This window comes from Cupriavidus sp. GW822-FHT03E04 (assembly GCF_058801495.1).
In genome coordinates, this window is sequence record NZ_JBXANI010000030.1 from 57,672 (window position 1) to 99,608 (window position 41,937).

30 protein-coding genes and 3 pseudogenes (1 of these 33 cut by a window edge) are annotated in these 41,937 nt (G+C 56.8%); 20 read left to right on the plus strand and 13 right to left on the minus strand.

Annotated features, from left to right (window positions below; genetic code table 11):
- The 9 genes from AC1RQC_RS33330 to AC1RQC_RS33370 all read right to left on the minus strand — a co-directional run.
- Positions 1-12, minus strand: the beginning of a protein-coding gene (locus tag AC1RQC_RS33330) for a dipeptide ABC transporter ATP-binding protein (protein WP_492809433.1). Its footprint begins 1,659 nt before the window's first position; the window shows 12 of its 1,671 coding nt (coding positions 1-12); it begins with the start codon at positions 10-12; its stop codon lies off the left edge, out of view.
- Positions 9-878 (minus strand): ABC transporter permease, encoded by an 870-nt coding sequence (locus AC1RQC_RS33335; RefSeq protein WP_492809432.1) that lies wholly within the window; start codon positions 876-878, stop codon positions 9-11. The genes AC1RQC_RS33330 and AC1RQC_RS33335 overlap by 4 nt, the downstream gene beginning before the upstream one ends.
- Positions 875-1,870, minus strand: coding sequence for an ABC transporter permease (locus tag AC1RQC_RS33340; protein WP_492809431.1), 996 nt, complete (start codon positions 1,868-1,870; stop codon positions 875-877). The genes AC1RQC_RS33335 and AC1RQC_RS33340 overlap by 4 nt, the downstream gene beginning before the upstream one ends.
- Positions 1,871-1,873: 3 nt before the next feature.
- Positions 1,874-3,466 (minus strand): ABC transporter substrate-binding protein, encoded by a 1,593-nt coding sequence (locus AC1RQC_RS33345; protein ID WP_492809430.1) that lies wholly within the window; start codon positions 3,464-3,466, stop codon positions 1,874-1,876.
- Between the two features lie 499 nt (positions 3,467-3,965).
- The gene (gene tolR / locus AC1RQC_RS33350; RefSeq protein WP_492809429.1) at positions 3,966-4,403 is read right to left on the minus strand and encodes a protein TolR; all 438 of its coding nucleotides are present in this window, start codon (positions 4,401-4,403) and stop codon (positions 3,966-3,968) included.
- 1 nt (position 4,404) lies between these two features.
- On the minus strand, positions 4,405-5,205 hold the full coding sequence (locus AC1RQC_RS33355; protein WP_492809428.1) for a MotA/TolQ/ExbB proton channel family protein: 801 nt from the start codon (positions 5,203-5,205) through the stop codon (positions 4,405-4,407).
- 34 nt (positions 5,206-5,239) lie between these two features.
- Positions 5,240-6,004: a TonB family protein gene (locus AC1RQC_RS33360; protein WP_492809427.1), complete on the minus strand. Its 765-nt coding sequence runs from the start codon at positions 6,002-6,004 to the stop codon at positions 5,240-5,242.
- Between the two features lie 256 nt (positions 6,005-6,260).
- The gene (locus AC1RQC_RS33365; protein WP_492885826.1) at positions 6,261-7,580 is read right to left on the minus strand and encodes an LLM class flavin-dependent oxidoreductase; all 1,320 of its coding nucleotides are present in this window, start codon (positions 7,578-7,580) and stop codon (positions 6,261-6,263) included.
- A gap of 139 nt (positions 7,581-7,719) precedes the next feature.
- On the minus strand, positions 7,720-10,161 hold the full coding sequence (locus AC1RQC_RS33370) for a TonB-dependent receptor plug domain-containing protein (RefSeq protein WP_492809425.1): 2,442 nt from the start codon (positions 10,159-10,161) through the stop codon (positions 7,720-7,722).
- Positions 10,162-11,253: 1,092 nt separating this feature from the next.
- Between AC1RQC_RS33370 and AC1RQC_RS33375 the strand changes: the two genes are divergently transcribed.
- Together AC1RQC_RS33375 and AC1RQC_RS33380 are read left to right on the plus strand one after the other, a co-directional pair.
- Positions 11,254-11,628, plus strand: coding sequence for a winged helix-turn-helix transcriptional regulator (locus tag AC1RQC_RS33375; protein ID WP_492809424.1), 375 nt, complete (start codon positions 11,254-11,256; stop codon positions 11,626-11,628).
- A 71-nt stretch (positions 11,629-11,699) separates the two neighbouring features.
- Positions 11,700-11,795 (plus strand): annotated as a pseudogene (locus AC1RQC_RS33380) (DNA-binding protein); the annotation flags it as partial.
- 355 nt (positions 11,796-12,150) lie between these two features.
- On the opposite strand, the gene AC1RQC_RS33385 reads toward AC1RQC_RS33380, so the two are convergent.
- Entirely contained in the window at positions 12,151-14,127 is a 1,977-nt protein-coding gene (locus tag AC1RQC_RS33385) for an acid phosphatase (protein ID WP_492809423.1), read from the minus strand.
- Between the two features lie 86 nt (positions 14,128-14,213).
- Complete coding sequence (locus AC1RQC_RS33390; protein ID WP_492809422.1) at positions 14,214-14,588, minus strand: hypothetical protein; 375 nt, start codon at positions 14,586-14,588, stop codon at positions 14,214-14,216.
- A gap of 351 nt (positions 14,589-14,939) precedes the next feature.
- Between AC1RQC_RS33390 and AC1RQC_RS33395 the strand changes: the two genes are divergently transcribed.
- Entirely contained in the window at positions 14,940-15,107 is a 168-nt protein-coding gene (locus tag AC1RQC_RS33395) for a hypothetical protein (protein WP_492809421.1), read from the plus strand.
- 142 nt (positions 15,108-15,249) lie between these two features.
- On the opposite strand, the pseudogene AC1RQC_RS33400 reads toward AC1RQC_RS33395, so the two are convergent.
- Positions 15,250-15,600, minus strand: a pseudogene (locus AC1RQC_RS33400) (IS110 family transposase); the annotation flags it as partial.
- A gap of 118 nt (positions 15,601-15,718) precedes the next feature.
- Between AC1RQC_RS33400 and AC1RQC_RS33405 the strand changes: the two are divergent.
- The 7 genes and pseudogenes from AC1RQC_RS33405 to AC1RQC_RS33435 all read left to right on the plus strand — a co-directional run.
- A pseudogene (locus AC1RQC_RS33405) lies at positions 15,719-15,891 on the plus strand (ISKra4-like element ISBte1 family transposase); the annotation flags it as partial.
- Between the two features lie 538 nt (positions 15,892-16,429).
- Positions 16,430-16,714 (plus strand): YciI family protein, encoded by a 285-nt coding sequence (locus tag AC1RQC_RS33410; protein ID WP_492809420.1) that lies wholly within the window; start codon positions 16,430-16,432, stop codon positions 16,712-16,714.
- Between the two features lie 105 nt (positions 16,715-16,819).
- Positions 16,820-18,127 carry an NtaA/DmoA family FMN-dependent monooxygenase gene (locus AC1RQC_RS33415; RefSeq protein ID WP_492809419.1) on the plus strand — a complete coding sequence of 436 codons (1,308 nt, stop codon included), beginning with the start codon at positions 16,820-16,822 and terminating at the stop codon, positions 18,125-18,127.
- A gap of 14 nt (positions 18,128-18,141) precedes the next feature.
- Positions 18,142-20,124 (plus strand): primary-amine oxidase, encoded by a 1,983-nt coding sequence (locus tag AC1RQC_RS33420; RefSeq protein ID WP_492809418.1) that lies wholly within the window; start codon positions 18,142-18,144, stop codon positions 20,122-20,124.
- Positions 20,125-20,362: 238 nt separating this feature from the next.
- Positions 20,363-20,866: a flavin reductase family protein gene (locus tag AC1RQC_RS33425; protein ID WP_492809417.1), complete on the plus strand. Its 504-nt coding sequence runs from the start codon at positions 20,363-20,365 to the stop codon at positions 20,864-20,866.
- Positions 20,863-21,402: a hypothetical protein gene (locus AC1RQC_RS33430; protein WP_492809416.1), complete on the plus strand. Its 540-nt coding sequence runs from the start codon at positions 20,863-20,865 to the stop codon at positions 21,400-21,402. The genes AC1RQC_RS33425 and AC1RQC_RS33430 overlap by 4 nt, the downstream gene beginning before the upstream one ends.
- A gap of 199 nt (positions 21,403-21,601) precedes the next feature.
- The gene (locus tag AC1RQC_RS33435; RefSeq protein ID WP_492809415.1) at positions 21,602-23,044 is read left to right on the plus strand and encodes an MFS transporter; all 1,443 of its coding nucleotides are present in this window, start codon (positions 21,602-21,604) and stop codon (positions 23,042-23,044) included.
- Positions 23,045-23,111: 67 nt separating this feature from the next.
- On the opposite strand, the gene AC1RQC_RS33440 is transcribed toward AC1RQC_RS33435, so the two are convergent.
- Complete coding sequence (locus AC1RQC_RS33440) at positions 23,112-23,693, minus strand: TetR/AcrR family transcriptional regulator (RefSeq protein WP_492809414.1); 582 nt, start codon at positions 23,691-23,693, stop codon at positions 23,112-23,114.
- Between the two features lie 682 nt (positions 23,694-24,375).
- On the opposite strand from AC1RQC_RS33440, the gene ribB reads away from it, so the two are divergent.
- The 10 genes from ribB (at position 24,376) to AC1RQC_RS33490 (ending at position 41,864) form a co-directional block, all read left to right on the plus strand.
- Positions 24,376-25,443 (plus strand): 3,4-dihydroxy-2-butanone-4-phosphate synthase, encoded by a 1,068-nt coding sequence (gene ribB, locus AC1RQC_RS33445; protein WP_492885828.1) that lies wholly within the window; start codon positions 24,376-24,378, stop codon positions 25,441-25,443.
- Between the two features lie 908 nt (positions 25,444-26,351).
- A complete protein-coding gene (locus AC1RQC_RS33450; RefSeq protein ID WP_492809412.1) occupies positions 26,352-27,845 on the plus strand; it encodes a DUF1329 domain-containing protein in 1,494 nt (497 codons plus the stop codon).
- Positions 27,846-27,910: 65 nt separating this feature from the next.
- Positions 27,911-29,737 (plus strand): DUF1302 domain-containing protein, encoded by a 1,827-nt coding sequence (locus tag AC1RQC_RS33455; RefSeq protein ID WP_492809411.1) that lies wholly within the window; start codon positions 27,911-27,913, stop codon positions 29,735-29,737.
- Between the two features lie 145 nt (positions 29,738-29,882).
- Complete coding sequence (locus AC1RQC_RS33460) at positions 29,883-32,279, plus strand: efflux RND transporter permease subunit (protein ID WP_492809410.1); 2,397 nt, start codon at positions 29,883-29,885, stop codon at positions 32,277-32,279.
- A 15-nt stretch (positions 32,280-32,294) separates the two neighbouring features.
- A complete protein-coding gene (locus tag AC1RQC_RS33465) occupies positions 32,295-33,284 on the plus strand; it encodes a WD40/YVTN/BNR-like repeat-containing protein (protein ID WP_492809409.1) in 990 nt (329 codons plus the stop codon).
- A 468-nt stretch (positions 33,285-33,752) separates the two neighbouring features.
- Positions 33,753-36,176: a TonB-dependent receptor gene (locus tag AC1RQC_RS33470; protein WP_492809408.1), complete on the plus strand. Its 2,424-nt coding sequence runs from the start codon at positions 33,753-33,755 to the stop codon at positions 36,174-36,176.
- 1,028 nt (positions 36,177-37,204) lie between these two features.
- Positions 37,205-38,224, plus strand: a complete 1,020-nt coding sequence (locus AC1RQC_RS33475) for an extracellular catalytic domain type 2 short-chain-length polyhydroxyalkanoate depolymerase (RefSeq protein ID WP_492809407.1) — start codon at positions 37,205-37,207, stop codon at positions 38,222-38,224.
- Between the two features lie 689 nt (positions 38,225-38,913).
- Complete coding sequence (locus AC1RQC_RS33480; protein WP_492885831.1) at positions 38,914-40,566, plus strand: sensor histidine kinase; 1,653 nt, start codon at positions 38,914-38,916, stop codon at positions 40,564-40,566.
- Complete coding sequence (locus AC1RQC_RS33485) at positions 40,547-41,227, plus strand: response regulator transcription factor (protein ID WP_492809406.1); 681 nt, start codon at positions 40,547-40,549, stop codon at positions 41,225-41,227. Before AC1RQC_RS33480 ends, AC1RQC_RS33485 begins: the two co-directional genes overlap by 20 nt.
- 166 nt (positions 41,228-41,393) lie before the next feature.
- On the plus strand, positions 41,394-41,864 hold the full coding sequence (locus AC1RQC_RS33490) for an SgcJ/EcaC family oxidoreductase (protein ID WP_492809405.1): 471 nt from the start codon (positions 41,394-41,396) through the stop codon (positions 41,862-41,864).
- Positions 41,865-41,937: the final 73 nt, after the last annotated feature.

Sequence of the window (41,937 nt, forward strand, 5' to 3'; positions counted from 1 at the left end):
GGGGTTTCTCATTTGTAGCCTCCTTCAGCGTCTTGCAAGGCCTTAGCCAGCTGGTTAGCGGCCAGCACCACGCCGGCTACGACCAAACCAGGTAGGGTCGTGTACCACCAGGCGGCGACCATGAAATTGCGTCCCTCCGAGACCAGCAGCCCCCACTCCGGCTGCGGTGGCGGCGCTCCGAGACCAAGAAAACTCAAAGCGGAAACAGCCAATACCGCGCTGCCAAACTCCAATGTAGCGAGAGAGAGAATAGGACCGATAGCGTTGGGAACAATGTGATGCCGAATAATGGCCAACGATCCGACCCCACACGCCAGAGCCGCTTCGACAAACATGCTACGGCGCCAACGGAACACTTCTCCTCTGCTCAATCGAGTGAAAGTGCCCACCGACGACAGGCCCACAGCGAGGGCAATATTCGTCGTCCCAAAGCCAAGGACGGTTATCACAGCCATAGACAACAGCAACGACGGAATCGCCACCAGTACCTCAATCAGCCGCATTAACAATGCATCAAGCCAACCGCCGAAGTAGCCACTGATTACACCGATGAAGCTGCCTACCAGCAACGCAATCAATAGCGCCAGTGTGGCGGCGCGCATCGACGGCGCTGCGCCGTAAATAGTTCGACTGTACAGATCACGACCAAGCTGGTCAGTGCCAAACCAGTGGGCTACTGACGGAGCTTGGAGGGACTGAGCGGGGTTGCCGAGCAATGGGTCTAAGTTGCTGAAGAGCCCGGGACATAGCGCCCAGCTCACGACCAGTGCCAGCACCGCTAGACTTAAGAACAAGGTCGGCCTGAACCATGCGCGCCGCCGGCTCGTCGCTCGTCCGGGTGAAGCGGCATTTTTTTCGAGCAAGAATTGTTCGCTCATGCGTCGCTCCGCTTGCTCATTCTAGGGTCGAGCCAGGGATATAGTAAGTCAACCAGAAGATTGCTTAAAATATAAGCCAACGCTGACAACAGAACGATCCCCTGCACGAGAGGAATGTCGTGGTTGTTCACCGCACTTTGCGCTAGACGACCGATTCCTTCGCGAGAGAACACCGTTTCGGTCACCACCGCACCAGCTAAAAGATTGCCGATGATTATCCCCGCCAGGGTCAGCAAAGGGATCGCGGCATTGTGCAATACATGAACCGTCAGCAACCGGATACGACCAATGCCCTTGCTGCGCAAGGCCTCGACGAAAGGTTCGCGCAAGGTATTAGCGATCGACCGAGCAAGCACCTGAGCGATTGCCGCGGCAGTGGGAATCGTCAGGGTAAGTGCTGGCAACACGAGCGAAGAGAAACCCTGGCTGCCCATCGCTGGGAACAGGTGGACATGAAATGACAACCATTGCAACAACAGTAGCCCAACCCAGAAGGGTGGCAACGAAACAGCCAGCGAAGGCAGTGCCAGTAGCGCCTCGCGCAATCCGCGCCGGCGAGCAAGCGTGGCGCCCAGCGCGAGCCCGATGCCTAGAAATAGTGACAGAATGAACGCGACTCCTGTCAGCTTGGCGGTGGCGGGCAATGCTTGGAGCAGCGCTTGAAGTACCGGTTGCCCGCTTTGGATCGAGAGACCAAAGTCAAGATGCAATGCCTTGGCGAGAGCAATGCCGTATTGCACAGGCAACGGTTCGTCCAGGTGATAGCGCGCACGCAGTTGGGCAATCTGTTGCGGGTCAATCGATGATAGCTCGCCAGTTCGACCGAGCATAATAGTGACAGGATCCCCTGGCAGCGTATACAGAACCAGAAAAGAGACTGTGAAAGCTGCCCATAGTACGAAGGCGGCTTGCCCGCATCTTGCCGAAGAATAAATGAGCAGGCTACGCCAACCTGCTGTTCGGCGATGCAGTGAGAACATAGGCGTCGCCATGGGTCAACGTTCCAGCCAAGTGTCGAAGAATTGAAGCCGGGTGGAAGCCTCGTAGTGCAGCCCGTTCACCTGCTTCCCGTAGCCTGTGACCGTCGCCTGTTCGTAAAGCGGTATGGCATGCCCTTGTTCGATCAGAAATTGACTCGCCTCCTTGACCAAAGCACCACGTTGCAGCGGGTCGAGTGTCGTCCTTGATCTAGCCAATACTGAGTCGATCTTGCTAGCTTTGAGCACATTTACATTGGCAGCCGTGGTCATGAATACCAGGCGCAATACGTCCGGGTCTGCACGCGTAGCGCTCATGAAAGTCAGACTGTAGTTGTGCGCCAACTGTTGACTTAACACCGTGCCGATTGGTGCCTTATTAAGGCGAAGTTCCACCCCGATTCGCCGCAACTGTTGTTGTACCTGCTCCAGCACTGGCGTTTGTTGCCAGTAGTCGATCGGGAATGAAAGTCGTTTGCCTTCCCGCTCTCGAATCCCGTCTTTACCGAGTCGCCACCCCGCGCCCTCTAAGAGCTTCCGTGCTCCAGTTGGGTTGTACTGCAGCAAATCTGAATGATCGCTGTAAAATGGTGTGTTACCCGCAATAATCGAGGTGGCGGGTTTCTGATTGGTGGAGATAACGCTCTGAAGCTCGGCGCGGTCGATCCCTATATTCAGCGCCTGACGCACCGGGAGCTCGTCGAGCGGTGGTCGCGACTCATTCGCTGCCAGACTGTGTACGATGCCCGGGTTGGTTCGAGCTAAGACCGGGATACCCCGCTCCGCAAGAGTGCGTTCGTTCTGGATGGCGACACCAACGTCAACATCGATCTGCCCCGACAAGATGCTTCCAAGGCGTACTCCAGATTCAGGAATAATTAGGAACTCAATGCCGTCAAGCCAGGCAGCTCCTTGGTGCCGAGTGAGCGATGAAGCCCAGTTGTAGCCATCGCGCCGCTGGAGGGTCACCTTCTGATTGTGCACAAACTCGTTTAAGATGAATGGCCCAGAGCCCGTCACTTTCCCCTGGCATCGCGCCTCAGGCGCAAGTTTGAGGCTTGCTGGAGAGAGCAGGCCAAGACTCATAGTCGAACTGGCCTGCAAAAACTGCGCATTGGGTTCATGAAAGGTCACACGTACGGTGTAAGGCTCAACGACCTGAATCGACTCCATGCCAGAGAGGTAAGACCTTGCTAAAGGCGCCCGTGCGCCCAGGGCAATAATCGATTCGAAGGTGGCTTTGACTGCCGCTGCATCTACCTTGCTACCATCAGTGAACGTGGCATCGTCGCGCAAGTAAAAGGTGAAACTACGCGATTCGTCGCCAATCTCCCAGCGCGAAGCAAGCCAAGGGACGATCTTGCCAGTTTGCGGATCCTGATCCGTAAGTGAGTCGACTAACTGCCGACCGATAGTTAGCGCGTAGCTGTTGCCCGCCTGTTGAGGGTCAAGGCAGTCCGGGTCGCTGTCGAAAGCGACTTTCAGTACTCCGCCAGAGCGTGGTTGGCCAAGCGTTGCGGCGCTCTTTTCTTCGTGTGCTTTGCCGCAGCCGGCAGCGCCTAGCGCGACAGCAACGACGAGGGGTAGTGTTCGCAAAATTGAAAGGGGCATTCCTTGGCTTCCGGCTTTGAATAGTTTCTACATACGGCAGGCGAAGGTCATCCCTCAGAGTTATCTGCCGCATCGTTAGTGGAACCGACAGCGACGCTGTAGTTCGGCCTACTACGAGATTGACCAAGAGGCCGATCACCGTAAATCGGTGGTGAACATGGGAACCGGCGCCGCTAATTGGATCTGCTTTTTTTTTGAGTGGCACAAATTTTATGGCGGCCATCATCATTTAAATGACGATGGCGTGTGTCTTCAGCATTTGATGATTCCGGTTCAGCAGAAAACATAGTCCACGACGAATCGCTGTAGACTGTGCTCTACTCCTCTAAGCGCAATTGATAATCCACTCAGGCGCACTCAGGTATGCGTTACATTCAGCCGATCTCCTTGCACCGCACGAACACCCACTACAGCCTCGTAGAAGGGGCGACCTAAATGGTCGGCTCGCGATCGCAACCGACGCAGGAAATCCTGCCTGCAGGTTCCAATCTACAGAGTGCTAGTTTGTTCTGGCCGGCTCGGACACGAGGGCTACCTTAGAGTAGCCGGCGTTGTTGATCTCTCCCATCGTCGCGATCACCTTGCCGTACGGTAACGATTGATCGCCGCGCAGAAAAATCCTCCGCTCATGGTCACCTTCCGACGCTTGTGCGAGGGCAAGCAGCAATGTCTTCTCCGATACCGCATTCTTATCGACGTATACATGACCCTGCGCGTCAAGACTGACCGCGATCGGAGGCTTCTCTTCATTGAGGGGTTTAGCGTTACTAGTCGGGAGATCCACCTTCACGCCGGACGCCATCAGCGGCGCTGCGACCATGAAGACGATCAGCAGCACCAGCATCACGTCAACCAGCGGGGTAACGTTTATGTCGCTGACTGGCGCACCGAAGGTTGTTCCGGGCGCTTGGCGGCTTCTCGAGATATTGGCTCCCATTTCATGCCCCCTTCTGGACAATGCCGTTGGCAGGCACTCGCGGATTTACCACCTGCGGCCGGGCAGCCTGTACATCCTGTTCACTCGCTACTCGCGGGCGCGCCTCTCCCGTCTCCAGTAAGCGCGAGAGTTCCACTTCGACAATCCCAGTCAACGTCCCAAGCCGGTTTGCATACGAGCCCAGGTCGCCAGATGCGCGGTTATACGCGACAACAGCCGGGATCGCCGCGACGAGGCCCAGCGCAGTAGCGAAGAGCGCCTCTGAAATTCCTGGTGCAACGACCGCGAGGCTCGTGTTGTTGCTCGCCGCAATCCCCTGAAATGAATTGATGATTCCCCACACAGTGCCAAACAATCCCACGAATGGGGCCACGGATCCGACCGTCGCCAGGAGTTGCAAGCCACGTTGAAGATGTTCGATCTCAACACCCGTGGCAACTTGAGCGACGCGGGCCACTCGTTCCTTTAGACTATCGCGCGCAGCGGGAGTTTGGGTAATGCCCCGCTCATGACTACGATCCCACTCCGCGGAAATTGCGGCATAAATTCGTGCGAATGGGTCCCCAGGAACGCTGCGCAACTGCTCCGCCAGCGCAGCCAGTGCGTTCGATCCACTGAGCGCAGTAGTCCAGTCTCGCGCACGGGCGCCAAGTCGGCGGAACCTGAAGAGTTTGTCGGCAATGACGGCCCAGGTCAAAACCGACGCAAGAGCAAGGATGAGCATGATCGCCTTGACGATCAAGTCAGCCTGCAAGAAAAGACTCCAGGGAGAAAAATGTTGCGCGAGTTGAGCTGTATTCATAGTGTGAATTTCCTTCTATTTTGTAAAAATTCTGCTAATCGGCCCGATATACGATCGCACCCTGCAGAACGTAAGATGACCCCCCAAGATCTGGCAGGCGTGGGAACGGTGCGGCAGCGCGGATGGCTTCGATGGCAGCAGCATCGAGCGTTTCGTCGCCGGAAGACCGAATGTCGCAGTGGATCATTGAACCATCGGGTGCCAGAATCAGCTTGTATCCGACTCTCCCCTCGAGATGCTTACGCTTCGCGATACGCGGATAGTGCTCGCCCGCGCTACGATTGATACGAGAAAACACCTGATTCACGTAGTCGCTCGGGATGCCATCCTGGCCAATGACACGCCGTGGTGCTGATTCACCTGCTGTCGTGGACGCATCCGCGACATCCACGGCCGCATTCGATGCCGTCGGCGCCAGCGTCGGTACTGACGCAGTCTGAGCCTCTGCCGCTGGCGCCGCAACGGTGCGCGGCTGCAGCGTTCGTTCGACGCGCGCTGGGCGCGCCGACTGTGTCTTTTGCTCTGCGGGTTGAGGCAACGTCGGCTCAATCTTCGGCTGGGTGAGCCTTAGCGGTTCGGGCATAGACTGTTCGACGACAAGCATAACTGTGCGTTCAGGCGGCGAGAGATCGGGCACACGGGTGGACCACGCGATGAACGCTGCAATAGCTCCAGCGTGCAAGCAAATCGAGACCAGCACGCCGTAGCCCTTCCACCATTGCACATCCCTGTGCGTTAGACGGACGTGGGCATCGATCGGTAGAGAAAAAATGACGGTCGGAGGCTGGCTAATACTCATGTTAGTTCCCCTTGCAAAACAAGAACCTGGGGTTACAAGTGGTCCTGTAGCGTCAGCTTGAAGACGCATACGATCAATGCAACTTTCGATCCATCCTTGGAGCAGCTCGTCATGCCCAACATAATGACGGTTGAAAGAGGAGTCCCAATTACATTAACTCCTATAATTGACATGATCTCTACAATTTAATTTTTGTATTATTAATACATTAATCACGCACTAAATACTATATTTATTAAGTATTGTATTTTTCTATTCATATAGAATTTCCCACAGCGTATCGACTTTCCTTGCGTTTTAGTCCGATATTATCGCGCAGTGTCTTCCCGGACAGAAAACGTTGGAAACGGCCGCGCGCCTCGAGAATCGGAATAACCTGGTTGACAAAATCATCAAATCCTTCATTCTGTTCCAGAAGAGCCAAAATGAATCCGTCAGCGACTCCGGCGTCGATCCACCGAATCATTTCATCGGCGATTTGCTCGCCTGTTCCTATGAAAGGCGATCTAGGAGTAACCATTTCTAGTGCTACTTCACGCAACGTCAATCCATTGGAGCGCGCTTTGGCTTTAATCCTATCTGTGTGAGACTGAAAGCCGCTCCTTCCGATATCGCCAATTTCTGGAAAAGGTTCATCGGGTGGGTACTGACTGAAATCATGATGATTGAAGAAACGACCGAGATAATCCACCGCCTCATCGACCGTCACCAAGTCGCGCAGCACAAGATACTTGGCCTCTGCTTCATCCGCTGTTGCACCCACGATAGGTATGAGGCCAGGGAATATCTTGACCTCCTCAACAAGACGGCCCTGAGTCACGGCACTATCTCTTACCCGCTGCGAGAAGATACGGGCCTCTTCTAGCGAAGCCGGAAGGGTGAATACGGCGTCGGCATATTTTCCGGCTAGTGAGATGCCTGCATCGGAGGAACCTGCCTGAAATATCACTGGCTGGCCTTGCGCCGAGCGCTGCACACTTAGCGGACCAGCAACTTGAAAGTACTTCCCCTTATGATTCAGCGTATGACGTTTATTTTTATCAAAATACTCACCGCTCTCCCGGTTTTGCACGAAAGCGTCGTCGTCCCAACTGTCCCACAGCCCCTGTGCGACGCTTACATACTCGTCAGCAATCTCGTAGCGAAGTGCGTGTCCCGGATGGGATCCGCCAAAATTCTTTGCGGTTCCGTCGGATGGCGTCGTCACAACATTCCATCCAGCCCGCCCCCCACTTATCAGATCCAGTGACGCAAGCTGGCGGCTAACGTTGAACGGTTCGCTGTAAGACGTAGATACAGTCCCAACAAGTCCGATCTTTTCGGTAACGGTTGCAAGTGCCGAAAGTAGTGAAATTGGCTCAAAACGATTTAGAAAATACGGAGGCGATTTATCATCAATATAAAGACCGTCTGTAACAAAGGCAAAAGCCATTCCATTCAACTCGGCTTTCTGTACTGTTTTTATGACGAAATCAATATTGGCACTGGCATCTACAGGCGCGCTAGGGTGCTTCCACGAATTAGTGTGCGCACCAGGGCCGTGAAGTGTAATTCCGATAGCGATATTATTTTTCATAATTTACAAACACAAAATATTAATAATAGACAATTATTTAAGTTTTTTAAAATTAATTAAATACTTCATTTAACAAAATCATAAATTATTAGAGCATATTTATTTGTCACGCATGACACTACTAAAAGTAAACGATCGATTAGAACTGATACTTCGCGTTCATGTAGTAAAAAGCACCGCTGACACCTATCTGCGTCGAAGACACATCATATTGCTGACCGAAGGGTCGGTACTCGGTGGAGAGTTTGCTCGGGTAGACGTTGAACAGATTGTTCGCTCCGACTGCAACTTCAAACTTGCGAGTGAACGAATACCGAACCTCCACGTCAGTGATGAACTTTGGTGAGTTATTGAACTTGGCAAATTTTGTGGTTGAAAAGGCGTCTGGACCGCTTAAGATTGTTACGGAACCCGACGTGGGGCCGTATCGCGTTTCACGAAGGCTGACTGCCCACTTGTCAAGACGCCAGGTTCCCCCAAGGATGATTTTGTTTTTAGGGGTCACCGTACTGAGGTACGCAATCTGCTGCGCATTTAGCAGTGCGTTTCCATTGGAATCGCTTGCGACGTGTGTCACGTTGGTCTTGTTGAAGTTGATGCCAAGATCCCAATCTATCCGTCCCCAACGTCCAAAGTTGGTGCGATATGTCCCGACGATGTCAAGGCCGCGCGTGCTGGTGTTCGCGCCATTGGTGAAGTAATTGGCGCGAACATACGAGAGTCCCACAGGTAACGTGACCCCGGCTGTAGCTAACGCGTCAATTGCCTGCTGGCCGCTGTAGGTTCCTCCGACCACAATGCGATCGCGAATGTTGATCTGGTAAGCGTCGACCGAAAAGTTCAGGTTCGGTAGTGGGTTTAGCACCACCCCGAAAGTGATGTTAGTCGACTTCTCCGGCTTCAACTGCGTTGCTCCCAGATTGCGAGCAGCCTGCGAGTTGGCGGCCAGCAGACCAGTCGCCCCGATCGGTGATGTGTTGAGATTGGTGAAGTATTCCTGGGCTAGCGTCGGTGCACGGAATCCTGTGCTGACACTTCCACGTACGGCGATCTGCGGGCTGATATCGTAGCGGTTGGACAGCTTCCCGTTAGCAGTGTTACCCACGTCGCTATAGTGTTCGAAACGACCCGCAATGTTGGTCTGCCATTGCTGTGTTAGTTTCGTGGAGAGATCACCATAGGCTCCTACTACATCGCGCGATTGTGAGGTCACACTCAGCGATGACAACCCAGATCCGCCAGCGGCTCCGCCGCCGTATGAGGAGGCTGCATCGCCCGCCCCTACTGAATAGCTCTCTCGGCGATGCTCAACACCCAGAGAGACATTAACGGGGGCGGACAATAGTGAAAATTTGAAGGGCCGCGTGATATCCAGATTATTAGTCCATTGCGTATTCTTGAATTTTGATATGTGAAAGCTAGTTGGCGTAGAGCCGGTGGCTGCCAGAAGATACGGATTGCCTGTGTTAACGGCACCTAGGTTGAGATTGTCCACCCCGTAGGTAGTACTCAGGTCCCACGACCATCCAAGCAAATTCTCCCCTTTAGCACCCGCTGTCAAAGAGTAGTCATTCTCGCGGCTCTTCGTCTGGGGAGTAAATCCAGCGGGATAGACGCTAGGCAGCACAGAGGGGAGACGGTAGTTCTGATAACTGCTCCCGTCCCGATGGGCATACGTCCCAAAACCGTACAACTCTACGTTGTCGTTTACAAAATACCCCGCGTTGAAGGCCAAGGCTTCACGGGTGCTCGCAGGATCCCCAAGCAGGAGATTATCAAAATTCCCCGTTCGTGGATCCACCCCAGAGCGCTTGGTATGGTTTTGGCGAGAAAACTCCGCACTCAGATCGAGAAAGCCATTCTGGCCGAGAGCTATCCCGATACTGGCTGCATTTCCTTGCCGGAAACCATCACCTTGATAGGTTTTGCCAGTTGTGTTTTCAATAGAAGCGCCTTTGATGTCGGACTTAAGAATGATATTGATGACGCCGGCGATCGCATCAGAACCATATTGTGCTGACGCACCGTCTCGCAAAATCTCTACATGGTCGATTGCGCTAATGGGAAGCATGTCAACGTCGACACCGCTTGATCCTTGCTGAGCCCCATCGGCGGTAGAGATGTTTGCCGTAGTGTGACGCCGCTTCCCGTTCACCAGCACGAGTACGTGATCGGGACTGAGGCCGCGCATTGTAAGTGCGTTGGTTAGGTTTCCACCGCTATAGACAATTGCCTGGCGCCCGATCGACGGCGACAGTTGCACGAGTGCGTCGCGCAGGCTCGTCTGACCAGTCTTCTTAAGATCATCCGCAGTGATTACATCGACGGGAGTCAGACTTTCACTGATTTTCTTTTCTGTTTCACGCGTGCCGGTTCTCACTACGACATCTTGCACGCTCCCGGCAAAAGTTTCCCGCGAGGCCGGTATGGGGCCTGCATCGGTCCCCCCTACTGGCGCGACCTTACTTTGCGCCCATGCCCCGCCACTGCACGACAGCGTCGCCGCAGCGGCGGATATGACCGTTCTTCTACGCCATGAATCCAGACGCCGGCCATCCTTGAATACGATCTCCAGATGCATAAACTATCCAGTATTAATATTTTATAATTTGGTATTAATGATTGTCTCGAATAATAAATTAGTTTAATATTCGGCGCGCAAATACAGCGATTATGTATTGATCAATTTCCACAATCATTTATTGAATTGCCTAATAAAGCTATCGCCCTGAGAAACACTATAATAGTGTTCTGCTTATATTAATTTTTTGCATTTCCATCATGCTTTTTATGCAACGCTGCCATCGCGCACCCAATGAGCCGTCACTGTAACGTCTATAACGCTGGTGCCAAACGAAGGGATTCGATTATAGATATCTGCTATCCACACGAACAAAATTGTCTGTTATAAATTGGCTGATTAATTAACGAACATATTTGTTCGCCTTTCTGTGGAAGACTTCTTTTGTATTCAATGGAAAAATTATGGATGAAATCCAGAAATGAATTCTCGTATGAGTTCGCGTGGCACCTGGTTGGGACAACGAGGATCACGAAAGTCATGTATGAGTCTACCGACGTGGTCTTTCTGACGGCCGAGAGCAGGAGCGAGGATCAACTTTCTCCGAAGGAGACTTAGCGCTTGAATCCCAAGAAAACGCCGAGATAGTTGTTTCGAGAAAGCAGCGACGCTTCACGCTATTGCGTGCCATCACGTTCTTCGTCGAGTTCAGTCTGCCTTTGGCAGCGGTTATAGCGAATATTTATTATTTATCTTTGTCGCGACGTTATTCTATTCACTGGATGAACCTCGGCATGAGAGCGAGATGGGGAGGCCGTACTACCATCGATTCAAGCTTCACGTGGCTCGCGGCTATTTGAAACCGGTTGGAAGATAGAAAGAAGATTCGGAAAACTTCGGTTTTCCATGCCATCGTGTTGAACTAAGGCCGTTCTAGGTAATTCGTCAGATTCCGCTCACCTGCCACTCGTCGCGCGGGCAAAAAATGGGCGATGAGTCTTCCGGTCCTGCCGCCGGATTCAACACGTGTCTCACACGATCAGCATCGGATATAGGATGAACAAAAGATCGGCTAGTTGAGATACCATTCCCAACCTAACCGACTAGTGGGGCATACTCTTGAACTCCAATCACAGAAGTGCTCGCGAGAGCATGCCAGCGAACCCCTGCTGCGACGCGTTAATTGACACACTAGCTCGAATAGGGGACAAATGGTCGATAAAGGTCTTTGGTGCGCTCCACTCGGGACGTCGACGCTACAGCGATATTCACCACTACGTCAGCGGGATTTCCCAGCGCATGCTGACGCTGACCCTGAAGAATCTGGAGCGCGACGGCCTTTTGCGCAAGCGCGTAACCTCCACGGAGCCGATTCGTATCGAGTATGAACTGACGGAGCTTGGAGAGAGCCTCATTGCTCCACTTACTGCGCTATACAACTGGGCCGGCATACATCACCCCACTATGCGTGCGGCGCGTAATGAAATCGACAACGAGGTCTCGACATCAGATTTGATGGGGCGCTGAACGGCTGGAACAAGCGGTTTCTAATCAGTAAATCGCTCTCAATAGGTCCATGCTGGATTGGCCCCGAAGTACCGGCCCCCAAGACAGGGGCCACCACGCCGGACCGCGGCCGCGCCCCGGCATGTCTCGGCAAGAATCGAGATAAGTTCCTGATCTCTGAGGTGTAAGGAGCAAGCAATGCTGCGAACGGCGCGCCGTCGACATTCGTCTTGCGTTTGCTCCGAGTCGACGGTTGGTCTGGACACTGTACCTAGGTGATCCCTCATTCCGATGAGTCCGCAGTGCCGTCCAACCAGACGAGTGCACATCGAAGATACACATACGCAGCGCAAAGTTCTCGACAGCTATGCTGCCCTTAGAACCGAAATCTCGGATTGGCCTTGATAGAGCCAACGCGTCAGACGTCGGACTTAAAAAAAATAAATAATCACTTCTTAGATCGATTGGCTCTTCATCGGCAATGGAAACGTCACGGGAAACCAAGAAAGCCGCCCGAAGGCGGCATTCTTCATCATCACAACATCAGAGCGTCCCGTCGAGCCGCACCGACAAGCCCGTGGCCGAGTAGATGGCCGTGGTCTTGTAGCCTGGCACCGAGATGGTGGTGAACTGCCCCTTCAGGCTGCTACTGGAGAGCAGGCTGATGGTGTCCCCCACCGACGGGCGGAAGCCGCTGCGGAAGTTCACCGCCAGCGTACCGCCGGCCACGGTGGCGATGCCGCTCACCGCAACGCGGCCGGCGCCACCGCTGCCCAAGTCTAGCTGCAACGTGGTGTTGGCCAGCTGCGTGTAGGCGCCGGCGATCACCAGTTGTGCGTCGGCGCTGGAAGCCAGCGTGCCGCCGCCAAGGTAGACGTCACCCTTGCCAAATGCTGTAGCCGAGAGCGCCTGCAGCGTGCCGGCCGCGGCCTGCGTACCGCCGGTGTAGCTGTTCTGGCCACCCAGGCGCAGCGTTCCGCTGCCCTGCTTGGTCAGCTTGCCGGCGCCGCCGATGTCGTTGCGCCAGGTGTCGAGCGCGTTGAAGCCGCTCTGGCTGGCATCCATGTTGACCACTACGTCACCGTTGAACGCGCCGTAGCCATCCGCTGCGGCAAACAGGTTGATGCGTCCCCAGCCCTCAACGTCGTCCATCACCGGATAGCCCGACGGCATCGCGGTGGTCTTAAGAACCACGCGGCGCTGATTAGCATCCAGGTAAGGCAGGCGCGTTTCCAGCAGCACCTCGGCGCTCTTGGGGACCACCGCTGGCTTGGTAGTATCGGCGATCTGCGCGAAGCCAAAGGTCATGCGGCGGTTGTAGTTGGCCTTGTTGGTGGTGTAGTCCGCGAAGCGGTCCGTGGCCGTAGTGCCGGAATGCGCAAAGTCGTTGAAGGCCAGCTTCGTGTCCGCCTTGGCTGCGGCCATCAGCGTGCTATGGGCCTGGTCATAAGCTGCGGTCTTACGCGCCGCGTTGGCGCCGGTGGCGATGCTAGCCGCGGCGGTAGCCTGGCCGAGCATGCGGCCACTGACCACATCCAGCGGAGAGTGCATGCCGGCGACGATGCGGTTCTCGCCCAGTTCCAGACCGCGTGTGACCATTTCCTGGAAGCGCTCCGGTACGGCATAGGCCATTGCGATGGCATCGCGCACGGCTTCGGCGGTGTGGCCGCTGGTGAAGCCGCCATCGGTGGCGGGCGTGGCGCTCTTGGCCGGCACCAGCGCGGGGACGACATTGACACTGCTGCTCCAGCGCCACGGCCGCGCGTATTTGTAGAAGCGCTTGGCCGGCTCAGTGGAGCCGTTCTCGCCGATGTTGCTGACAAAGTCCACCACGGTGCCGAAGCTGGTGTTGGTGCTGCCACCCACGCCGACATTGTTGCCGCCGTCGTTGTACAACACGGTGGTGGCGTCGCTCGCGATGCTGGTGATGGTGGTGGTCTGTTGCGCGGCCGACTGCCAAGTGGCCGTCAGCGGACCCAGGCCGTCGCTGACGCTGTACCCTTTGTTGCGGCGATCGTCCAGGTAGGCGGCCAGTTCCTGCGCGGCGGTGCGCTGCGCGGTCACGTTGGCCACGTACTGGATGTTGGCACCGAGCACGCTGGCGTTGAGGATGGTGCCGTCGGTACTGTCACCAGGGATCCCGGTCCAGCTGGATGCCACCACCGCGGGGAAGCTGCCGTTAGCGGGCGCCGTGACGCCTGCATCGACGATCAGGGTGGTGGGCTTCCACAAATCCAGGAAGCCGCTTAGCACCCGCACGCCGGCATTGGTCTCTTTGGTGGCATAGCGCGCATCGCCGCGCTGGTTGGTGTAGGCGTAGTCCACGAAGGGCAGCACGGCGGCCTGGTCTGCCACCGGTGCGGAGTCGACGAAGCCCAGGTCCTTGGGCGCCGCGGGAATCGACAGCGGCTGCGCGACTGCCGAAGTGGCGGTGGCGTCGTCGCCACCGCCGCAGGCGGTCAGCAGCGTGGCGCCGATCAGCGCGGCGGTCAGGACACGGAGGGAACTTGGAGGAAACATGAGGAGCGGGCGCAAGGGCCCGGGACATTGGGATCGGCCGAATGCTACGCAACCATTGTGAATTCCGTATGACTATTAATGCACTTTTATGGTGCAGTGCGTGGCGGTAGTGACTTGATACCAAGCTCGTCCGGCTTCAATCTGTACACCCCATGGGTGAGGGCATGCTCGATGTGCCGCTCCTGCACATCGTCAACCAAGCCCAGGAAGTCAGGATCATTTAGTGCTTCGCGGGCGAGGTCTGGGAGGGGCCGCGGCAATCGGTCCGCAATATTGCCGAGCGCGCCTTGCAGCTCATGCAGATCGACCAAGGCAGCGGTCAGGTGAGGCGATGGCCCGATTTCAATCGAGTGCTCTGGTGAACTCGGCGCCCAACGTTGATAACTCGGATGCCCCGGCACAGAACAAGCGCTGCCCATTCGTGCTGTTTGCAGACCAGCGATCGCCGCCTTGCCCAGCAACGAGAATCACAGGAGGCCAACTTGATTTGGCAGCCCGTCGCGCACGGCGCCACTTGGGCAAGCCGGCAGTTACTTTGGACACGGCTCTGCATTGAAGATGTCCAACAAATGTCGCTGCGATTTCTGAAAGCGCTTCGTCTTTCTGCGTCAACACCCCAAACGCCTTTAAATCCCCCCACCACCGGCAACGTTGTCGGCAATCGGACCTTGACGTGATCCCGCACGACCGACTCCGGCAACATCGCGATCGCCTCTCTAGACTGCAAGAGTTGCAGCGTTGCAAAAATCGACGAGCGCTAGATCACATCCTCCGGACTGCGCACTCCCGCCTGAGCAAACTCGCTGTCCAACATGACTCGCACCGGACCGATCGAACTCGTTGTGATCGAATGGCCCCATGAACCGCCCGACGGCGAGTTCGACTTCGTGCCGTTCCGGCGGCACGCCGAACTGGTCACTGCACTCGCCGAGAATCCGCACATTCTGGGAACCCGTTCCCGCATGATGTCGGCTTTTTAGGTCTGGAGAATTGAAAAAATGCAAGTAATTGATTTAATTGCATATTTTCTATGCGCCTACCTCGAGATCAGCACGGGAGATGGGAATCGCTTCCCTAGCCAATTGCGGAGAAATCAAGAAGACCTCCGGCGGGTCAGTGGATGGCTTGCTGGTGTTCGGCCATGGTCGGCACAAAACGCATGTTGGCGTGGGTCACCGCCTCGCAGATCGCCGCTGCACCGGCCGCGTCGTTCTTGCCACGCGTCCCGAACATGCAGTATGGCGCAACCAGCCTGGGCGCCATCAGCTTGATGGTATGACCTCGCTAGCGAGATAGCGGAGCCCAATCATGTGCGCCCGAGCAAGCCTTCATGCCGATCCAGCAAGGTGGTAACTCGGCGATTGGCATGGTCGTTACTGACAGATTGACGATAAGTGCCTTTTTTGCCGCATCGACACCGTGAACAGCAAACACGCTTTTGGCGAGATCTATATCCACGGTAACAACGGAGATGGGCTTCCCCTCCTGTGGACGCGATGGCGTTTCGACACGCCATCATGGCACCTAGATGCCGCCCTCCAGCTTCCGCCGCAGCATCGAGGCGGAAAAGTCACTTCCATTCGACTGCCCCGTCAGCTTGGTGGTCAGCAAGCGCTTTGTTAGCGGCAACCGATGGCCCGACGCCCGTCGCAAGCGCACGCCCTTCTGCAAATCCGAACTGCCGTGCTCAATGACCATCTCCGATCTCACGACGAACGACGGCGTCCCCCCATTGCCCGTGAATGCGTTCATCGCGTCGCCGCTTTGCCCCGCTTTAGGCGTATGGATCGAAGACTGAATAGGGTTCGGCCAGCCGCCATCGAGGCCGGCTCGCGGACAGCGGCTTGGGCAACATAACGCCGCGACGGTGCGCGGGTAGTGGTGTGTCCTGAAAGCTCAGGCTGCAACGCTGGCAATTGATTTGAAGTACTGGTTGCTAAGGACGCTTTGCGAAGTCCGGTGGTCCATGAAGTCAACGAGACCTCGCAGCTTCGGCACGCGGTATCACTGGAAGACCAATGCCCATGGAGGGCTATCCATCCGCAAACCGGTTGCCGACACGCACCAAAACACGTCCTTCGACACCAATTTCGTGCGTGACGCATAAAGAAGTGGTCGTCCCGCCCTCCGAAAAGACCGAATTTCGGGCGAAATCGGCAGGATGCACCTGGCATACAGCTTGCTCTCATAGCATCCATCAAACATTTCAAATGAAATGTTTGATGGATGCGGATTGATGAGAGGCCATTCATTCGCATGAACGGCCAGTTCCATTTTCTCCTTAACAGAGGTGCAAAGCAGCATGGCAACCATCAAGTATGTAATTTTCTATAAGCCCGATCCAAATGCTATGGGAAAGGCCGCGGCTTCGGAGCTATTTCCCTCTCACCTGCAGCACGCTCAGTCATTCCATGAGCAAGGCAAGTTGATTTCATTTGGCGCCTTTGCGGATTTGATCGGTCAGGGATCGATGGGGATTTTCACCAGTAAAGATGCCGCTGAGGACTTTGTTGCCAACGATCCATTCGTCAAGGGCGGCATCGTCGCTTCACACGAGATCAGGGAATGGACCGACGTCCTTGGCTGAACTGATTTCCCGGAGAACGGCCTGCTAGCGTCGCTAACCGCCGGCGAGTCCATCATTCAATGCCTCTCGCCGGCTGCAAGAACGCAAACACTCAGAGAAGCACATATGTCACACAAAAAATTTAATCTCGGTTTCTTCGCATCCTTCGGCCCACCGTCCTGGCAGGCCACCAGCGATCGGCTCAACGGTGATGGATGGTGGGATGGAAAATTCTACGTCGAGCTTGCTCAGAAGCTGGAAGCTGCAAAGTTCGATTTCATTTTTTTTGAAGACACCTCGACAGTCTCAAGCCAGGTCGGTGGCAAGATGGATATCGATCTGCGCTTCAACATCTATTCTCCAAAGCATGATCCGTTGGCGCTGCTGCCGCTGCTGGCGGGCGCAACGAAACACATCGGCCTCGTCGCCACGGCATCGACAACTTTCTATCCCCCCTTTATCCTCGCCCGCCAGCTCTCGACGGTCGATAGCCTGTCCGGAGGGCGCGTGGGTTGGAATGTCGTGACATCTGGGGAGACAACGGCCGCTCAAAACTTCAGCATGGAGGATCTGCCCCCGCACCAGGTGCGCTATGAAATGGCCGACGAGTTTCTGGATGTGACGAAGAAACTGTGGGCCGCATGGGAACCTGACGCGCTGGTTCGCGACATCGAGGCCAATACCTATGTGGATCCTTCGAAAGTCCGTGAGATCAACCACAAGGGAAAATACTACTCGGTACGTGGCCCGCTGAATGTCCTGCCGTCACCGCAAGGCCATCCCCTTATCGTGCAGGCCGGCTCCTCCGACCGGGGCCGGGATTTTGCCGCCAAGCACGCCGATCTCGTTTTCGCACCTGCCGAGGGCGGCTCGGCAGGTATGAAGGAGTATCGCAATGACATCAGGGCGAGAGCTGAGAAATTCGGACGAAATCCCGACGATGTCAAGATCATGTTTGCTTCGTTCCTGGATTTTCGTCCCGACGACGTCGATCCGTCAACTCCGCGGCGGTTGACCGACGCGCAGGTGGATTACGCACTGGCGTTTATGTCGGCGACCTTCAATCTCGATCTCTACCAATTTCCCTTGGATGAGCCATTTCCTTCGGATATTGCGCCGTCGGGCCATACCGGCATGTTCCAGGAATTCCAGAACCTGGGCCGACAAGGAATCAGCCTGCGAGAGGCCGTCATCCAGTTCATTGCGGGGGGTAGCACCGGATGGTATGGAACGCCCGAGGAAATCGCGCAGAGCATGATCGAAACCATGGATGAAGTTGGCGGCGACGGCGTAATGATTATCCATGGCAGCAAGCTCACGGGAACTTATCTCGACAACGTAGTGAACCGGCTGGTACCTGCCCTTCAGAAAGCTGGCGTAACACGAACGGAATATCGCGGAAAGTCCCTCAGGGAATCCCTTCACCTCATTTGATGATTACTGAAATCATGACGAAATCGAAAGACGATCAAATTGTGACAGATATCCCCAAACATCCGCTTGATACGCTGACAACCGCGGAGATTCGCCGTTTCAAGGAAATCGTCCACGAAGCGGAGATCGCCAGCGAAGCGAGTCGCTTCGGCTATGTCCTCCTGAGGGAGCCTCACAAGTCCGACGTCCTGAAGTTCAAGGCAGGCGATGTCGTCGCGCGCGAAGTATCGGCCGTGCTCTATGACACCGTGACGGGGAAACTCGAATACGTGTGTGCCGATGTCACGACAGGCAGCCTCGTTGAGCGCCGCGAGATCGACCAGGTGGCCGAAGGCACGGGCCCATTCCTTCTCGAGGATGTCATGGAGTCCGGGTCTATTGCCCTAGAGGACCCGTCGGTTCAGGAGGCGCTGCTCGCCCACGGGGTGACGGATTTAGAGCGAGTTCGCTGCCTGCCGCTCGCCGGTGGCACTTTCGGTTACGCGGATGAAGTTGGCATCCGTATCTCCCGTGTGGTTCCCTATTTGGCCCCGACGGCTGAATTTGGTACCTTGGCCAGTTTCTGGGGACACCCGATCGAAGGCCTGCGTGTGGACATCGATCTGACCCACCGCAAGGTCCTCCGTGTGATCGACACGGGTCCCTACGCCATTCCCACCGAGTCGGGTGAAATCCACACACCGGAATCGTTGCCTGCACCACGCGAAGGCCTCAAGCCGATCGTCATCTCGCAACCGGAGGGCGTGAGCTTCACGCTAGACGGCAACGAGATGAGTTGGCAGAACTGGAACTTCCGCATCGGATACAACGCCCGCGAAGGGCTAACCATCCACCAGGTCTCCTATGAGGACAAGGGCACGAAGCGTCCCATCCTCTACCGCGCATCCGTGGCGGAAATGGTGGTTAACTACGGCGACTTCTCGCCGACCCGGGGCTGGATCAACTACTTCGATGCAGGCGAGTACCAGTTCGGGCGCTTCGCCAACTCCCTGAAGCTGGGCTGCGACTGTCTTGGCGAAATTGTCTACAAGGATGTCGTCTTTGCCGATGATCTGGGCCAACCAGTTGTGGTCCCAAATGGGATCTGCATCCATGAAGAAGACTACGGCGTGTTGTGGAAGCATACTGACCCGTTCGACCACAGCCATAGCGACGTCCGTCGACAGCGTCGCCTGGTCGTCTCGTGTTTCCTGACCGCAGGCAACTATGACTACGGCTTCTACTGGCACTTCTACCTCGACGGCAAGATTGAGCTCGAAGTGAAGGCCAATGGCCTAGTCGTCACAGCCGGCGCTCGCGACAGCGATCCGCATCCGGCGCCCCTGGTAGCACCGGGCCTAGCCGGTACCGCCCACCAGCACCTCTTCAGCCTAAGGCTAGATACAACCATCGACGGAACGCGCAACTCGGTTGATGAAATCGAGGCGAAGCCCATCGAGATGGATCGCACCCAGCCCATCTGGGGCGGCGCTTTCGAGCGCAACATCACTCGCCTAAGGACTGAAGGCGAGGCTCAGCGTATCACGGCCAACGAGAAAGGGAGAATCTGGAGAATATCCAGCAGCGAGACAAAAAACCGGCTCGGCCAGGCACCATCGTATGTGTTGCACACTGCCGGCAATCCGCTGCTGCTGTCCAGCCCCGATGCGCGAATCACCCAGCGAGCGAAGTTCGCCACAAAGAGCCTGTGGGTCACGAAGTACCGGCGCGACGAAAACTGGCCGGCTGGCTATCTTGTAAACCAGAGTCCCGGAGGCACGGGCCTGCCGCAGTATGCGGCGCGCAATGAGTCTGTCGAAGATGAGGACATCGTGGTCTGGCACACATTCGGCCTCACCCATTTTCCCCGCTCCGAGGACTGGCCCGTCATGCCGGTAGACCATGCCAAAGTCGCCCTGCTCCCGTCCGGCTTCTTCGAGCGCAATCCCACCCTCGACGTGCCCCCGACAGAGGCAGCGCATTGCTCGCCCAAGAAGGACTGTAGCCACGGCAAGTGACCTGCAGGAGCGTTCTCGTCCGGCGGTGTTTCCTGCCGGCGCGCCGCAGCGCCTCGTCGTGCGAAATTGCGCGGTTAGGCACTGCGGACTGGGCCCGCCCGTAAATGCAAAACCCTATCCAGTCACCACACGTGAAGCACGTATTGGTGGTGCCGCATCCTGCAATTGCGACCCGCCGCCGGTCTTCATTTCCCGAGTCCTTTGCGTTCACGGGAACTCGATAAGGAGTAAACGAAGTATGATAACCGCACCTTGTATCTCTGACGAGGTCGCTCTGCGAAAGGCGTTCGCCCAATACCCATCCGGTCTGGCAGCGCTCGCTGCACACGTGGATGGCGTGGACCACGTTCTTCTTGTCGCCACCTTCAGCGTAGGAATCTCCCTCGCTCCGCCCCTGGTCTCCTGCGCAGTCCAGCGTCAATCCACCACATGGCCGCTGCTACGCGCAGCCAGGACGATAGGTGTCTCGATTCTTGCTGCCGATCAGGGAACTATCTGTCGGCAGCTTGCAAGCAGGGACAAGGACGCACGCTGGACCGGCGTCGACATCGAGAGGACGTATTCGGGATCGGTCTTCATCAAGAATGCCGCGCTGTCGTTCGAATGTGCCATCCATGCCGAACATCCCGCAGGCGATCACGAGGTCGTTCTACTCGAAGTGCAATCGATTCGCACCGCCACCGAATTGGAGCCGCTGGTGTTCCACGGGTCGCGGTTCCGGTCTCTGGAAGCCGCAGCATGAACACGATGCCCGCAATTCCCATGCTACTCGTCATGATCTGCGCATCCTCATGTGCCTTGCTGGACAAATGCCGGACGGTGGCCAGCATCGTGTGCGCCTTCGTGATGGTCATCGGCATGATCGACGCAGCTTACACGCATGTTATGCCACTGTCCTTCGTGGCCATTCTGATCGTCGGGACTGGAGTCTGGGCCGGCGTGGCCGGATGGCCGGGTCAAGCTGTCTATGATCCGGCGCTGCGGGTTTTCCGAACGGTTGCCTCCGTTGCGATGGCCGGACTGATCTTACGCCACCAAGAAGCGATGAACACGGCCGACACCCTGCAGCAGCAGCACCACCATCACCATCAGATGGCTCTTCTGTCGGTTGGTGATAATGCCTGGGCGATTGTCCTGCCTTCGACTGCGCTGCTGGTCGCCGGCATAGTCCTTACGGCCGTGGTCTTGCGATCCCGACCACAGAACACCCTCGCGGAAAACGTGGCGGCTTTCGAGCCGCTGCTCATGGGACTGTCCCTAGTGCTCATGGCTGCCTGAAGGACTCATGGGAGCGTCCCCGACGATCGTCATCGCGCTCGCGGGGCTGCCGATCTCCCCCCCTCGAACATACCCTGCGCCCGGCATAGACCGACCGTGCTTGGCCCCCCACGCTCGTACGAGTTTTTCCAAGCAGCCTAGCACTGGCCGTCCCAGCGAGCCCCTTCTTCCTCCTCTCTCGATCCTAACAGGAGTATAGATGTCTCACGTTGCCGCCTTTCCGTCATCCACAAGGATACCCGCACGCTATCGCTATCGATGGCTGGTGTTCGTAGTCATGCTCGCTGGCGAGGTCATGGACGTTCTGGATGCGACCATCATCAACGTTGCCGGCCCCGCGCTCGAGCACGACTTCAGCGCCAGCTCGACTCAACTGCAGTGGGCAATCGGCGGATATGCCCTTGCCATGGGCGCTGGGCTCGTCGTCGGGGGCCGGCTCGGCGACATCTACGGCCGGCGCCAGATGTTCCTGACAGCCCTGACGGCTTTCGCGCTAGCATCGATTCTGTGCGCGGCCGCGCCAACCATTGACTTGCTCATTGCGGGCCGCTTCCTGCAAGGCACCGCGGGCGCCTTGCTGCTGCCGCAGGGATTCGCGCTACTGCGAGAGGTGTTCGAGCCGGATGAGCTTCCGAAGGCGTTAGCGATCTTTGGACCTGTGCTAGGCGTGGCCGCAGTCGCAGGGCCCGTGATCGGGGGCGGCATTGTCCAGGCCAATCTTTTCGGACTCGGCTGGCGATTCGCGCTCGCGGTCAACGTGCCGATCGCGTTGGTCGCGCTCGCGATCGGGTGGCGCTTCTTGCCCCAGGAACGCACGCAGGCACACACTGGCGACATCGATATCGCTGGCGCCCTGCTCATCGCGACGGCATCAGGGATGCTTGTGCTGCCGCTCATCCAGGGGCAGGACACCGGCTGGCCGTTGTGGACTTGGGCAAGCCTGGCCGCAGCAGGCGTAGGCCTATTTGCGTTCACTCTCCAGCAGCGCGCTCGCCTGCGCCGTGGCCGCGTCCCGCTTGTCGAGCCGGGAATCTTCGCAAAGCCCGCGTTCACTGGCGGGATAGCTGCGATGGCACTGTTCTTCTCAGCATTCATGGGCGCGCAACTCGTGCTCACGCTGTTTCTCCAACTCGGGCACGGCTTTACCCCAGGCCAATCCGGACTCGCCGCACTGCCGCTCGCAATCGGAACCCTCGTCGGCTCAGCGCTCGCCGGTGGATTTTTGCTGGAGCGCATCGGTAAGCGGGTGCTACAGATTGGCGCATTGCTCCAGATCGCCGCCGCCGTCTGGCTATGGCTCACTTTGGCCAACAGTCCTTTTGAATTGCAACGGCTGATACCAGCGCTCACGCTCTCAGGCGTGGGCGGCGGGATGATCATCGCATCGCTCATCACAATTGTCATCAGCGCAGTAGACAGCAATGAGGCCGGCTCCGGGGCCGGCACGCTCGCCGCCGTCCAGTCAGTCTCCTCCGCGGCCGGTATTGCGGCACTAGGTGGGCTGTTCTTTGCTCGGCTTGGTGTTGATGACCCGGCGGGAGGTTACCAACTCGCAGTCGGATTGCAGGTACTGCTACTAGTAGGGTTTCTGACTGTCACTGCCGCCCTTCCCGCGCATCTGCGGCGAGCACCTTTGCTGTGAGTATCTCCATATTAGTACCCAATTCCCATTCTCCTCGCTGGATATTTAATAAAGGATATGATTTGCTTCAACTAACGTGGCATAGGGAATAGCTGGAAATGATCTGATTCAGTGCTTCGATCTGCTGATTCGTTCGAGAGCGCTGACTCTCATCTTCTCGAAATACTACGGATTGAAAGACAATGCCATCGACTGCTGCCATGATGATCTCGATAAGTCCCTCATCGTAAGCAATGCGCGAAGCACCAAGCACCTCACGAGATATCTCCCGATACGATTCTTGATGCCTCGCGACCAGCACAGAAAGTTTTGGTCGGAGACGGGCGGCGATGAATACTTCCACTTGAAATTGCGCAATTTCTGGCTGTTCCAGCATGTCACTGAAGATGGCCTCGAGAAAATCCGAGACCGAATGCGATTCCTTTGCAGATTTTCGCGATTTATTCATGCAGTACTCAAGCGCACTATCTACCACCTCATGAACAGATCTGAAATGATGCTGCAGTGCTCCACTGGTAACGCCGGCTTCAGAGGCCAGAGACCGATTCGTCAACTTACCAAGCCCTTCTCGAGCGACCAAACGAATCGCAGCTTCAATCAAAGCTTGTTTTCCTTCTCCATATGCGGGTTTACCGCTTGCACTTCGCATATCCAAAAATCTCCAATTAAACTCGATACCGTAACCTGAAAAAGGCTCGCCTGAATGGACATCGGCTCACCACTTGATCTTCTCCAACTAAGCCAGATGAAAATCTGGCAGATCAGCTCCGACCCGGTGCATTCTTCATGGGGTGTAAAAAGCTCCTTCTTTGTCCCGTGGCGCTCCCTCCTTGGCCGAGGCCGATGTGAGGTTGATATCTCAACCCCTCTCCCCCAAACTATCGAGGCAGCGCGATGCATAGATTAATCATTATCTACGCGAAACAGCGAGATCTTGGCACAAATTGGAGCATATGACGAATATGAAAACCGGCACCTGTCACCAAGTGGAAGTACACCGGAGGCGCGATTTGGTGCCGCGGGCTAGCTTGCATTCCTTTACGACCGTCAGCGGGCAGCGGGCAGCGGGCAGCGGGCAGCGGGCAGCGGGCAGCGGGCAGCGGTTGGAATTATGCATTGAGTTCACTTCCTGTAGTTAATGGGTTGCTAGCTTCATTATGGAAAAAAATGCATGCAGGTCATGCCAATCGCGCAAACGTCCTGCGCTATCGCCCGTCCCTTAAATGCGCACGACAGGCGAGACGCTACCAAGACCGCACGGAAGGAAAGTCCGTAGCACCTGAGAGGTGCTTGCTTTGTCGACACGCGGTTGACTATCCAGGAGTTATGACATGAGCGTCCCCCACAACATCAACTCTGCAGGCGTGGCTATCTCGCCAGCCGAAGAGATTATCGCCGACATCCGCGCCGGCCGCATGGTGATCCTGGTCGACGAAGAAAACCGCGAAAACGAGGGCGATCTCATCATCGCCGCCGACCATATCACGCCGCAGGCGATCAATTTTATGGCACGCCACGCGCGCGGCCTGATCTGCCTGACCCTCTCGCGCGAGATGTGCGAGCGCCTGCGCTTGCCGCCCATGACCCAGCGCGACAGCGCCAGGCACAGGACCGCCTTCACCGTTTCGATCGAGGCCGCGGAGGGTGTTACCACCGGCATCTCGGCTGCGGATCGCGCGCGCACCGTGCAGGTGGCGGTGGCCCCCGACGCGCGTGCGGAGGACCTCGTCCAACCCGGGCACGTCTTTCCGCTGCAGGCGGTAGATGGGGGCGTGCTGATTCGAGCTGGCCATACCGAGGCCGGCTCCGACCTGGCGCACTTGGCTGGCTGCAGCCCGGCCGCCGTCATTTGCGAGGTAATGAATGAGGACGGCACAATGGCGCGCCTGCCGGATCTATGTCAGTTCGCAGCCCATCATGGCCTAAAGATCGGTACCATCGCCGGCCTCATCGAGTACCGCAGTCTCCGTGAGTCGCTTATCAAGCGAATTGGGGGCCGCACACTGCAGACCCACTGGGGTCAATTCGTGGGCCACGTCTACCGAGATCAGCCTGGCAAGGGCATGCACCTGGCGCTGGTGCATGGTTGTTGGAAAGCCGATGACGTTGTGCCTGTAGCCCTACACGAATCGCTGTCTGTCGTCGACTTGCTTGAAGTCAACCAGTCCACGCCCCCCGGGAGTCTGGACCGCAGCCTGGCTCGTATCGTTGAGCATGGTTGCGGAGTCGCCGTTCTACTCAATTGTGGCGAATCCGCCGACCAGCTGCTGGCGCAGTTCGAGGGCACGGAGCGAATCGCCCACCGGGCAGTACGCCGGCGGATGGACTTTCGCACGTACCTGGCTGGCGCACAGATTTTGCACGAATGTGGCATCAACTGCAGACAGCTCATCCAATAGGGCATTCATCAGTAATCGGCGATCCGGCAGCATTTCGCTCTCAAGCGGCATCTCCTATGCGCCTCCCCTATCGCCAGCACCTCGCCTCAGTTTTCCTCCGCATAGCATCGTTTCACCGAACTTGCCATGAACTCGCCAACTGCATCATGAGCCTTCGTCGCCCCCCGGCCGGCCCTGCGTCCATCTTTCGTTGAATTGACGGAGCCGCGATATGCTCCGCCTTAACGCCAGCAGTGTCGCAGCAATCGGGAATCAGCTCGCGCCTCATGACCAATGCCCACGACGCGCGCAGCCTCACACTGCTGTATGAGGCCTTCTCGCAGACCTCTTCGGTTGGATTGAAGCAGTGTGGATGAAGTACATGCGCAGCGGGCGCTCCATTCCGATTGGCGGATCCCGCACAGATTGCTCTTGGAGCCGCAGCTGACTAGTTATTCCGGGCCTCCGGCGTCTTGCGCTAGACGTTCGCCAGCGCGCGCGCACAGTAGGTCCCGATCTTATCAGTCGATTCGTTATTCTCATGCGCCCCCATGCGCACCCGTTTCCAATATTTTGGACCGTTTCCGGTCTTCCTGATTCAACACATTCCCCCGTTGACAACAAAAAACGGGCCTGGTTATCACTCCGCAGAACACTCCCGATGTGCACCAGGAAGACCTACTGGAGCACTAACGCCATGCGTTCCGCACCAAAAGGCAGCCATGCTCGACCTGAAAAACACTGAACTCATTGAAAACTCGTGGATATCGGCCTGGCACGCATTTCGCTAGCATTCCAACAATCAAACATTTCACATGAAATGTTTGATTGCACATTAATTCTGGGCGATCGATCGAGTACATCACACGATGTGTCATATGGCGGAACACTCGTCGAGGATCCATTCATCTTATTTAGCTACCATCACCATGAAAAACGCCAAAATATGTCGGATTGCGACGGATAATAAAAAATATTATAGTGATTATATTAATTCGGATGAAACAAATATCAGAGAAAATGTCAAATTAAATACAAAAAAAATCTTCAAGCATGTATTTATGAGGACCATATTAGTCGGAGCAGCAGGCGCACTGGTATTTTCTGTGTCATCCATGGCTGCAGACAACACAACGCTCGGACACGATTTAACCCCGATGGGCGGGGAACGAGCTGGAAACAGTTCTGGAACGATCCCAGAATGGACAGGTGGAATGCCCACCCCGAGCGGTTGGACAGTGGGCGCAGATCGGGCCAAGTACTCCCCGTTCAAGAACGAAAAGCCCCTATTTTCGATTGACACATCGAACGTCGATAAATACGCAGAGCACCTGACGCCAGGGCAGCAACTTCAAATCAAGCAAAACAAGGGCTATCGGATGGATGTTTATCCGACCCATCGGACCTGTGCAGTGCCGGATTTTGTAGCGGCGAATACCGCAAAGAACGTCGGTCAGGCGAAGATCGCGTCAGACGGTACGTCACTCGCGATTGCCAATTTGCCAGGTGTGCCGTTCCCTAAGCCGTCGAGTGGTATCGAAGCAGTCTGGAACTTTCTCACCCGCTATCAAGGTGTGGGCATGAACGCGCCTAGCCAGATGACCTACATTTCTCCGCGTATGGGTAGTTCGGACCCTGTCATTGTAGCCGGACCAGCGAAGGCGTACTTTCCTTGGGCAGCCAAAGGCACAGCAACTCCAAGCAGCGTGAATGACGTCTACTCCGCGACGTGGGTCGGAACGGATACGCCGGCTGCGCTTGCCGGTCAGGGCTTTACGCAAACGCTGTCATTCAGCAAGTCTCCGGACTCCTTCTTCTATTTCGTTGGCCAACGCCGGGTACGACGCATGCCGACCTACGATCACGATGCACCGCTGATTGGGTATGAAAATCAGTATCTGAATGATCAGGTATCCATCTTCAACGGGAACCCGGATCGTTACGACTGGAAAATCGTTGGAAAAAGGGAAATCTACGTTCCCTATAACACCTTTGCGATCTACAACGACAACGCGAAGATCAGCAGTCTTATGGGGCCAAATTCGGTGAATCCAGACGCTCGCAGATATGAGCTACATCGCGTCCTGGAGATAGCGGGTACGGTCAAGTCCGGCATGCGGAATATCAGTGCAAAACGTACCCTGTATCTCGATGAGGATAGTTGGATTGCGCTTGCCGGCGACTCATACGATTCGGCCGGGAAAATCTGGAAGGTCGCCGAGGAACATCCCATTCCCGTCTGGGAGATCGGTGCCTGCGCTGCGACCGTGCTCATGCAATATGACACCGCAACCGGGCGCTATCTCGTTGATGGTAGGCCTGTAGATGGGAAGGCCATAACCTGGTTCCAGGATGGAAAGGGAGCTCAGTTCGATATGTCATTTTATTCCCCTGACGCACTTCAGGCGCGCAGTGAACGATAAGGACTTTTGTTCTAGGAGACCGGCGCACCTAGTCGCGCCCCACGAAGTATTTCAGGGAAATTCGTATGAAAACCCGGGTAAATGCTCTAACCGTAGTTGTATTTTTTGCAGTTCTGGCAACACAGATAAAAAATGTACACGCTTATGATTTTTCAACGGGATTTGAAGATCTAAAGGGATCGTGGGTATCCAATTTGACTGCTGGTGCAGGTATTCGGACCAAGAGCCCCAGTTGCTCACTTACTGGCGATCCCAATTCTGGCTCGTGCGGGGCTGCGGCAAACATTGGTCAGTGGAGCTCTGGTGACGACGGAGATTTAAACTATCGCAAGGGAAAGCCGTTCAGCACTTACACAAGCGCAACCAGCGAACTTCTCATGACAATGCCGAGCAACGGACTAAAGTTCATGGTCCGCGGCACAGCCATGTACGATTTCCTTGCGGGAGATACAGATCGGACATCGCTTTCGAGTTCGGCCAAAGCACAAACTGTGTATAACGCGCAGCTCTTGGATCTGTGGGCTCAAAAAGACTTTTCGTTGGCGGGTAACCCGGCTCACTTTCGCCTTGGCAATCAGGTAGTTAATTGGGGCGAGAGCTATTTCGCCTCCGGTGGCATCAATGCGACCAATTCGGTTGACATCCAGAAATTGTTGATTCCGGGTACGCAGCTTAAGACAGCATTGATTCCGGCCCCAATGCTGAGCTTCGCATCCGGTCTTCCGAACGGATTCAGTACCGAGGTGTACTACCAGTTTGGCTGGAACAGCAATCGGATTCCTGCGGTGGGTTCATATTGGTCAACTTTGGATATATTGGGGCGCGGCGCCGGACCGTCTACGATCAACACGAACAACGGCAACCTTGGGGGTCTGGACGGCGCGACGATAGCCGGGGGCCGTAGCGGTAATGCGTCTACCGTATCAGGCATCAACTCTGGGCTGGTCAACGGGCTTTATGCTGGCGCGCCTTACTACTCGCTCGGGATCCCGGTCGGCACCGCCCTTCCCGCGAAATACCGACCTCAATACGGTGTGAAGGTGGGTTACCGTCCGCGCAGTGTGGATGTGATGTTCGGTTTCTATTACGAAAATTACACGGACAAAAATCCGGTCGTGCAAGCTCTTTCGAACGGATCGGCACAGTTTTCCTACCTCGAAGATCGGCAACTCTTCGGCGTCAGCGCCAATTTCTCACTGGGCGACTGGGCTATCGGGACAGAGCTGTCTTACAGGCCACGCGATGCAGTATCTCTCTCAGGCTGTTATGGGGCGGGTGGTCCCCTTGATGCAAATACGAACGGGGTCTCTGGGGCCTGCCAGCAGTGGGTCGACAAAAAGAAGTTTCAGTACGCTATCAATGGCCAGTTGAGTCTTACGCCGAGTAACTACCCTTTCCTTAATCTGATCGCTGCCAATACCGCCACGTTCACGGCCGAATTGACCTGGATCTATTACCCCGGAGTCAGCACACGAGGTATCACGCGAACTCCCAATGGTACAACTGTGCAACAGGTACCGGCGGCAGGGTACTACACGTGGCTTAACAATAGCTCGGGTTCGGGGTATGCGATCGTTGCCGAGAAGGGTACCTCGAGCTCGGTCGGGGCAACGGTCGACTTCAACGTGACCTACGACGGTAGCTTGATTCCAGGATGGCAGGTGACGCCAGGGGTGACATTCACCGATGCCGTGTACGGCTATACGCCAACGGCCAGCGCCAACTATTTGCAAGGCGCGAAGTCCGTGAACGTCTACATATTGTTCAATCAAAATCCAACGCTATGGCAGGCAGGTGTTAACTTTACCGCATTCTTTGGCGGGCATCAGACCGTTGGGCAAGCGTATGCAGACCGGAACTTCGTCGGGGTGTTCGCTACGCGAAACTTCTAAGACGTTGCAACTACTTTTGGATCCGGGTTCCGGATAGACAACGATGCGTCCCGGAGACCCTCCGCTGGCAGAACAATGTGACAAGGTCCGTCCGCAGCAGTGGCATGAGACGGGCGCCCCCGCAACTTAAAGTGCAGGCTATATCATGCAAACAGGTAACCGCCACAGCGGCGCCACAGGCTTTATCAACACTTCACTACAGTACGTTGAGCGGTTCATCTTCAAGCATCGGACGCTGATCCTGGTGTCACTAATGGTGTTCACCGTCATCATGGGATTCTTCGCATCGAAGCTACGAATTGATGCGGGCTTCGAGAAGCAGATGCCAGTTGGCCACGAGTACATCAAGATCTTCAATCGATACAAGAGCGACGCCACTGGCGCGAATCGTCTTACTGTGGTTGTGAAAGCTAAGCATGGCACAATCTGGAATGACGATGCCTTGGGTCGCCTCTACAGCGTGACGCAAGCGGTCATCGCGTTGCCTAATGTGACACGACCTAGCGTTCAATCGTTGTGGACGCCCAATTCTTTTGTCAATCTGATAACGGAGGATGGATTTCGCGCAGATCCGCTCATACCGTCGACGGTCACGCCGGATCGGCTTGACGATAGCGTGATTAGAAGCATCCAACAGGCCGCGAGCCAGGGAGGCTTCATTGGTAGCCTCATCTCACGGGATCAGTCGAGCGCGATGATCGTCGCCGATCTGAACGAATATGATGCAAGCGGAAACAAGCTGGATTACGTCGCGTTCAATCGCGTGCTCGAAGAGCAGGTTCGCAAGCCCTTTGAGGACGCGAACTATGAGATCCAGATTATTGGGTTCGCGAAGCAGATCGGTGACATCGCGGACGGGGCAAAAGGCGTGCTAGCCTTTTGTGGAATAGCACTGCTGCTCACTGCGGCTGCGGTCTATTGGTACTGTCGCTCGGTACGCTTGACGCTGTTGCCTGTTTTCTGTTCGCTGACGTCACTTGTCTGGCAATTCGGGACACTGCATTTGCTCCAATACGGTCTCGATCCGTTGGCCATTCTGGTGCCGTTCCTTGTGTTCGCGATCGGTGTCTCGCATGGCGTCCAGCAGATCAACCACATCGTCCGGGAACTCTCGCATGGCAAATCGACGGAAGCCGCAGCGAGATCCAGCTTCACGGGTCTGCTGATTCCTGGCACCCTCGCGCTCGTAACCGCGTTTGTGTCGTTTATCACGTTGGCGCTTATTCCAATTCCGATGGTGCGGGAGTTGGCCATCGCCGCGTCAATCGGGGTCGGATATAAGATCCTCACCAATCTGGTCATGCTGCCGCTGGCCGCCTCGAGGCTCAAATTTTCGCAGACATATGCGTTAAGCGCCATGCGTACCAGAGAGTCACGCGCAAAGTGGCTCAAGCAAATTGCCCGTGTTGCGGAGCCTCGGAATGCGGCGTTTACCCTCGTCGCAGTCTCGATCGTGTTCGGGCTGGCAGTCTGGCAGAGTCAGGGGCGCGTAATTGGCACGGTGGAGCCTGGCGCCCCAGAACTTCGCGCCGACGCACGATTCAATCGAGATGCAGTCTCGATTACGAACAACTACAACACCGGGCTTGATTGGCTGACCGTATTTTTCGTTGCGCCTGCCGATTCGTGCGGAAATCCCGCGCTCGGGTTGTATCAGGATCGATTCGTCAGCCGTATGCGTCATGTCAAAGATGTGATTTCGGTGGACAGCTACTCGACCATGCTGCGCACATACAACGAGGGCTACAACGAAGGCAACCCGAAGATGTACGTGATTCCCGTCGACCCGGAAAACTATGGTGCACTCTCGGCTGAGATTGGGCGCGCTAACGGATACATGCGAAAGGATTGCAGCATGATCGCAGCGAACCTGTACCTCAGTGACCATAAGACAACGACGATCAACCGCGTGATCGACGAGGTCAGGCATTTCAGTGAAGCCGATAAGGTGGAGGGGGTGCAGGTTGCCCTTGCAGGCGGAAACGCGGGTGTTCTTGCCGCAGTCAACGACGAAGTCGAGCGGAGCGAACTGCCGATGATGCTGTACGTGTATGCGGCGATCGTCGTCCTCGTCTTTGGAGTTTATCGCGACTTTAGGGCCGTGATTGCATGCTGCTTGCCGCTGACAGTTGGAACCTTCATCGGTTATTGGTTCATGAAAGAACTAAAAATCGGATTGACTGTGGCAACCTTGCCGGTGATGGTGCTCGCGGTAGGTATCGGTGTCGACTACGCCTTCTATATATACAACCGCTTGCAGCGGCATCTGGCCGATGGTCAATCGATCACTAAAGCGACGGAGCATGCCATGCTCGAGGTTGGCGTAGCCACGGTGTTTACGGCGATCACAATGGCGGTCGGGGTAGCGACATGGTCGCTCTCCGCGCTTAAGTTTCAGGCTGACATGGGTAAGTTGCTCGCGTTTATGTTTATGGTCAATCTCGTGATGGCGATGACCGCGTTGCCGGCGCTGGCGGTGTGGCTTGAGCGGCTGTTCCCGCGCAAATCCCCCGTTAGGGCGCTTGGATTGTTTGAGCATTAAGTAGAAAGGACGACTATGCAGCTAAAGAACCTTTTAAAATCTGGCATCGCGGCCGCGTTCACCCTCCTTAGCCTCGCCGGTGTGGCGAGATCTGAGCAGGGGAACACACTGGTTAAAGTTCACTCTGCAGTGCCGGATCCCTACGCATCCAGCGAGATGCTGCTGGCACAAGGTGTGGCTGGTGAACGGATTGTGGCGGTTGGAAACAACGGCGTCATCCTATTGTCGGATGACAGCGGGAAAAGCTATCGTCAAGCGAAGCGTGTCCCGACCGATACCACCCTGACTTCGGTTGCGTTTGTGGACGCGCGCCTAGGTTGGGCTGCAGGGCACTGGGGCACCATTCTCCATACGGAGGACGGCGGTGAAACCTGGGAGACGCAACGAAGCGATACGAACATCGATCGGCCGTTGTTTTCTATTTACTTTAGCGACAGCAAGCATGGCATTGCCGTCGGACTGTGGTCGCTTTTGCTGACGACAAACGATGGAGGCGCCACGTGGCAGGCAGGGACATTGCCGCCTCTCCCTGACAATGGCCGGGCAGATAAAAACCTGTTTTCCATTTTCGCGAGCCAGCGAGGGACGGCATTCATTGCCGCCGAGCACGGATTCGTATTGCGCTCCGAGGATCATGGCGCCACATGGACCTATGTCAACACGGGCTACAAGGGATCCTTATGGAGCGGGATCGCGCTGAGCGACGGTGGTTTGCTGGTCGGCGGACTGCGAGGCTCGCTCTATCGAAGCGACGACGATGGCCAATCATGGAAGGCCGTCGAAACCGGCACTCATAGTTCGTTGACAGGGATCGCTGAAGCGGGCGGGCACGTAGTTGCCGTAGGTCTAGACGGGGTGATCCTACAGAGTAAGGACTACGGGCGTAGTTTCACCGCGACGCAGCGTGAAGACCGCTTGGCGATGACGTCCGCGATTTTCCAAGGCAAGAATCTGGTGGTGGTATCCAAGTCGGGCATCGTTGCGCGCCAGCCCATGGCACAGTAGTGGTTAGTGGCAAACGACGCAACTAACTAATGGATGGTTGAAAAACCTCCCGCGGCCATCATCCGAGCGGGAGGGAAACGCTGAGACGAAACATCGAGCAATACTGAGGCAGAAGAATTCTGCGGAGTGGTTGGCCACACCGAGTCAATGTTTTCGGTGTCGAAGCAATAGTGTACGTACCCTTTGTCCTTCGGCCACACCTCAGGCAGCTTGCTTTCGCGCGGCCGGTGCTGCAGCGGGATGCAATCGCCCCCAACCCGGGCATTCTTCGCACGATAGCCCGAGTGCTGCACTTGGCATGACCTGCTTCGCCTGACAACGTGCGTGCCCACGCAACATGGCGGACTATCGGTTCGCCTCCATACTGCCAAGAGAACCATGAATACGATTCCTCGCGTCGGCGCCGCAGATGCCGGCTTGTATATCAACTTGCGTTACGACCGAGATCGACTCCAAGTAGATTCACCTATGCCCACAATGATCTCCCGCGATTGGGCCGCACTACGCGAAGCTGCATCTATTGCCCTTCGCAGCCTGCTTTCCATAGCCATCCTGGGGGCCTCCGGCGCTCACGCCCAGACGCCAGTCGTGACGGCCACGCTCGCCACGGACAAAGGCATAGCGGATAGTACGCCGGGTGAAAGGAGCCTGCCAATTGCCCAGGTCACAGAGACCCGTTCTTTCGCCGAGAAGTACGAACTGCCGCAAACGACCGAAAGCATCACGGCCCGGCAGGCTTCTGAGACCATCAACGTCATGGCCACGGAAGACATGCTAAAGTACCTACCTGATGTGCTGGTTCGCAAACGCTTTATCGGCGACACCCAATCGCCGATGGCCACGCGCACGACGGGCATCAATGCCAGCGCGCGCAGCCTGATCTATGCCAACGGCGTCCTGCTATCGACCCTGATCAACAACAATAACGGCAATGGGTCACCCCAGTGGTTCATGGTGGCGCCGCAGCAAGTCGATCGCATCGACGTGATGTACGGCCCCTTCTCCGCCGCCTACCCCGGCAACTCATATGGCGCCGTGACGGAAATCACCACACGGATGCCGAAGGCCTTCGAAGGCAGCCTGGAATTCACGGGCGCCCTGCAGCATTTCGGCAAATACGGCACCGGCGAGAACGAGCCGGCCCAGCAATACAGCGCTACACTGGGCGACCGCGTGGGCGGGCTGTCGTGGTGGTTCAATGCCAACCACCTCAACAGCTTCAGCCAGCCTCTCAGCTTTGGTACGGTCAGCCAGTCGACGATCCCGGCCAGCGCCGGGCTGCCGGTCATCACGGGCGCCATCGCGGACCGCAACCGCACGGGCAACGCGATCCAGGTGATCGGCGCGGGCAACTTCGTCCACACATTGCAGGACAACGCTGCCGTCAAGCTAGCCTATGACTTCACGCCAACACTGAGCGCTGCCTACACGCTGGGCTACTGGCAGAACAGCTCGAAGGCAAACGCCCAGACCTACCTGAGCACCGCCGCCGGCACGCCCTTCTATGGCGCCCAGAGCGGCAGCGTCAGTATCGGCGGGTTCGCATACAACGCCAACACCATCGCCGGCCAGTTCTCGAGCAATAACATTGAGCAACAGCACTTGATGCAGAGCCTGAAGGTGGAAACCCACACGAAGGGACTGTTCGACTGGGAGATGACCCTGAGCAATCTCTACTATCTCCGGGACCTGAGCCGCCTTTCCACCGGACTCTACCCAGGCGCGCAGAGCGGCGGCCCCGGCCGCGCCACCGACATGAGCGGGACCGGATGGACCACGGTTGATCTCAAGGGAACCTGGCGGCCGCAGGGCGCCGCGGGGGCGAACATCGTCAGCTTTGGCGCGCACTACGATCAGTTCAGGCTCGCCAGCCCTACGTACACGACGACGAACTGGACATCGGGAAGCAGCGGCCCGCTGTTCAGCAACTCGCTCGGCAAGACACAGACCAGCGCGCTGTGGTTGCAGGACGTCTGGCGCGTGGCGCCTACCGTGCAAGCCACGCTGGGCGGCCGCTACGAATGGTGGCGCGCGTACGACGGTTTCAATTTCTCGACGGGCAGCAATGGCGTGGGGGTGCCGATCAACCAGCCTGGCGTGGACAAGGCGGCCTTCTCTCCCAAGGCGTCGGTCACCTGGGACGCGACCGAGATCTGGTCGGTCACCGGCTCGTTCGGCAAGGCGTATCGGTTCCCCACCGTCGGCGAACTGTATCAATCCATCCAGACCGGCACGACCTTTGTCCAGGCGAATCCCTTCCTGGAGCCCGAGCATGTCATGTCCGGCGAACTGGCTGTCGAGCACCACAACAGCAACGGCAAGATGCGTCTCTCGGTATTTAACGAGTATGTGTCGAACGCCCTGATCTCGCAAACGTCGACGGTCCCCGGCTTTGCCACGCCGGTCTCCTTTACACAGAACGTGGGCAAAACACGCCAGGTCGGCTTGGAACTGGCAGGCCAGCAAGACAACGTGCTGATCCACGGACTGTCGTTCTCGGGCAATGTGACATACGTCGACTCACGCATACTGTCCAACGACAGTTATGTCCCCACCATTCCGGGCGCGACATCGGTCGGCAAGCGAGTCCCATACGTGCCTGCGTGGCGTAGCACCCTGGCTGTAACGTACCGGCCGGACAACAAATGGGCCTACACCCTGGCAGCGCGCTACAGCAGTCGCGTCTATGCGACGGTCGACAACACGGATATCAACCCCGCCACCTATCAGGGCTTCGAGAGCTTCTTCGTCATGGACGCGCGGGTACGCTACCAGTTCGACAAGCACTGGAGCGGTGCGCTGGGCGTGGACAACCTCAACAACCGCATGTATTCCCTGTTCCACCCGTTCCCGCGGCGTACGTTCTACCTGGCCATGAAATACGCGCTGTAGGCGACAGTCACCTCGACGATGGCGGCCGGGCATGAGCCACCGCAAGCGTGTTGGCATCCGCGACGATGCGGCATAGACGATCGTCCCGAGCGCCTGCACTCTCCGCTGGACGTGATGGTGGCTTGCTTGTGCCAGTATCTGGTCGACCCGGTCAGTCTGTGCCACCTCAAGCAGGTGATGGTCACGCGCGGCATCGCACTAGATCCTTCAACGGTACACCGCGGGACGATCAAGCTACTGCCAGCACTAAACAAGGTGCTGAACCGACGACAGCCGCCAGTGGGCAAAAGTTTGCGCGCCGATCTTCATTCGACTGTTCAAATACCTGAATCACACCATCAAGCAGGATCATCGGAGCCAATCACGCGAATGGTCGGTCAACTGCAGCGATTGCGTCTACACGGCTTACCATCTGCCGTCACAACAGCATCACCACAGGCCAGCGGGGCGCGGGGAATCCACCTGCACCAAGCATCCACATCTTGCGCCCCGCACGGTGAACTACGGTCTAGTACTGACACAGTGCACCATAATATTTCATTTAAAATAAATTAAAACAGATTTAATTAATTTTAAATTCATGATCCGAAGTTTTGCGACCAGTTCCTAGTTGTTCCACATGACAATCAGACGACATCGTTGCAAATACCGCACACATACAAAAATAAAAGATCGAAATTCCTTCGCATCGCCGATAATGCTGCATAGCACAAGACTAAACACTTGTGCATGCCGCCCTCGAAACGCTGCAGCCCGCTGTGTCGCAAGCACAAAAGTAGTGCATTGACCAAAACGGCCTTTCGGAATTCGACGATGTTGGCACCACATTCAGTTGTGATGTTGCGATGTCATTTGACCGCAGTCGGCTGTTCTATCGCGGATCCACAGCACGGAAAGTTCGAAGCGCGACCGTATATGCGAGGCCCCGCTCCCTTCGATTCACCTGCCCCAAAGGGCAATGGATCTTTCAGCCCGCGCCTTCCTTTAGTCCAATTCTTTTCGATCGTTGTGCCACAGGAGCTACCGTGATGAAATCGCTTCGCACCCTTACCATTGCTGCCTTTGCGCTCGCAGTTCTTCCTCATACAGCGCTGGCCGCCGATGCGCTGCCTTCTTTTGCAGGTGATCTATCGCAGACCTCAGTCTCCGGCCTGTCATCGGGCGCCTTCATGGCAGTCCAGTATCAGGTCGCATACTCAGGCTCGGTCGTCGGTGCCGGTGTGGTAGCGGGTGGGCCGTATTATTGCGCGGCTGGGAACATCCTCAACACGACGATCTGCATGGGGCAAGTGCCGTTCGTGCCGCCGAATCCAGCACTGATGGTGGCCGCCGCGACGGGCTTTGCGTCGCTCGGTCAGATTGACCCGCTATCGAATTTGCAGAAGGCCCGGGTCTATGTATTTAGCGGAACGAAGGATACCGTTGTCTACCAGCAGGCTGTCGATGCGACGGTGTCATTCTTCAAGGAGGCCGGCGTTCCTGCGTCTAACCTGCAGTATGTGAATAACGTGGCGGCCGGCCATGCATTCATCACACCGGCATTCGGCAACGTGTGTTCGGATAACGCCTCTCCATATATCAGTCACTGCGCGGTCGGCAAGCGAAAGTACGATCAGGCTGGCGCATTGCTGCAGCAGATCTACGGCACGCTGAACCCGCCGGCGAAGAGTCTGTCAGGAAGAATCGTGCCGTTCAACCAGCGCGAATTCGCGACGACCGCGACAGGCATGGCAGATACAGGCTTCGTTTATGTGCCAAACTCATGCGCTCGGGGAGCAGCGTGCAAAGTCCACGTGGCATTCCATGGGTGCAAGCAGTCCGAAGCCGTGGTCGGCAATGATTTTTACGCGAAGACGAACTACAACTACTGGGCGGACACAAACAACATCCTTGTGCTGTACCCGCAGGTGAATGCGTCTACGCTTCCATTTAATCCGCAAGGCTGCTGGGACTGGTTCGGTTATACCGGTTCCGATTATGCGCTGAAATCTGGGTCGCAAATGAGCGCTGTCAACGCCATGGTCGGCCGCCTGCTATCCAAGCCGTGATGTACGGCGGCCGCCAAGCGGTCCTGATGTTGCCTGTCGCAGTTGGCAACACCAGGGCTTAAGGAGATGAGTCGCCAACGTTGCCACGAATAGCCCAGCCGGCCCCAATCATGGGAGCACTTCCGACGCGCCGGAATTCCTAGTCGTGTCTCGGCCATGGCGGCTTCCCGGTAGTGCCAGAGTCTAACGATCAGCATGCGACAGTTGATGGCGTTCCGCTTGTCGACGGGGGCGCATTGCGTCCGCGAGGAAAGGCGCGACGTTCAGGCTGGTGCAACAGAAGAAGACAAACGATGCGATGGCCGCACTGCGATGCAAGGGTGTGACGTACAATCACCACCGCGCTAATTTCGAACCGGAGCATTTACCAGCAGACGATCGTCGAAAGTGCTGGTAGCGGAGTCATGTCTGCGGGATACCGCGAGCTGCCACAAGATTTGTGGAGGCCAAAATCAGAATGTCCCCCAGCCAGCCACATCAGAATGCCCTCTGGATAGACCTATACTGATAGCGCCCGGATTGGAGGCCCCCCCGGCGCAAGTCGCCAAAGTCTTCCTGGCGCCTCGCAAGCAGGATTGCGCCGAAGTTCGTGACGTCCCAACTGCAAATATCTTACGACCAACTCTTTTCAAGCCACTGCCAAGGCCTGAGAATGCATGCGCGTAGCTACGCCAATTCCAAAGCTCGTCATGTTCCGTTTTCGTCTTTCTCTCGCCTTTACCTTACTTGTCGCCCTTGTCTGCGGTCAGGCAAGTTTTGTCTACTGGGGCGCAAATCGGGTGAATGACTATGCGCAACACAGTCGGCTCGCCAGCGACATCCTCTCTGAACTACTGGACCTGTCTGCGAACAAGCAGCGGCTGCGAGTTTGGGCGTCACAACGGGTGATGAACGCCGACGCACAGCCAGAGACTCGAGACCGGCTGCTGACAAGGATGAAGTCTAGCATCCGTACACTGCAGCAGCTTGCCCAGCGCAATATCGTGCTGTGGAATGAAATTTCCGCGCGTGACGGCGTGCCGATCCCTTTGGAAGTCGATCAACTGGCCAGCACGACGGAACTATTGGGCGACAACATTGCGGCCGTCGAAACCCGGCTCCTTGAGTTGCAGCCGCTTCCGCGGGACGCCGATTTCGCCGGAGTATGGCGTGAACTGAATGATGTCTTCGACAAGGCGCGCGGCCGCGACCTACGTGAACGGCTCAACGGCGCGATCGAGCGCCAGCGCACGGCGGTGCCAGTCGCCCGGGCGGCCACGGAGCGCGCCCTGGATCGACTCCGGACGCAAGCATTCGGCATGGCGGGCGTCGTGCTGCTGGCTGCAATCGGCCTCGCCTTGCACCTTAATCGCAGGCTTCAGCGGCCACTCGATCAACTGCTCGAAGGGGCCAAGGCCCTACAGTCCGGAGCGCTGGATTACCGCTTTCCGATCTGGTCCGGCGACGAATTCGACCGTGTGGCTGAAGGTTTCAATGCCATGGCTTCGGAACTCCAGCAGCACCGCAGTGATGCCGATGCAGCTCGCCGTAGGCTGGAGGATGCCGTGCAGGCGAGAACGGCAGAGTTGCGTTCCGCGCACGAAGCGCTTCAGCGGATCGATCAGCGTCGCCGACAGCTCTTTGCAGACCTTGGCCACGAACTGCGTACGCCCACAACGGCGATCCGCGGCGAAGCCGAGATTGCCCTACGCGGCGCGGAAAAGCCGGTGCAGGATTACCGCATGGCGCTGGAGCGCATCGTTGACGGAGCTGAACAGCTTACCGGACGCATCAACGACCTGCTGCTCATCGCCAAGGCGGAAGCCGACCAATTAGCGATGCAACCGAGCTGCATCGACCTGGTTGCGCTCCTGCAGGATGCCGCGCACTTCGCGGAAGCACTGGGAGTGGACCACGATGTCAGGATGCAATTAGTGCCGCCAAAGGACACCACCGAGGTCACAGTGCTGGCTGATGCCGACCGACTGAGACAGGCCATCGTCATCCTCCTGGATAACGCCGTGCGCTACTCACTGCGGGGCAGCACGGTGCGCCTGCGCTGCAAACCAGGCCCTGACGTCGTGCGGATCGAGGTGGAGGACGAGGGAATTGGCATCGATGCGGATGAACTTGCGCTGGTCTTCGAGCGATTCGTGCGCGGCCGGCGCGCCCGCGCCCATCGCGCCGACGGCACAGGTATTGGTCTGTCCATCGCGCAAGCCATCGTGCAGTCGCATAATGGTCGCATTTCATTCGAAAGCGCCCAGCCACAAGGCACTCGCGCGTGCATTGACCTTCCCCGCTACCGCAGAGCGATGGAAGCAAACGACCAACAGTACAGTTATGAACATTCTGGTAATTGAGGACGACACCCGAGTTGCGGACTTCCTGGTGCGGGGGCTACGCGCAGAAGGCTATCGCGTCCAACTCGCGCGTACCGGCCCAGAAGGGCTGGATTTGGCACGCGGCGCTGAGCCCGCCCTGCTCCTGCTTGACCTGATGCTGCCGGGCATCGACGGCCTCGAGCTTTGCCAGACGCTGCGTGCGGAACGCAACCACGTGCCCATACTCATGCTCACGTCGCTGACCGATGTGGATGACAGGGTTGCCGGGCTACGCCTTGGCGCAGATGACTATCTCACCAAACCGTTCGCTTTCGAAGAACTGCTTGCGCGCATCGAAGCGCTGCTACGACGCGGCCGCGAACAGCGGCCAAAAGAGAACCTGCTTCAGGTGGCCGACCTCCTGCTCGACCGCGAACGCATGCACGTCACCCGCGCCGGAAAACCGGTCGCACTGACTGCCAAGGAGCTGGCTTTTCTCGAATTGCTGATGAGTGCGCCCGGCCGCATCTTCAGCCGCGAGCGCATTCTTTCCAATGTGTGGGGCGCGAATGAGGACCCCTTGACCAATATCGTGGACGTGTACGTGCGTCGCCTGCGCAGCAAGGTCGACGAAGGCCACCCGCTCGCCCTCCTCAAGACTGTGCGGGGACTCGGCTATCGGCTTGACAGCGAGCCCTAATCGGCACTCGCCCTACCCTGTTCATTTTCGGTTCATCTTTGCGTCAGGATCGGTTCATCGAATTCTCAGGATGTGGTTCATGTCGGGGTTTAACAATGGACTCGTGCCGCTTCACTGGCACCGCACCGGCAAGGTGCGACGAATAAACGAACGATAGGACACTTCGATGAAGACCGTTGGTGCAGCCTCCCTGATGACTGCCGCAGCAAGCACTCTGTTCATGTCCATTCCAGCCAGCGCGCAAACGACGTCATCCGCGACGTGCGCCCCGGCTACCGAGCAGCAGATTGCCGCCTTGTTCGATCGCTGGAACGATTCACTGCACACTGGCGAACCGGACAAGGTCGTCGCAAACTATGCTCAAGACGGCGTACTGCTGGCGACCGTATCGAACGACCCGCGCACAAATCCCGCAGCCATCCGTGACTATTTCGTAAAGTTCCTGAAGGGCAAGCCGCAAGGGGCGATTGACAGCCGCATTATCAAGCTCGGCTGCAAGGTCGCGCAGGACGTCGGCACGTATACGTTCAAGTTCGCCGACGGCAAGACGGTACACGCGCGCTATACCTACGCGTATGAATGGCAGAATGGCAAGTGGCTGATTGCCCATCATCATTCTTCGGCAATGCCAGAGTAAGTCAGCATGACTTCCGTGGCAGGGGTGCTGGCCGCCGCAGGGAGTTGACGCGGGTTAGCATTGCTGCCAGAGC

Coding starts and splice junctions, on each gene's coding strand:
- AC1RQC_RS33485 (WP_492809406.1), top strand. CDS start 40,547: ATGAACATTCTGGTAATTGAGGACGACACCCGAGTTGCGGACTTCCTG.
- AC1RQC_RS33460 (WP_492809410.1), top strand. CDS start 29,883: ATGCAAACAGGTAACCGCCACAGCGGCGCCACAGGCTTTATCAACACT.
- tolR (WP_492809429.1), bottom strand. CDS start 4,403: ATGGGAGCCAATATCTCGAGAAGCCGCCAAGCGCCCGGAACAACCTTC.
- AC1RQC_RS33450 (WP_492809412.1), top strand. CDS start 26,352: ATGAAAAACGCCAAAATATGTCGGATTGCGACGGATAATAAAAAATAT.
- AC1RQC_RS33470 (WP_492809408.1), top strand. CDS start 33,753: ATGCCCACAATGATCTCCCGCGATTGGGCCGCACTACGCGAAGCTGCA.
- AC1RQC_RS33430 (WP_492809416.1), top strand. CDS start 20,863: ATGAACACGATGCCCGCAATTCCCATGCTACTCGTCATGATCTGCGCA.
- AC1RQC_RS33420 (WP_492809418.1), top strand. CDS start 18,142: ATGACGAAATCGAAAGACGATCAAATTGTGACAGATATCCCCAAACAT.
- AC1RQC_RS33365 (WP_492885826.1), bottom strand. CDS start 7,580: ATGAAAAATAATATCGCTATCGGAATTACACTTCACGGCCCTGGTGCG.
- AC1RQC_RS33425 (WP_492809417.1), top strand. CDS start 20,363: ATGATAACCGCACCTTGTATCTCTGACGAGGTCGCTCTGCGAAAGGCG.
- AC1RQC_RS33345 (WP_492809430.1), bottom strand. CDS start 3,466: ATGCCCCTTTCAATTTTGCGAACACTACCCCTCGTCGTTGCTGTCGCG.
- AC1RQC_RS33375 (WP_492809424.1), top strand. CDS start 11,254: ATGCCAGCGAACCCCTGCTGCGACGCGTTAATTGACACACTAGCTCGA.
- AC1RQC_RS33385 (WP_492809423.1), bottom strand. CDS start 14,127: ATGTTTCCTCCAAGTTCCCTCCGTGTCCTGACCGCCGCGCTGATCGGC.
- AC1RQC_RS33475 (WP_492809407.1), top strand. CDS start 37,205: ATGAAATCGCTTCGCACCCTTACCATTGCTGCCTTTGCGCTCGCAGTT.
- AC1RQC_RS33370 (WP_492809425.1), bottom strand. CDS start 10,161: ATGCATCTGGAGATCGTATTCAAGGATGGCCGGCGTCTGGATTCATGG.
- AC1RQC_RS33410 (WP_492809420.1), top strand. CDS start 16,430: ATGGCAACCATCAAGTATGTAATTTTCTATAAGCCCGATCCAAATGCT.
- AC1RQC_RS33435 (WP_492809415.1), top strand. CDS start 21,602: ATGTCTCACGTTGCCGCCTTTCCGTCATCCACAAGGATACCCGCACGC.
- ribB (WP_492885828.1), top strand. CDS start 24,376: ATGAGCGTCCCCCACAACATCAACTCTGCAGGCGTGGCTATCTCGCCA.
- AC1RQC_RS33335 (WP_492809432.1), bottom strand. CDS start 878: ATGAGCGAACAATTCTTGCTCGAAAAAAATGCCGCTTCACCCGGACGA.
- AC1RQC_RS33455 (WP_492809411.1), top strand. CDS start 27,911: ATGAAAACCCGGGTAAATGCTCTAACCGTAGTTGTATTTTTTGCAGTT.
- AC1RQC_RS33440 (WP_492809414.1), bottom strand. CDS start 23,693: ATGCGAAGTGCAAGCGGTAAACCCGCATATGGAGAAGGAAAACAAGCT.
- AC1RQC_RS33355 (WP_492809428.1), bottom strand. CDS start 5,205: ATGAATACAGCTCAACTCGCGCAACATTTTTCTCCCTGGAGTCTTTTC.
- AC1RQC_RS33360 (WP_492809427.1), bottom strand. CDS start 6,004: ATGAGTATTAGCCAGCCTCCGACCGTCATTTTTTCTCTACCGATCGAT.
- AC1RQC_RS33490 (WP_492809405.1), top strand. CDS start 41,394: ATGAAGACCGTTGGTGCAGCCTCCCTGATGACTGCCGCAGCAAGCACT.
- AC1RQC_RS33415 (WP_492809419.1), top strand. CDS start 16,820: ATGTCACACAAAAAATTTAATCTCGGTTTCTTCGCATCCTTCGGCCCA.
- AC1RQC_RS33465 (WP_492809409.1), top strand. CDS start 32,295: ATGCAGCTAAAGAACCTTTTAAAATCTGGCATCGCGGCCGCGTTCACC.
- AC1RQC_RS33395 (WP_492809421.1), top strand. CDS start 14,940: ATGACTCGCACCGGACCGATCGAACTCGTTGTGATCGAATGGCCCCAT.
- AC1RQC_RS33480 (WP_492885831.1), top strand. CDS start 38,914: ATGTTCCGTTTTCGTCTTTCTCTCGCCTTTACCTTACTTGTCGCCCTT.
- AC1RQC_RS33340 (WP_492809431.1), bottom strand. CDS start 1,870: ATGGCGACGCCTATGTTCTCACTGCATCGCCGAACAGCAGGTTGGCGT.